Raw genomic sequence first — 49,735 nt, forward strand, 5'->3', positions numbered from 1 at the left:
GCCCCGGCGTGTCCCGCGCCCTCCACCCCCGCGGGGGGCGGGGGGGGGGCGGCGGGGGCCCCCCCAACACCCCCCGCGGGGGGGGCGCCCCCCCCGGGGGGGCCGGGGGCCGCGCCCGTGGGGCGGTGCTCCACGGGCGCGGCAGGGGATGGGCGGGGGCTACGCGCGAGCGGCAGCGGCGTCGGCCGCCTGGGCCTTCAGCGCGCGCTCGACGCCCGAGCGGGACTCCGACACCAGCCGCCGCAGCGCGGCGTTCGGCTCGGCCGAGGACAGCCACGAGTCCGTCTGGTCCAGCGTGGCCTGCGAGACCTGGAGCGACGGGTACAGACCCACCGCGATCTGCTGCGCGATCTCGTGGCTGCGGGACTCCCAGACGCCCTTGAGCGCCGAGAAGTACTTGTCCGCGTACGGGGCGATCAGCTCGCGCTGGTCCGTCTGGACGAAGCCCCCGATCACCGCCTCCTGCACGGCGTTGGGGAGCTCCGAGGACTCCACCACCGACGCCCACGCGGCAGCCTTCGCCTCGGCCGTCGGACGCGCCGCCCGCGCCGTCGCGGCGTGCCGCTCGCCGGCCGCCGTCGCGTCCCGCTCCAGCTCCGCCGCGATCGCCGCCTCGTCGGCGCGGCCCGTGGCCGCCAGCCGCTCCAGGAACGCCCACCGCAGCTCGGTGTCGACGGCCAGGCCCTCGACCACGGCCGAGCCGTCCAGCAGCGCCGACAGGAACGCCAGCTGCTCCTCCGTACGGGCGGTGGCCGCGAAGGCACGCGCCCACGCCAGCTGGTGGTCGCTGCCCGGCTCCGCCGCACGCAGGTGCTCCAGCGCGGCCCCGGTCCAGGCCGCCAGGCCCTCCTCCCGCCACGCCGGGTCGGCGTACAGGTCGACGGCCAGCTTCACCTGGCGGTGCAGGGACTGGACGACGCCGATGTCCGACTCCTTGCCGATGCCCGACAGGACGAGGGCCAGGTAGTCGCGGGTGGCCAGCTCGCCGTCGCGGGTCATGTCCCAGGCCGAGGCCCAGCACAGCGCGCGCGGCATCGAGTCGGTGAAGTCGCCCAGGTGCGCGGTGACCGTCGCGAGGGACTCCTCGTCCAGGCGGACCTTGGCGTACGACAGGTCGTCGTCGTTGAGCAGCACGACGGCCGGACGCGCACGGCCCAGCAGCTCCGGCACCTCCGTCAGCTCGCCGTCGATGTCCAGCTCGATCCGGTCCGTGCGGACCAGCTTGCCGCCGTCCAGGTCGTAGAGGCCGACCGCGATCCGGTGCGGGCGCAGCGTCGGCTCGCCCTTGGCGCCGGCGGGCAGCGCGGGCGCCTCCTGGCGGATGCCGAAGGCGGTGATCACACCGTCCGCGCCGGTGGTGATCTCGGGACGCAGGATGTTGATGCCGGCCGTCTCCAGCCACGCCTTCGACCAGGCGGTCAGGTCGCGCCCAGAGGTCTCCTCCAGGGCGCCCAGCAGGTCGGACAGACGGGTGTTGCCGAAGGCGTGCGCCTTGAAGTAGGCCTGCACGCCCTTGAAGAAGGCGTCCATGCCGACGTAGGCGACGAGCTGCTTGAGCACCGAGGCGCCCTTGGCGTACGTGATGCCGTCGAAGTTGACCAGGACGTCGTCGAGGTCACGGATGTCCGCCATGATCGGGTGCGTGGACGGCAGCTGGTCCTGCCGGTACGCCCAGGTCTTCATGGAGTTGGCGAAGGTGGTCCACGCGTGCGGCCACTTCGAGCCCTCCGCGTACGCCTGGCACGCGATGGACGTGTAGGTGGCGAAGGACTCGTTCAGCCACAGGTCGTTCCACCACTCCATGGTGACGAGGTCGCCGAACCACATGTGGGCGAGCTCGTGGAGGATGGTCTCCGCGCGCACCTCGTACGCGGCGTCCGTCACCTTCGAGCGGAAGACGTACTGGTCGCGGATGGTGACCGCGCCCGCGTTCTCCATCGCGCCCGCGTTGAACTCCGGGACGAAGAGCTGGTCGTACTTGGCGAACGGGTAGTCGTAGGCGAACTTCTCCTGGAACCAGTCGAAGCCCTGCCGGGTCACGTCGAAGATCGCGTCCGCGTCGAGGAACTCGGTGAGCGAGGGACGGCAGTAGATGCCGAGCGGGACGGACTGCCCGTCCTTGCCCTCGTACGAGCTGTGCACCGCGTGGTACGGGCCCACGATCAGGGCGGTGATGTACGAGGAGATGCGCGGGGTCGGCTCGAAGGCCCACACCCGGTCCTTCGGCTCGGGCGTCGGGGAGTTCGAGATGACCGTCCAGCCCTCGGGGGCCGTCACGGTGAACCGGAACGTCGCCTTCAGGTCGGGCTGCTCGAAGCTGGCGAAGACGCGCCGCGCGTCCGGCACCTCGAACTGGGTGTACAGGTAAGCCTGCTGGTCGACCGGGTCGACGAAGCGGTGCAGACCCTCGCCCGTGTTGGTGTACGCGCAGTCCGCGACGACGCGGAGCTCGTTGGCCCCGGCCTCGAGCCGGCTCAGGGCGATCCGGGAGTCCCGGAAGACCGCCGCGACATCCAGCGACCTGCCGTTCAGGACGACCTCGTGCACGGCCGGGGCGACCAGGTCGATGAAGGTCTCGGCCCCGGCCTCGGCCGACTGGAAGCGCACGGTGGTCACGGAGGGGTAGGTGCCACCCTCCTGAGCGCCGCTGAGATCGAGCTCGATCTCGTACGAGTCGACGGTGAGCAGCTTGGCCCGCTGCTGGGCCTCTTCACGGGTGAGATTCGTGCCGGGCACGCGTTCATCTCCTTTGATGGTGACGTTGCCCGGCCATCCTTCCATGCGGTCCGCGTCGCCGGGCCGGAGTAATCCACGGGCGAACGCGACGTCGGATTCCCGCCGGACTCCGGCGGGCGGCGCCGCCATGCTGACCGACATGGACAGCAGGTACTGGGCCAGGCCCATCGAGAAGACGGCGCTCGAAGAGCTCCGGGTACGGGACGACGCCGGACGGGAATGCCTTCCGTACCGGGACGAGGAGGGCGGGGCGCCCCTGCGCTGCTGCCTGCGGGCGAGCGGGGCGGGCGAGCGGATCGCGCTCGTCTCGTACGCGCCACTGCGCCGCTGGGCGGCCGGTACGGGCGCGGACCCGGGGGCCTACGACGAGCAGGGGCCGGTCTTCATCCACGCCGAGGACTGCGCGGGGCCCGGCGCGGGCGGCGGACACCCCTTCGCCCGCGCCGGCGTGCAGCGCACCGCCCGGCGGTACGACGCCCGCGGGCACATCCTCGGCGGGCGGGTCCTCAACCTCGGGGAAGACCCCGACGGGGTGATCGAGCGGGCCCTCGACGAGGCCTTCGCGGATTCCGCGGTCGCCCTCGTGCACCTCCGCGCCGCCGAGTTCGGCTGCTTCCTCTTCGAGGTCCGCAGGCCGTGACACGGGGAAGGGGGCGGGCGCCGTACGGCACCCGCCCCCTTCCCGTCGCGCTGCCCGCAGGTCAGCCGCGCAGCTCCTCGGCCACGAGCTCCGCGATCTGCACCGCGTTCAGCGCGGCGCCCTTGCGGAGGTTGTCGTTCGACAGGAACAGCGCGAGGCCGTTGTCCACCGTCTCGTCGGCGCGGATGCGGCCCACGTACGAGGCGTCCTTGCCGGCGGCCTGGAGAGGGGTCGGGATCTCCGACAGCTCGACGCCCGGGGCGTCCTTCAGCAGCTCGTAGGCGCGCTCGACGCTGATCGGGCGGTCGAAGCGGGCGTTGATCTGCAGCGAGTGGCCGGAGAAGACCGGCACGCGCACACAGGTGCCGGACACCTTGAGGCCCGGGATCTCCAGGATCTTGCGGGACTCGTTGCGGAGCTTCTGCTCCTCGTCGGTCTCGAAGGAGCCGTCGTCCACGATCGAGCCGGCGAGCGGCAGCACGTTGAAGGCGATGGAGCGCTTGTAGACGCCCGGCTCGGGGAACTCGACGGCCTCGCCGTCGTGCACCAGCTTGGTCGCGTCGGCGGCCACGGCCTTGACCTGGCCGTCGAGCTCGGCGACACCGGCCAGGCCGGAACCGGACACGGCCTGGTAGGTGGTGGCGATCAGCGCGGTCAGGCTGGCCTCCTCGTGGAGGGGGCGCAGCACCGGCATGGCGGCCATCGTGGTGCAGTTCGGGTTCGCGATGATGCCCTTGGGGCGGTTCTTGATCGCGTGCGGGTTGACCTCGGAGACGACGAGGGGGACTTCGGGGTCCTTGCGCCAGGCGGAGGAGTTGTCGATCACGACGGCGCCCTGCGAGGCGACCTTCTCGGCGAGCGCCTTGGAGGTGGCGCCACCGGCGGAGAAGAGGACGATGTCCAGGCCGGAGTAGTCGGCCGTCGAGGCGTCCTCGATGGTGATCTCCCGGCCCTCCCACTCGAGGATCGAGCCGGCCGAACGGGCCGAGGCGAACAGCCGCAGCTCGTCCACCGGGAACTTGCGCTCGGCCAGGATGCCGCGCATGACTCCGCCGACCTGTCCGGTGGCTCCGACGATTCCGACCCTCACGGTGACTCCTTCTGCTCCGTACGACGCGTGCGCGCGTGGAGCCATCATGCGTTCGACACCACGAGCCTTGTCCAATCCATTGTCCGAGGAACGGACGGTGTCCTGTATGTGAACACCCGTGACGAGTCCGTGGCGGCCGTGTTTCGGCAGCCCCGATCGTCCGTTTTGCCTGGTCGGAGCTGATTAGCGTCCGATCCGTCATGACCGCTATCCGGACATGATCGACCGCAGACCGAAACATCCGACTCGGGGAGATCCACCGTGCGTGCCATCCGCCACCGCCGCCGGTCCATACCGGCGCTCGCCGCCCTCGCGGCGGCCGCCGTCGCCGCACCCGTCCTGCTCGCCGCCACGCCGGCGGCCGCCGACCACCCGCACGAGGGCAGGCTGGCCAGGGAACTGGTCGAGGAGGCCGGCGGCCGCGGCGCCTACCGGCACCTGGCGAAGTTCCAGCAGATCGCCGACGCCAACGGCGGCAACCGCGCCGCCGGCACGCCCGGCCACGCGGCCTCCGCCGCGTACGTCCACGACACGCTGAAGAAGGCCGGGTACGAGGTTTCCTACCAGGACTTCGACATCCACGAGGCGCACACGAGGACGGAGCGGACCACCGTCCTCGGCGACCAGCCGCGTGAGCCGGCCACCGCCGCCTTCACCTTCACCAAGTCCACCCCGGCCGGCGGCCTGACGGCGCCCCTCGCCCTCGCCCGGGTCGACGAGACCCCCGGCTGCACCGCGGACGACTACGCCTCCGGCACCTTCACCGGGAAGATCGCCCTGGTCAAGCGCGGCTCCTGCACCTTCGTGGAGAAGCAGAAGGCGGCCGCCGCGGCCGGTGCCGTCGGCGTCATCGTCTACAACCACAGCGGTACCACCCCGGTGCGCGGCGGCTTCTCCTCGCCCGCCGACGGGATCATCCCGAGCGCCGGCATCACCCTGGCCGACGGTGAGGCGCTGACCGCGGCCGCCGCCAAGGGGGAGGTGAAGGTGCGCCTGGACCTGGACCAGGAGCACGTGAAGAAGACCACGCGCAACGTGATCGCCGAGACCCGGGCGGGGCGCTCCGACAAGGTCGTCACGGTCGGCTCCCACCTGGACTCCGTTCCCGAGGGACCGGGCATCAACGACAACGGCTCCGGCTCGGCCGGTCTGCTGGAGGTCGCCCTCAAGCTCGCCGACGAGGGCGCCAACAAGAAGGGGAGGAACCCGAAGGTCGCCAACAAGGTCCGCTTCGCCTGGTGGTCGGCGGAGGAGCTGGGCCTGCTGGGCTCCGAGCACTACGTGGCGCAGCTGTCGGAGAAGCAGAAGAAGGACATCGCGCTCTACCTCAACTTCGACATGATCGCCTCGCCGAACCCGGCGCAGTTCGTCTACGACGGCGACGACTCCGACAGGACCGGCGAGGGCGCGGGCCCGGCCGGCTCCGCGCAGATCGAGGCGCTGATCAACGGCTTCCTGGACAAGAAGGGCAAGCCGCACGAGGGCAGCGACTTCGACGGCCGCTCCGACTACGGCCCGTTCATCGCGAACGGCATCCCGGCGGGCGGCACCTTCACGGGCGCCGAGGGCATCAAGACCGCCGAGCAGGCCAAGCGGTACGGCGGCACGGCCGGAGACCCGTACGACCCGAACTACCACGGGGCGGGCGACACCCTGAAGAACCTGGACCTGAAGGTGTTCGACACCAACGTCGACGTGATCGCGCACGCGGTCGGCACCTACGCCGAGTCCCTGGGCTCGCTGGGCAGGTAGGTCCCGCCCGAAAGGCCGAAGGGCCGGTGCTCAGCGGAGCACCGGCCCTTCGGTTGTCCCCTGCGTACTACGGGAGGACCTTCTCGATCTGCACGCTGCCGGTGCCGGCGGCGGTGCCGCGGGCGTTCAGCAGCTGGACCTGGCCGAAGAACTGCCGGCCCTCGGGGGCGGCGGCGCTGACCAGGACGTTCGCCGAGATCGACGTGGAGGCGCCGTTGGCGAGGTTCACCGCGGCGGCCTCGTCGACCTGGACGGAGCCCAGGGCGGCCGAGAAGTACACGTCGCGGTAGTCGTACGTGGTGGAGCCGGACGGGACCGCGTAGCCGAGCACCTTGATCTGGTAGGTGCCCGCGGCCGGGTTGGCCAGGCTCACGGCCTCCTCGGAGTCGCCGTCGGCGGAGGAGCCGACCTTGACGCCGTCCTTGTAGACCTCGAGGTCGAGGTCGGCGGCCGTGTCGGAGACCTTGCCGATCGCGATGTCGAGGCGGGAGACGCCCTCGCCGATCGTGACCTCGGTGGTCTGGGTCTCACCGTTGGCGATGGTCGGCTTGGCGACCTTCGCGGAGCCCAGCGGGCCGCCCTTGAGCTTGCCGCCGGAGATGGCCGCACCGTCGTTCTTGACGGTCCACTGGACCGGCGCCGGGGTGCCCTGCTTCACCTCGGGCAGGACCTTGACCGCGGGGTCGAAGGCCGCGCCGAGCACGGAGACGTCCAGCTTGAACGGGTTGTCGAGGAGCGGCGACGTACGGCGCGACTCGACCTCGATCTCCCAGACGCCCGGCTGCGGGTCGGCGTACGACCGCAGGTCGGGGCGGCACTGGTTCGCCGGGTTGTCGTAGTTCGGGTAGCACTGGGTGGTCGCGCTGTCCTCGACGCCCACACCGTACGGGTGGATCGAGATGAAGCGCGTCTGGCTGCCCGCCGCGAGACCGCCCAGGGCGACCTCAAGGGTCTTCGCGCCCTGCGGCACGGTGACGAAGTACGACTTGTGGCTGTTGCGCTGCACGGACGAGGTGTCCGAGAAGGAGAACGACGGCTTCACCAGCGGGGTCGAGGCGACGACGGTGGTGAGGATCTGCTTGTCGATGCCCTCGGTGGTCTCGTCGTCCAGCTGCAGGATGCCGCTGTGCACGCCGGCCGTCTTGGGCTTGGCCTCGACCTTGATGGTGACGGGCTTGTTCAGCGGGAGCGTGACGTAGTCGTACTCGTTCAGGATCTTGAACGTGCCGTCGTTGTTGCGCCAGCTCAGGTTGTGGCGGGTGCCGTACTTGACGCCGGTGGTGCGGGTGACGACGACGTCGTAGACCTTCTTCTGGCCGACCTTCAGGCCGCCCTCGCGGTCGTAGAGGCCGGTGCCGAAGCCCGGGGTCTTCAGGAACTGGTCGATCGCGGTGTCGACCGGCGCCTTGACGGTGAACTCGTTGGACTTCGCGCCGCGCTGGATCGACTCCCACGCGCCGAGGATGTTGATCAGACCCGAGCCCTGGGCGTGCGCCGGGACGTCGTCGATCTTCTTCGCGGTGCTGGTGAGCGCGGTGCGCAGGCTCGCCGGGGACAGCGCGATCTTCTGCTGCTTGGCGGCCGAGATCAGCAGGGCGCTGGCGCCCGCCGCCTGCGGCGAGGACATCGAGGTGCCCTGGAGCATGCCGTAACCGGCCGGGAGGGTGTAGCCGGCCTCCTTCACGGGCGCGCCGGGCAGCCAGGTCTGGATGGTGTTGATGGCCGCGCCGGGGGCGGTGATGGTCGGCGTGAACCCGCCGTCCTCACGCGGACCGCGCGAGGAGAAGGGGAACATGTTGTACTTCTTGGTCACGCCGGAGCCGTAGTTGGCGGCCCAGGTCTCCTTGGAGACCGCGGCACCCACGGAGATGACCTTGTCCGCGAGACCGGGGTCGCCGATGGTGTTGACACCGGGGCCCTCGTTGCCCGCCGAGATGACGAGCTGGACACCGTAGGTGTCGATGAGGTTCTTGTAGAGCTCCGAACGGGCGTTGTTGCCGTCGTTCAGCGCCGGCAGGCCGCCGATGGACATGTTGACGATGTCCACGCCGCGGTTGACGACGAGGTCGATCATGCCCTCGGTCAGCGCGATGTTGGTGCAGCCGCCGGACCAGGTGCAGGCGCGCGAGGAGACGATCTTCGCGCCCGGCGCCTCGCCGTTCATCTTGCCGCCGAAGAGGCTGTTGGCGGCGGTGATGCCCGCGACGTGCGTGCCGTGCTCGGACTCGATGATGCCGATGTTGACGAAGTCGGCCTTCTTGCCGACCCAGTCCCCGCCGAGCGGGTCCATCGGGACGTCCTTGCGGATCTGGATCACGAACGGGATGCGCTCGGCGACGTCGGTCGCCGGGTTGTCCGTGCCGAAGTAGCCGATCTGGTAGCCGTCCTTGTACGGCTTCATCGGCTCGTTGTTCGTGAAGTCGTTGTCCTGGTCGGTGTCGACGCGGACGGTGCCGGCGGCGACGTCGTAGAGCATGCCGAACCGGTCGGTGGTGTCCCCGTCCCGGTTGACGTCGCCCTTCATGTCGCCGTTGGCGGTGATCGACTCGCTGAAGCGGCTCCACTGGAAGCTGCCCTCGGGCGCCTTCCAGCTCGCGCCGCCGGCCGTGAAGGTGCCGCCGGCGGTGGTGACCGGGGTGATCTGGGCGCGCCAGGTGGCGTCGCCGTCGGCGATCGGGTCGGTCGCGGTGACCCAGTCGACGATCTTGCGCTCGCCGGTGGTGGTCTTCTGCAGGGCCGGGTGGCTGACGTCGACGCCCGAGTCCAGGATGCCGATGGTCACGCCGCGGCCGTCGGCCTGCGGGTTCTTCGCGACGAAGTCCACCGCGCCCGTCTCGAAGGACGGGTTGTACGGGTTCTTCGCCGGGGTGTTCTTGTCCGGCGCGGGGTACGACTCCGCGGCGGTCTTCTGGACCGAGCCCGACTCGCCCTTGGTGTCGGGGCGGGGGTCCGGCAGCTGGATCTCGTGCCGCAGGTCGATGCCGTGCACGGAGGACAGCTTGGCGGCCGCCTTCAGGGCGGCCTCCGCCTTGCCGGTGGGCAGGGTGGCGCGCACGTAACCGAGCTTGTCGTAGGTCTGGCCCACCGAGGCGCCGGGAACGGCGTCGATCTGGTCGGCGACCTGCTTGGTCTGGCCCGGGGCGGTCGCGACCATGACGGTGACGGTCGCGTCACCCTTGGCCTTGGCCTCCTGGAGGAGCTCTGCGTCGGCCGAACCGAGCTTCTGGTCCGCGGACTTGACGGCCGGGTTGGAGCCCGGAGCGCCGGCCGCGTTCGCCGCGAAGACGGGCGCCGAGCCGGTGGCCGCGAGGGCGGCCACCAGGCCTGCCGCGGCCGCGACGCGCGCGACGCGTCTGGCCGTGGGTATGGAGCCGGGGGATTCGAGGGTCATCAGCATCCCTGGTAAGTGAAAGATACGGTCCGGATTTCGGTGCCGGATGACCGGTCAGCTTTGCGTAAACGACAGCTCTTTGGGGAGGGTTGTCATTGACCGGTACCCGCCATGGCGGACACTCGCCAGCGCGGCGCATACGCCAGCGGCGCCTTACCGGGACAGACCGGGGTGAACTCCAGGGGCTGCAGAGCTGATTTGTCGATTTGACGACCACGCGACAGCGCCGGGACGCGTTCGCGTCCCGGCGTGGGTGTGACAGTTTCGGATCGTTCAGCGCTCGCGCGTGCGCGCGTAGTGGCGGGAGGCCTTCGCCCGGTTTCCGCAGACGGCCATCGAGCACCAGCGCCGCGTTCCGTTGCGCGAGGTGTCGTGGAAGTGCAGGACGCAGGTCTCGGAGGCGCACTTGCGGATCCGGTCGGGCGCGGTGCCCAGCAGTTCCAGGTAGTTCCGGGCGGCGGTCCAGGCCGGACCCCAGGTCGGGTCGTCGAACTCGGCCCGCTCGCCCGGGCCTTCGGCCGTCAGGGTGGCGCGGATGCGGCCGTGCTCCAGTACGGCGTCCACCAGCGCGCGGGCGCTCTCGTCGGCCGGGTCCGCCACCGCGCGGGCCAGGGCTTCGCGGGCGGTCATCAGGTGGACCAGGGTCGGGGCGTCGGCGCGGAAGCGGCCGGCCAGCCCGGTGGACTCCAGCCAGATCCGCAGCCCCTCGACCCGGCCGAGCCCGAAGGCCCCGGCGAAGAGGTCGGTGAGTTCGCCCTCCCGCATCCAGCGGGTGTTCAGCAGGTCGAGCGCGACCGGCTCCCCGGTCAGGGGGCGGGGGTCCGTCGCCGTCATTTCCGTCTCCTCCATGCCTTGTAACCCCTGAAGGGTACGTGACCGGTTGACGCATCTCCTTCTAACCTCTAATCTCGATTTAGAAGGTTAGAAACAGGGAAGTCAAGAAGTCCTCTGGGGAAGGAACCCGTCATGACGACTGCCATCAGCACGCTCCGCACCGGGCACGTGGGCCTGAACGTCACCGATCTGGAGCGCTCGCTCGCCTTCTACCGGGACGCGCTCGGCTTCCAGGTGCTGGGCGAGGGCAAGGAGGAGGGCCGGCGCTTCGCCTTCCTCGGTCAGGACGGCGAGCTCGTACTGACCCTCTGGCAGCAGGCCGACGGCGCGTACGCGCCCACCGCGGCCGGACTGCACCACCTGGCGTTCTCCGCCGGCGCCATCGAGGAGGTACGGGACTACGAGGAGCGGCTGCGCGGCCTGGGCGTCGCATTCGCGTACGAGGGCGTCGTCGCCCACCGCGAGGGCGCGGCCTCGGGCGGCATCTTCTTCCACGACCCCGACGGGACCCGCCTGGAGATCTCGGTCCCGACCGGCGCCGAGGGCGCCCCCGCCCCCAGTGATTCCGCTCCCACCTGCGGCTTCTTCTAATGTCCGGGGTCCACGACTCCGGGGTCTACCACCAGGGGTCGCTCGCCGTGCAGGAGCGGGTCGGCGTACGCGAGCTCGCCGAGCACGTCGGCCGCTCGATCGGCACGGGCATCAAGGACGTGGCCGCGGCGTTCCTGGAGCAGCAGCCGCACCTGGTCGTCGGCGCGGCCGACGGCGGGGGGCTGGTGTGGGCCTCCCTGCTCACCGGCGCGCCCGGTTTCGTACGGGCCACCGGGCCGCAGCGGATCACGGTCGCCGGCGGCCTGCCGGCGGGCGATCCGCTGACCGGGGCGCTGGCCACGGCCGGGACGAAGGTCGGCACCATCTCGCTCGACCCGCGCACCCGACGCCGGATGAGGCTGAACGGGACCCTGGAGGTGACCGGCCGGGGCTTCGCCGTCCAGGCCGAGCAGGTCTTCGCGAACTGCCCCAAGTACCTCCAGAAGCGGCAACCGCTGGACCTGGCCGCCGAAGGAGCCGGTGTCGTGCGGCGCGGGGACGCGCTCACCCCCGACCAGGAGCGGGCCGTCCGCGCCGCCGACACCTTCTTCGTGGCCACCACGGCCGAGGCGGACGGGGTCGACGCCAGCCACCGCGGCGGGCTGCCCGGTTTCGTCGAGGTGCTCTCGCCGACCGAGCTGAGCTGGCCGGACTACGCGGGCAACGCCATGTTCCTGACCCTGGGCAACCTCGCCGCCGACCCGCGGGCCGGACTGCTCTTCCCGGACTGGGAGACCGGGGCCGTGCTCCAGCTCAGCGGCCGGGCCCGGGTCGAGTTCGGACCGGACGGAAGCCGCGGCACCCGCTTCCGCGTGGAGTCGGTGGTCGAGGCCGTCCACCCGGGGCGGCTGCGCTGGAGCACCCCGGAGTACTCGCCCCATCTGCCTCACCTGGGCAGGACCACCAGATAGGCGGCGGGCTCGCGGTCGCCGGACGCCGTCAGGGCGGTCCGGACGACCGCTGCCTGCTGTTCGGGCCAGTCGCGGAGCTTGCGCGGGGTGATGTGGATGACGGTCACCCCGAGCCGCTCCAGGGTCTCGCGCTTGCGCACGCACTCGGACCACTCCTCGTCCTCGCCCTGGCGCGGGGCGCGGGTGTCGAGCTCCACGGCCACCGAGTGCTCGGGCCAGAAGGCGTCGACCCCGCCCAGGTGGGGGCCGCCGGGGATGCGCAGGTCCACGTTCCAGACCGGCTCGGGCAGCTCGTAGCCGCGCACGAGGTGGTACAGCCGGTCCTCGGCGATGGCCCGGCCCTCCGCGAGGAGGGCCTCGACGGCGTCGACCACGTGCGGGCGGTTCAGCAGCCGGGCCACCGTCAGCTCCCTTACGACGGCGGCCGGTTCGCAGTGCCCGGCGCGGACGGCCTCGCTGAGCAGGCGGCGTACCGTACCGGCGTCGTCGAGCTGGGCGACGGCGTCGGCGACGGCCCGCGCGACGGGCGCCACCGGCAGCCCGGTCACCTCCTCGGGCCGGGGCGGGGTGTGCGCGCGCACGATCCGCACGTCGCCGGTGGAGCGCAGCCGGCGGGTGCCGGGGACGAGCACGTCGATGTGCGAGAGGGCGAGCAGGGCGGGGACGGAGGTGAACCGGTACAGCGCGAGCGCCGCCAGCCCGGTGATCATGACCTCCCCGTGCCCGCGCCGGCCGGCGTACAGCAGCGCGGCGTGCAGCCGCTCCTCGCTGGTCGCGGGGCCGGTGTGCAGCAGGAACACTCCCGGCAGGATCTGCTGCCAGGGCCGCTCGGCGGCGTCGGAGGCGGTGACGCCGTGCTCGCGCAGCTGAGCGAGGGTCAGCACGCGGGGGCGGCTGCCGGTGAGGTGGGCGAGGGGGAGGGGCGCGTTCTGGTTCATGACTCGGTGATTCCCTCAGGCCATGGCCTTGCTAACCGGTGTTACACGCTCGTCGACAAATCCGGACAAGCCGGGGCTAAAGTACGGACGTTCGATGACCGATACGCCACGCCGCCGCTGCTGGGGCGCCGACCCGGACCCCGCGCTCAAACGCCGGCGGGGCTGGAAGATCCAGCCCCGCCGGCGTTTGAGGCGCGGGCGCGGAGCGCCGTGTCTGTGGCGGCAGCCAAAGGTCTGACGCAGCCACAACCAGCCCCTCCGGCGTTTGAGGAGCGGGGGTTCGGGGTCGGGCCCCGAACCCCCGGTGGGGTCAGCCGGCGGCCGCGTCGCAGCGCTGCGCGCGCAGGGCGCGGGACAGGTCGTCCCGGGACTCCAGCACCAGGCGGCGCAGGGCAGGCGGGGCCGACTCGTGCGAGGAGAGCCACGCGTCCGTAGCCGCGACGGTGGACTCGGGGTCCTGGAGGGACGGGTACAGCCCCTTCACCACGTCCATGCCGATCTGGATCGACCGCTCCGACCAGATCCGCCCGATCACCTCGAAGTACCGCCCCGCGTACACCGCCAGCAGCTCCCGCTGGGAAGCCTGCTGCATACCCGCGATGGTGGCCTCCACCAGCGCGTTCGACAGCGCTTCGGACTCGATCACCGCCGCCCACGCCTGGTCCTTGACCGCCGCCGACGGCCGCGCCGCCAGGCACCGCACCTGGTGCCGCTTGCCCGACGCCGTGTCGTCCCGCGCCAGTTCCGCGGCCAGTACGCCCTCGTCGACCGCCCCGTGCGCGGCCAGCGGCAGCAGGAAGTCCCAGCGCAACTCCTGGTCCACCTCCAGCCCGTCGATCCGGGCGGAGCCGTCCAGCAGCCCCAGCAGCAGCTGGAAGTCGCCCTCGGTCGCCGCGCTCGCCGCGAAGAAGCGGGCCCACGTCAGCTGGTGTTCCGAACCCGGCTCGGCCAGCCGCAGTTCGTGCAGCGCGCCCGCCGCCAGCTCGCGGCCGGCCTGCTCGCGCCGGTCGGGAGCCGAGTAGTGGGTGACCGCGGTCTGGGCCTGCGAGTGCAGCATCTGGAGCACGCCGACATCCGTCTCACGGCCCGCGTGAGCCAGTACCAGGGAGAGGAAGTCGCGCGCCGGCATCAGGCCGTCCCGCGTCAGGTTCCACATCGCGGACCAGCTCAGCGCCCGCGCGAGGGGGTCGGCCAGATCGCCGAGGTGTCCGCGCAGCGTGGCCAGCGAGCCCTCGTCGAAGCGGACCTTGCAGTAGGTCAGGTCCTCGTCGTTGACCAGGACCAGGTCAGGGCGCTCCCGGCCCGCCAGCTCCTCGACGACCGTCCGCGGCCCCGCCACGTCCACCGCGGCCCGCGCGTAGCGGACCAGGCCGCCGTCGGACTCCAGCCGGTACAGGCCGACCGCCACCCGGTGGGGGCGCAGCTCCTCGCCCTCCTGGACCACCGCCAGCTCCGTCACGCGCCCGCCCGCGTCGTACGTCAGCACCGGGGTCAGCGCGTTCACGCCCGCCGTCTGCAGCCAGGCCCGAGACCATTCGGCCATGTCCCGGCCCGACACCTCGCCGAGCACCGACAGCAGGTCGTCCAGCGTCGTGTTCCCGTACGCGTTCGCCTTGAAGTAGCGGCGCGCGCCCTCCAGGAACGCCTCCCGTCCCACGTAGGCGACCAGCTGCTTCAGGACCGCCGCGCCCTTGGCGTAGGTGATCCCGTCGAAGTTCAGCTTCGCGTCCTCCAGATCACGGATGTCGGCCGTGATCGGGTGCGTGGACGGCAGCTGGTCGGCCCGGTAGGCCCAGGCCTTGCGGCTGTTGGCGAAGGTGACCCACGCCTGGTCGAAGCGGGTGGCCTCCACCAGCCCGAAGGAGCCCATGAAGTCCGCGAAGGACTCCTTCAGCCACAGGTCGTCCCACCACTTCATGGTGACGAGGTCGCCGAACCACATGTGCGCCATCTCGTGCAGGATGACGTTCGCGCGGCGCTCGTAGGAGGCCTGCGTGACCTTCCCGCGGAAGATGTACTCCTCGCGGAAGGTCACCATCCCCGGGTTCTCCATCGCGCCCAGGTTGTACTCCGGCACGAAGGCCTGGTCGTACTTCCCGAAGGGGTAGGGGTAGTCGAAGATCTCGTGGAAGAGGTCGAAGCCCTGCTTGGTGACGAGGAAGACGTCGTCGGCGTCGAAGTGCTTGGCGAGCGCCTTGCGGCACATCGCGCCCAGCGGGATCGTCAGGTCCCCGCGCGTGTAGGAGTCCGTCACGTAGTGGTAGGGACCGGCGACGACGCAGGTGATGTACGTCGAGATCGGCTGGGTCTCGGCGAAGCGCCACACCCCTGCCTCGCGGGACTCCTCCGCGCCGTTGCTCCAGACCTGCCAGCCCTCGGGCGCGGTCACCTCGAAGCGGTACGGAGCCTTCAGGTCGGGCTGCTCGAAGTTGGCGTACACCCGCCGGGCGTCCGCCGGCTCGTACTGGGTGTAGAGGTAGACCTCGCCGTCCTCGGGGTCCACGAAGCGGTGCAGGCCCTCGCCCGTGCGGCTGTACGCGCAGTTCGCGTCGACCACCAGGACGTTCTCCGAGGCCAGGCCGTCGACCGTGATCCGCGCGCCGTCGAAGACGGCGGCGGTGTCGAGCGGACGCCCGTTCAGTGTGACGGAGTTCACGGAGGGGGCGATCAGGTCCACGAAGGTGGACGTGCCGGAGGCGGCGGCCCGGAAGCGGATCGTGGTCACCGAGCGGAAGGTGCGGGGTCCCTCCGCGGGCTCGGTCCCCTCCACTGCCGACCTGATGTCGAGGACCACCTCGTACCCGTCGACGGACAGCAGTTCGGCCCGCTCGCGGGCCTCCTCGCGGGACAGGTTCTCTCCGGGCACGGGCACTCCTTCGTGCGTCGTCGTGTTCTTGTGACGAATCCTCCCACGGGGGAATGCGCGCGCCCCGGTCCTGGTTGGGGACACAGAACGTCAGCCAGTGCTGCCTTTTCCTAGACGGAGACTGAGGAGAGACATGACCGACACCCAGGTGCGCGAGAAGACCCCGGTCGACTTCTGGTTCGACCCGCTCTGCCCCTGGGCCTGGATGACCTCCCGTTGGATGCTGGAGGTCGAGAAGGTCCGTGACGTCGAGGTCCGCTGGCACGTGATGAGCCTCGCGGTGCTGAACGAGAACCGCCTCGACGAACTGCCCGAGCGCTACCGCGAACTGCTCGGCCCCAAGGGCTGGGCTCCGGTCCGTGTCGTGGTCGCGGCCCAGCAGAAGTTCGGTGACGAGATCACCGGCAAGCTGTACACCGAGCTCGGCACCCGCATCCACAACGAGGCCAAGGGCGCGACCCGCGAGGTCATCGCGGAGGCCCTGGCGGCGCTCGACCTGCCGGCCGAACTGCTCGCGTACGCCGACTCCGACGAGTACGACGAGGTGCTGCGCGCCTCGCACAACGACGGCATCGACCGGGTCGGCCAGGAGGTCGGCACCCCGGTGATATCCGTGCCCGGCGCCGACGGCGAGGAGGTCGCCTTCTTCGGCCCGGTCGTCACCCCCGCCCCGCGCGGCGAGGCTGCCGCCCGACTGTGGGACGGCACGCTGCTGGTCGCCGGCACGCCCGGTTTCTACGAGATCAAGCGCACCCGCACCAAGGGCCCCTCCTTCGAGTGACCCTCCCCGCGAACGACGCGAAAAGCCCCCGTGAGTCACGTCCTCACGGGGGCTTTTCGGTGGACACGCCCGCCGGCGAAGGTTGAGAAGACGATCACGAGGCGGACGGGCTGTGGGTGCCGATCAGCCCTTGACGGGGATCAGCAGCGGGGTGTTGGCCTTGGCGTCGGTGTAGCGCTTGGCCACGTCCTGCCAGTTGACGACGTTCCACATCGCCTCGATGAAGTCCACCTTCTGGTTCTTGTACTGAAGGTAGAAGGCGTGCTCCCAGGCGTCGAAGACCAGGATCGGGGTGCTGGCGACGCCCACGTTGCCCTGGTGGTCGTAGACCTGCTCGACGACGAGACGGCCGCTGACGGGCTCGTACGCGAGCACGCCCCAGCCGGAGCCCTGGGTGGCCGAGGAGGCGAAGGTGAGCTGCTTCTTGAACTTCGCGAAGGAGCCGAAGGACTCGGTGATCGCGTCGGCCAGGTCGCCCAGGCCGTCGGCCGCGGTGGGCTCGCCGCCGCCCTCGCCGGTCTTCGGGCTGGCCATGTTGTGCCAGTAGATGCTGTGCAGGATGTGGCCGGAGAGGTGGAACGCGAGGTTCTTCTCCAGGCCGTTCAGCGCGCCCCAGTTCTCCTTGTCGCGCGCCTCCGCCAGCTGTTCGAGGGTGTTGTTGGCGCCCGTGACGTAGGCGGCGTGGTGCTTGTCGTGGTGCAGCTCGATGATCTGCGGGTTGATCACGGGCTCGAGCGCCGCGTAGTCGTACGGAAGCTCGGGAAGCGTGTAGATGGCCATGCGTGTTGTCCGGTCCCCTCAGCGTGCCAATCGCTAATTGCAATTAATGCGCAACTGCACGCTAGCAGCATCTATTCCGTTGATCACGCAAGGGTCGCCTTTCATGTCCGGACCTCCGGAACGCCGAAGGCCGGGCCCATGCGATCGCATGAGCCCGGCCTTCGAAGCGCGCGCTGTCCGCCCTCAGGACCGGCGGTCCCGCAGCTCGCGCACCCACGCCACCACCAGCACCACCGCGGCGGCGCCCGCCGACCACAGCAGCTGCGGCCGTGCCGAGTCGTCGAACAGCATCAGCACCAGCACCGTGGCCATGCCCAGCAGCGCGAACCAGGTCGCGTAGGGGAAGAGCCACATCGGCAGGGTCAGCCGCTCCGGCATGTCCCGCTCGATCCGGCGGCGCAGCTTCAGCTGCGAGACCGCGATCAGCGCCCACACGAACAGCAGCACCGCGCCGACCGCGTTGAGCATGTACAGGAAGATCGTGTCGGGCCACAGCAGGTTCAGCACCACCGACAGGAAGCCGAAGGCCACCGAGGCGAACACCGCCCGGCGCGGCACCCCGCCGCCCGAGACCTTCAGCAGCGTCCTGGGCGCCTCCTCGCGCTCGGCCAGCGAGAAGATCATGCGCGAGGACCCGTAGAGGTTCGCGTTCAGCGCCGACAGCAGCGCCACGAACACCACGATGTTCATGATCTGACCGGCCGCCGGGATGCCGATGGAGTCGAGGGCTGCGACGTACGGGCTCTGGCCCGGCTCCAGCGAGTCCCACGGCAGGAGCGTGACGATGACCAGCATCGAGCCGATGTAGAAGAAGAGGATGCGCCACACGGCGCTGCGCACCGCGCGGGAGACGGACCGGGCGGGGTCGTCGGACTCGGCGGCGGCGATGGTGACGACCTCCAGGCCGCCGAAGGCGAAGATGACGGCGAGCATGCCGGCGACCACGCCGCCGATGCCGGTCGGGAAGAAGCCGCCCTTCCCGGTGAGGTTGGCCAGGCCCACCGGATCCGTGTCCGGGAGCAGGCCGAAGATCGCGAGGGTGCCCAGGATCAGGAACAGCACGATCGCGCCCACCTTCAGGGCGGCGAACCAGAACTCGAACTCACCGAAGTTCTTCACGGCGGCCAGGTTGCTCACGGTGAAGACCACCATGAAGAGCAGCACCCAGACCCACTGGTCGACGGAGGGCATCCAGCCGTTCGCGATCTTCGCCGCGCCGGTGGCCTCCACCGCCAGCACCACGACCAGCAGGAACCAGTACAACCAGCCCGCGGAGAAGCCGGCCCAGCGCCCCAGCGCCTTCTCCGCGTACACCGAGAACGAGCCCGAGGCGGGCATCGCCGCCGACATCTCGCCCAGTGCCCGCATCACCAGCATCGCGAGGACACCCGCCAGCAGGTAGGAGCAGATGATCGCGGGACCGGCGATGCCGATGCCGGCGCCGGAGCCCACGAAGAGCCCGGCACCGATCACGCCGCCGAGGCCCAGCATCGTCAGGTGGCGCTGCTTGAGGCTGTGGCTGAGTGGTTCCGGGGGGAGCTCGGGGGCCGGGGGAGGAGGCGGGGGTACTTCGGACAGGCGCTCGCGCATGAGGGGTGCTCGTACTCTCGTTGGGCCCGGCGGCGGTGAGGGCTCCGCATCGGGATTGGCGGGACCCTACAGTCTCCCCGAGCGGAACCGTCGTGTGCAAAACGGACGTGCTGACAGATGTTCCCAGTGATGCGGATCACCCCGGTCGGGGGGTTGATCGCGTTCTTTGTGTGATTCCCACGAAACCGACCGGTACGGCTTTGTGTCGGGCGGCGGTGGGGCGGGGCCCGGGAGCCCCATAGCGTCGGTGATCGTCCTGCTCCACCCCTCACCTCCCGGAGCCAACGATGAGCACCGCTTCCGCTGCTTCCACCGCTTCCGTTTCCTTCCGGCCCGGCGCCGTACTCGCCGACCTGCTGCCCGCGAGCCGCGTCCGTGACGTCGCGCTCGTCGTCGGCGGCGCCGCGCTCACCGGGCTGGCCGCGCAGATCTCCGTACCGGTCCCCGGCTCCCCGGTCCCGGTCACCGGCCAGACCTTCGCGGCGCTGCTCGTCGGCTCGGCCTTCGGCGCCCGCCGCGGCTTCCTGTCGCTCGCCCTGTACGCGCTCGTCGGCATGGCCGGCGTGCCGTGGTTCGCGGGCGGCACGTCCGGGGCGGGCGGGGCCTCGTTCGGCTACGTGCTCGGCATGCTCCTGGCCGCCACCGTCGTCGGCGCCCTCGCGCGGCGCGGCGCCGACCGCTCGGTCCTGCGTACCGCGGGCACGATGGTGCTGGGCTCCGCGGTGATCTACGCGGTGGGCGTGCCGTACCTGATGGCCGCCACCGGCATGTCCCCGAGCGCCGCCGTCGCCGCGGGCCTGACCCCGTTCCTGATCGGCGACGCGCTCAAGGCCGCCCTCGCGATGGGCGCCCTGCCGGCCGCCTGGAAGCTGGCGGGCCGCCGCGGCTGAACCGCCGTCCGCCGTCCCCGCTCGTACGGCAGCCCCGGACCACCACGCTGTGGTCCGGGGCTGCCGTCGTCGGGCGTGCGGGGGCTAGCTCAGGGCGGCGCGGCGGCGGCGGAAGTCCAGCACCACGCCGATGAGCACGACCACACCGGCGACCAGGGTGGACAGGGTGACGACCTCGCGGTTGGCGTCGTCCACGAACATGTAGCCGATCACGAACATGATCAGTCCGGCGGTGGCCCAGGTCAGCCACGGGAACAGCCACATCTTCACGGTCAGCTTCTCCGGGGCCTCGCGGACCAGGATCCCGCGCATCCGCAGCTGGGTGAAGCAGATGACCAGCCAGACGAAGAGCGCGATGGCGCCGGAGGAGTTCAGGAGGAAGTTGAAGACCGTGTCCTTGAAGGCGTAGTTGAAGTAGACGGCGATGAAGCCGAAGACCGTGGAGCCCAGGATCGCGGCCACCGGGACGCCCCGGGAGTTGACCTTGGCGAACGCCTTGGGGGCGTCGCCGCGCTCACCGAGCGAGAACGCCATGCGGGAGGCGGTGTAGAGGCCCGAGTTCAGGCAGGACAGCACGGCGGTCAGGACGATGACCTCCATGATCGTGCCGGCGTTCGCGATGCCGATCGAGTCGAGGGCGGCGACGTACGAGCCCTTCTCGGTGATCGACTTGTCGTTCCAGGGGAGCAGCGTCAGCACGATGAAGATCGAGCCGAGGTAGAAGACGCCGATCCGCCAGATGACGGAGTTGGTGGCCTGCGTGACCGCCTTGCGGGGGTTCTCCGACTCGCCGGCGGCGAGGGTGACGATCTCGCTGCCCATGAAGGAGAAGACGACCATCAGCACGCCGGTGAGGACGGCGCCGTAGCCGTTGGGGAAGAAGCCGCCCGCGTCGGTCAGGTGGGCGAAGCCCGCACCCGGGTTGTGGGAGCCCGGCAGTACGCCGAAGACGGCCAGCATGCCGATGATCACGAAGGCGCCGATGGCGACGACCTTGATGCCCGCGAACCAGAATTCGAACTCGCCGTACGAGGCGACCGAGCCGAGGTTGGTGGCGGTCAGGACCGCCATCACGATCAGGGCCCAGGCCCACTGCGGGACGGCTGGGATCCAGCCCTCCAGGATCGAGGCGCCGGCGGTGGCCTCCACGGCCAGGACGACGACCCAGAAGAACCAGTACAGCCAGCCGATGGAGAAGCCGGCCCAGCGGCCGAGCGCGCGGTCGGCGTAGGCGGAGAAGGAGCCCGAGTTCGGGCTGGCGGCCGCCATCTCGCCGAGCATCCGCATCACGAAGACGACCATCGCGCCGACGAGCGCGTAGGAGATCAGGATGGCGGGGCCGGCCTTGGCGATGCCGCCGCCGGAGCCGACGAAGAGGCCGGCGCCGATGACACCGCCGATGGCGATCATGGACAGGTGGCGGTTCTTGAGACCGGCCTTCAGACCGTCGGAGGGCCCACCGTCACCGGGGTTGCCGGTGGGGTGGCCTTCCTTCTGAAGGGTCGTCGTGGAGCTCATGGACGGATCCTTAGGTTCTCGGATTGCGAGCCCCGGCATTCAAACCTGAGATGAACGCAGGGCGGAAGACCCCAATCCGGATCGTTGCCATGGGACGAACGTCCAGGACCTTGGTCCCGACCCGTCCCATCTGCGTTCTTTGGGTTTACTTGAGCTTTAGAAGTGACTTACGCGACACCCTGCCGAGGTCTGCCGGGGGCTCTCGTGCCACACTCGTTCCATGCGCGTGTACCTCGGATCCGACCATGCAGGCTTTGAGCTGAAGAACCACCTCGTGGACTGGCTCAAGAACAACGGCCACGAGCCCGTCGACTGTGGGCCCCACATCTACGACGCGGTGGACGACTACCCGCCGTTCTGCCTCCGCGCCGCGGAGAAGACCGCCGCGGACGCCGACAGCCTCGGCATCGTGATCGGCGGCTCCGGCAACGGCGAGCAGATCGCCGCGAACAAGGTCAAGGGCGTCCGCGCCATCCTGGCCTGGAGCGTGGAGACCGCGAAGCTCGGCCGCGAGCACAACAACGCCAACGTCATCTCCGTCGGCGGCCGCATGCACACCCAGGACGAGGCCGTCAGCTTCATCGAGGCCTTCCTCGCGACCCCGTACTCCGACGAGGAGCGCCACACGCGCCGCATCGAGATGCTCTCGGCGTACGAGCAGACGGGCGAGCTGCCCCCCATCCCGGCGCACCACCCGCAGGGCTGATCCCGCTTCCGGCCGTACCGCCCCCTGTGGGGCGGTACGGCCGGTTTTCTTTTCCCGACCTTCCGAGTTCCGACTTCCGACTTCCGAGGAGCGTTGCCGTGCCCGAGGGGCATACGATCCACCGCCTCGCCCAGGACCACGCCGAGCGGTTCTCGGGGCGGGCCGTAAGCGTGACCAGCCCGCAGGGCCGCTTCGCCGAGAGCGCCGCGCTCCTCGACGGGCGTGAGCTGGAAAGCGCCGAGGCGCACGGCAAGCACCTCTTCCTGGAGCTCGGCGACGCCTGGATCCACATCCACCTGGGCCTCTTCGGCAAACTCGGCTTCGGCCCCGCCCCGGCGCCGCCCGCGACCGACACGGTCCGGCTGCGCCTGCTGAACGAGTCCCACTACGCCGACCTGCGCGGCCCCACCGCCTGCGAGCTGATCGGCGAGGGCGAGAAGAAGGCGATACACGACCGGCTCGGCCCGGACCCGCTGCGCCCGGCCGACGACCCCGACCGCGCCTGGGCCCGGATCTCCCGCTCCCGCACCACCGTCGCGGCGCTGCTCATGGACCAGAAGGTGGTCGCGGGCGTCGGCAACGTGTACCGCGCCGAGGTCCTCTTCCGGCACGGCATCGACCCATACCGGCTCGGCAAGGACCTCACGCGCGGCGAATGGGACGCGATGTGGGCGGACCTGGCCGCGCTGATGCGGGAGGGCGTACGCAACAACCGCATCGACACCGTCCGCGACGAGCACCTGCCCGAGGCGATGGGCCGCCCGCCGAGGGTGGACGACCACGGCGGCGAGGTGTACGTCTACCGCAGGGCGAACATGCCCTGCCACATCTGCGGGGGCGAGATCCGCACCGCCGACCTCGCCACCCGCAACCTCTTCTGGTGCCCGAACTGCCAACAGCGCTAGCCGCGCACTTCCCACCCCACCCGCACCCTCCGGCCTCGCCGGCATCCGAGTCCCGGGTCCCCGATCCAGCCTCGCCGGCGTTTGAGGCGCGGGGGTCTGGGGGCGGAGCCCCCGGGACGGGTCCGGGGCGGAGCCCGGGGAACGGTGGAAGGGCGGGTAGGGGACTGCTCCGCGCAGCGGCACCCCGCCCCGGGGCCGCGCCTACGGGCCGTCGGGGCCGGGCGCGCGCCGGGGCACCTCCTCGGGCGTCGAACGGTTCGAGGGGGCGCGAAGGGGAGCGGGGTGCGTTCGACGCCCTGCGGGGGCGCCCCGCCGCGGACCCGACCCCGCCGGCGCGGGGGTGCGGGGCCGCGGGGGTGCCCCGCTAGAAGCCGTGGGGGAGCCACGGGGCCACGTCACCGGCGAAGGCCCGCGAAGCCTCCCGCACCGCGCCCCGGCGCAACTCGACGACGCGGCCCGCCGCGGCCAGTGAGGTGAGGGTGATCCCGCCCAGGTACGCCGACCCCAGCTCCCGCACCGACAGCGCCAGCTCCGCCGGCTCCTCGGTCCGCTTGCACACGGCGGAGCCCTTCGCGTCGGCGACCACCCGCCACCGCCCCTCGTTCCACGGGCAGAACGCGTCCTCGACCTCCATCACCACGTCCAGCGCGGCCCCGTACGTCCGCGCTTCGAGCGCCGCAGGCAGGTCCACCAGCCGCACGTGCAGCGAGTCCCGCGTGCGCGGCCGCGACCGCCGTACGTCGCTGACGAGGTGCAGCACCGGATCGTCCACCGGCCGCCGGTGGGCCCGTACCGTCCAGGTCAGGTCGATCCCGAACAGGTAGCGCCACAGCGCCGCGTACGCCGCCGGGTCGAGCGCGTCGAGGTCGGTCACCTCGACCTTGCCGTCGGACCCGGTCAGGTCCCACTCCGGCTTCACCCGGTAGCGGGCGTACCCCACCACCCCGCCGCCCGCACCCTCCCGCTCGGCCACCACGCACTTCAGCGGAGACCCGCCGTCCCGCATCGCGGGTGCGTCCAGCAGCGGCAGGTGCTCCCAGCCCGGCTGCCGGGCGGGCATGCCCGGGCGGTCCGCGAGCAGTTCCTCGTACACGCGCTCGCAGTCGGCCAGCACCTCCCGCGGATCGGCCAGCCGTACCGTCACCTCGTCCGTCCCCGGCGGCACGGAGAGCCGTACGCGGGTCGTGTCGATGTCGACGGCGAGGGCGTACGTCGCGGTGCCGTATCCGAAGCGCCCGTAGATCGCCGGATCCGAGGCCGTCAGCACGGCGAGCGGTTCGCCACCCGCCCGGATGTCGTCCAATTGGCGGCGCATGAGCGAGGTCAGGATCCCGCGCCGGCGGTGGGTGGGGGAGACGCCCACCATCGTGACGCCCGCCGCCGGGACGAGCGCGCCGCCGGGGACGGAGAGACGGAAGGTGAAGGCCCCGGCCGAGGCGACGCAGGCGGCCCCGTCCCAGACGCCGAGCGACCGCTCCGTCTCCGTCAGCCCCCGGTAGAGCTTCCGCTCGGCCGGGGATTCGGGCACTCCACCGAAGGCCAGTTCAAGGTGGTCGTACCAGACATCCCACTCATCGGCCTGCAATACGCGCGTCTCAAGAGCCATATGGCCATCTTTACCAGGGCATTACGGACCAGTCGACATGTTTTCGAGTGCCGAAGGTCCCCCGGTGCGGGGGTACCCCTGCGCACACACAGCCGACATGGATAGGGTCCCGAAGCAATGGCCGGAGCACGCGTGGAGACGCTGACGGCCCGGGCGCGCATGCTGTCGCACCGGGCCCGTACCGCCCTGCGCAAATCCGCCGTCGACTACTTCCGCGGCGACGCGTCCGACTGGCTCGCCTTCGGCGGGCTGCTGCTCACCGTCCCGGCGATCGCCTGCGGCACGATGATGCTGCCCGTCTGGTTCTCGCCGTCCGCCCTCGTCCTGCCGATCGTCGCCGGCGGCCTGCTCCTGCGCCCCGCGAGCCTCCTGGCCCTCTACGCGGCGTCCGCCGCCGCACTGATCGTCGAGGCCCTCGTCCTCGGCCCGTACACCCAGGGGCCCGCCCGGGTCACCCCCGGCACCGTCCTGGTGGTGGCGGCGTGCGGGTTCTTCGGTCTGGTCATCGCCCAGTTCCGCAGCCGCGTCGGCGTGCCGTGGCGGCGTGGCGGCACCATGCTCTTCGACCTGCGCGAACGGATCAGGGTGCAGAGCAAGTTGCCCGCCCTGCCGCGAGGCTGGCACCGCGAGATGGCCCTGCGCCCGGCGGGCGGCCAGTCCTTCTCCGGCGACTTCGTGGTCGCGGCCCGTACGAACGGCGGCCGGACCCTGGAGGTCGTCCTGACCGACGTCTCCGGCAAGGGCATGGAGGCGGGCTCCCGCGCCCTCCTCCTCTCGGGCGCCTTCGGCGGCCTCCTGGGCGCCCTGCCCCCGCACGGCTTCCTGCCGGCCGCCAACGGGTACCTGCTCCGCCAGGACTGGGAGGAGGGCTTCGCCACCTCCATCCACCTCGTCCTGGACCTGGAGACGGGAGATTACGAACTCCTCTCCGCCGGGCACCTGCCCGCGCTCCAGCTCTCGGCGGGGACGGGCCGCTGGCAGGAGAAGACCGGTGAGGGCCCGCTCCTCGGCGTCTACGACGGCGCGGAGTTCACCCCCACCCGAGGGAATCTGCGCCGCGGCGACGTCCTGATGCTCTTCACGGACGGCCTGGTCGAGACGGCGGACCGCGAGATCAGCGAGGGCATCGACCGCCTCACGGGCGAGGCCGACCGCTATGTCGCGGCGGGTTGGGAGGGTGCGACGTGGCACCTGATCGAAAAGGTGGCGAAGGACGTCAACGACGACCGCGCCCTCCTCCTGATCCGCCGCTCCGCCTGACGCCGCAAGTGCCCGCCGGCGCAATTGCTTTGCCCCAGGTGTAAAGACAAGGCAAACTGATTCCCGCTTCACATGTGACCAGGGGGGTCAGTGAGAAAAACCTTTGCGCGCGCGGCTGCGTTCACGGCGGCTGCGGCGGGCATCGTCATGTCCGGAATACTGGTGGCGCCGTCGGCGCAGGCCATCGCCACCGGCCCGTCCGGTGTTGGGGGTTGGGCCGAAGCCGTCAAGATCGACATCGGCAACGGGCAGCGTGTCTGCACCGGTGCCCTCGTCCGCGACGACCTCGTCATCACCGCCGCGAGCTGCTTCACCGAGCGGCCCGGCGCGCCGCTCCTGCGGGGCAAGCCCGCCGTGCCCGTCAAGGCCTGGGCGGGCACCAACGACCTGGCCACCGCGCAGGCCCGCACCATCGTCCACCTGGAACCCGCCCCGGGCGGCCGGGACCTGGTCCTGGCCCGGCTGAACGCCGCCGTCGTCGGGGCGCCGACCCTCTACGTGGGCGCCGACAAGCCGGCGTTCGAGGACGTACGCACCGTCACGGGATGGGGTCGCACGGCCACGGAGGCCTCGCCCACGCGCTCCCGCTACACCGGCCTGATGCTGAACGGGATCGGGGCCGGCGACATGACCGCCCGCGTCAACAGCGTGGGTGCCTCCCTCTGTGAGGGTGACAAGGGCGCCGCGCTGACCCGGTCGGAGCCCGGCCACACCTATCTGACGGGTGTCGTCAGCGGTTTCGGCCAGGCGGGCTGCCTCGGCGGCCCCTCGGCGGGGTCCACCGACGCCGTCGTCACGCGCACCGACAACGCGGCGCCCTGGATCCGCAGCCGCCTGTTCTACGGGGACCCGGCGTACCCGTCGCTCGCCGCGGGCGGCCGGCTGGAGCCCGGCAGCATGTTCTACGCCCACGGCAAAGCCGTACTGATCATGCAGGCCGACGGCAACCTGGTGCTGTACGCGGAGTCCGGCGCGGTGCTGTGGGCGTCCGGTACGTACGGCAACCCGGGCGCGTACGCCGTCCTCCAGGGCGATGGCAACTTCGTCGTCTACAAGAAGGACGGCGGCGAGGGCAAGGGTGGAGCCCTGTGGTCCACCGGCACCTGGGGCAACCCCGGCGCCACCCTGAAGCTCCAGGCCGACCACAACCTCGTGGTCTACCGGCAGGACGGCTCCGGTGCGTGGAGCACGGGCACCTGGTCCTACGGTGCGCACCTGTTCGCCGGTGAGAATCTGGCCTCGGGGCAGCTGATGGGCGAGACGGTCGCCATGGAACAGAGCGGCACCCTCACCGTGCGCGACTCCGAAACCTACGCGGTGCTCGCCTCCTACCCCGGCGGCTGGAACCCGGGCGCGTACGCCCGGATGCAGGCCGACGGGAACTTCGTCGTCTACAAGAAGGACGGCGGCGAGGGCAAGGGCGGAGCCCTGTGGTCCACCGGCACCTGGGGCAACCCCGGCGCCCGGCTGGTCGCGGGCAACGGAAACCTGACCCTGTACAAGAAGGACTCGAACGACATCCTGTGGCAGAGCGGACCCGGCCGATGAACACACGTACCCACCTCTCCCGTTTCGCCGTCGCCACCACCGCGGTCGCGGCCGGACTCCTGATGGCCCCGACGGCGCACGCGCTGCACGGCCAGGACGTCACGGAGGGCAACGCCCACCAGTACACGGCCAAGATCCGGATCGGGACGGGAGCGGCGCAGAAGGACTGCACCGGCACCCTCGTCGCCCCGCAGTGGATGGCCACCGCCTACAGCTGCTTCGCGGCCGACCCCACCGCCCCGGCGAAGGCCACGCTCGGCACCCGGTCGCTGAGCGACCCGGCCGCCCAGACGGTCGACATCGACGTGGTCAACCAGGTCAAGGCCCGCCCCGAGGTGGCGATGGTCCACCTCAAGCAGGAGCCGCGCGGGGTCGAGCCGCTCCGGCTGTTCAAGGTCGACGAGGACGTGGTCGGCATGCCCGTCGGCGTCGCCGGATTCGGCGGGGACCGGCTGAAGGTCGCCGAGCTCTGGGGCGGGAACGGCGAGGGCTACTGGAGCCTCATGCCGGTCGACCCGGAGCCCGGCCCCGTGGTCGACGCGGTCTGCGAGGGCGACATCGGCGCTCCGTACATCACGCCGTCCCGGGAGGGCGGCAACCGCCTCGCGGGCGTGGTGACCGAGACCGACCTGGGCTCCTGCCACGGCGCGGGCGGACCGGCCAACCGCTCCAAGGCGGCCATCGTGAACGGCTGGCGGGAGATCCCGTCCATGCACGCCGCGATGTCGCTGCCCCGCCTGGACGCCGGCCAGACCCTGCGCGCCGGGGAGACGGTCCGCGGCAAGAACACCGTCCTGACCCTGCAGGCCGACGGAAACCTGGTGCTCACGCACGTGGCCGGCGGCGAGCTGTGGGCCTCGGGGACCTGGGGCAACCCCGGTGCGCAGCTGCGGTTCCAGGCGGACGGCAACCTCGTCCTGTACCGCCAGGACGGCTCCGCGGCCTGGAGCAGCGGCTCCTGGGGCAATCCCGGGGCCCGCCTCGACCTCCAGGACGACGGCAACCTCGTCGTCTACCGCAAGGATGGCTCCGCCGCCTGGTCCACGGGCACGTGGCGCGTGGACCGCGTGCTGCGGGGCGGTCAGAACATCGGGTCCGGCCAGTGGGCGTCGAGCGCCACCGCCACCCTCGTGATGACCAACACCGGCTCGCTGGGGGTCCGGGAGACCGCCACGGGCGTGAGCCGCAGCGGCTTCGCCTCGTACAACCCCGGTGCGTACGCCCGGATGCAGGCGGACGGGAACTTCGTCGTCTACAAGAAGGACGGCGGCGAGGGCAAGGGCGGAGCCCTGTGGTCCACCGGCACCTGGGGCAACCCCGGCGCCCGGCTGGTCCTCCAGGACGACGGCAACCTCGTGCTCTACAAGAAGGATTCGTCCGAGGTCCTCTGGCAGGTCGGCAACACGGTCGGTCCCTGGGCGGGCAAGTAATTTCTTGCGTTCGGGCCGAAGCAAGGGCACACTGATCGCCGTTGAATCGAACGCGTTCAACTCGTAGCACTACTCATGGGGGGGTAGACATAAACGTCAACCGCAAGCGTGCCGCCTGGGCCGGCGCGCTCATCGCCGCCGCCGTATCGGCGGGCGTACTCGTGGCTCCGGTGGCGCAGGCCGCCGACACCAAGCCGGTCAAGGTGGGCGCGACCGACGTACCGGTGAAGAAGCACGCGGGTGTTCCGGCCAAGGCCACGCAGCGCACGTCGGCCAAGACGGACGGGCAGCGCGCGTCGGCCCTGGCGGCGAGCTCCGACGTCACCCTGCTGCCGGGCGACAAGCTCCTGTCGAACGAGTACATCGAAACCGCGAACGGCTTCCTGTACATGCAGCCGGACGGCAACCTCGTCCTCGACCACCAGTTCGGCGCCGAACTGTGGGCCACGGGCACCTACGGCAACAACGGTGCCTACGCCGTCTACCAGGGCGACGGCAACTTCGTCGTCTACAAGAAGGACGGCGGCGAGGGCAAGGGCGGAGCCCTCTGGAGCTCCCGCACCTGGGGCAACCCGAACGGTCACCTGACCTTCCAGGACGACGCCAACCTCGTCGTCTACCGCAAGGACAACTCCGCCGCCTGGTCGACGCGTACCTGGCGGGTGGGCGACAACACCATGACCGGTGGGGAGAACCTGGAAAGCGGCACCTGGATGGCGTCCACCAACTCCATCCTGGCCCAGGACTCCCGTGGCTACTTCGCGGTCTTCTACCGTGACGTGAACCGGGACCCCGTCGGCATCGGGATCTGGAGCCCCGGCGCCTACACCCGGATGCAGAAGGACGGCAACCTGGTCGTCTACAAGAAGGGCGGCGGCGAGGGCAAGGGTGGCGCCCTCTGGAGCACCGGGACGTACCGCTACCCCGGCGCCTACCTCGTCTACGGGTCGGACTCCAGCGTGGTGCTCCACGCCGCCAACGGTGAGGCCCTCGGCTGGTTCGAGAGCACCGACTACTAGCAGTCCCGATCCTGCGGAAGGCCCCGACGCCTGACCGCTCGATCACGTGCCCCCGGCCCGGGGTGGGTTCGCCCACCCCGGGCCGGGGGTTTTCTCCGTCACGCACCGCGAGCGGGGTCCGGCGGGCCGGAGGGCGATTCCAGCCCCGCCGGCCTTTGAGGCGCGGGGGATAGGGGGCGGCGCCCCCGACAACGGCGCCGCAGGCTGGGGCGTGACCGCGCAGGCCTCCGCCGACCAGAGGCCGCACCCGAAGTGGGCGGGGCCGGCTGGGGCTCCGCCGCGCCGGTTGGGGCCCGGCGGGCCGGATGGGGCTCCGCCCCGGACCCGGCCCAGCCGGGCGCGGGACCGCGCATGAGCCCCAGCCGGGCGCGGGACGGCGCATGTGCCCCAGTCGGGCGCGGGACCGCGCATGAGCCCCAGCCGGGCGCGGGACGGCGCATGTGCCCCAGTCGGGCGCGGGACGGCGCATGTGCCCCAGTCGGGCGCGGGCCGGCGCATGAGCCCCAGCCGGGCGTCCGGGCACCGGCACCCGCCGCGCGTCCCGGCCCGTCCGGACCACTCCCGCGCGATTGGCCCGGTTCCCCCGGCCCGAGGCGGCTTAGCGTGAGGCCCATGGACCGCACCCTCGCCGCAGACCTCGCCCGGCTCCCCGAACTGCTCGAAGCCACCCGCCGCGCCGCGGCCGACTCCCTCGGGACCCTGGACGCGCGTCCCGTCGTACCGCCCGCCGCCACCGCGAAACCGCACGCCCCCGAGCCCCTCCCCGACCACGGCGACGGCACGGAAGCGGCCCTGGCCGCCTTCCGCGAGCGCTGGGAGCCCCGCCTGTCGGCTTCCGCCGGTCCCCGCTACCTCGGCTTCGTCACCGGCGGCGCCACCCCGGCCGCCCTCGCGGGGGACTGGCTCACCGCCGCGCACGACCAGAACTCCAACTCCGCCCTCGACGGCGGCGGCCAGGACCTCGAACGCGAGACCACCACCTGGCTCCGCGAGCTCTTCGGCCTCTCCGACGCCCACACCGGCACCTTCGTCAGCGGCGCCACGATGTCCAACACCACCGGCCTCGCCATCGCCCGCGAATGGCTCGGCGAACGCCTCGGCGTCTCTCCGGCCGAAGACGGCGCCGCCGCACTCGGCCCCGTCCGGGTCCTCTCCGGCGCCCCCCACTCCTCCATCGCCAAGGCCCTGTCGATCCTCGGCCTGGGCCGGGGCTCCCTCGTCCAGGTCCCCACCCTCCCCGGCCGGGAGGCCGTCGACCCCGCCGCCCTCGACCGGGCCCTCGCCGACATCCCCGGCCCGGCCGTGGTCGTCGCCAACGCGGGCACCGTCAACACCGTCGACTTCGACGACCTCCGCGCGATCAACGCCCTCCGCGAACGCCACGACTTCTGGCTCCACACCGACGCCGCCTTCGGCGCCTTCGCCGCCCTGTCGCCGGACCACGCCCACCTCACCGACGGCCTCGACGCCTCCGACTCCGTCTGCGTCGACCTCCACAAGTGGCTCAACGTCCCCTACGACAGCGCCGTCCAGTTCACCCGCCGCCGAGACCTCCAGGCCCGCGTCTTCGCCAACTCCGCCGCCTACCTGGGCCCCCTCGGCGAACACCCCGACCTCGTCCACCTCACCCCGGAGAACTCGCACCGGCTGCGGGCGCTCGCCGCCTGGTTCACGCTCCGCGCCTACGGCCGCCGGGGCCACCGCGAGATCGTCGAACGCGACATCGCCTGCGCCCGCGCCCTGGCCGAGCAGCTCTCGGAGGACCCCTCCTTCCACCTCCTGGCCCCGGTCCGCCTCAACGTCGTCTGCTTCACCCTCTCCAAGGCCCCCACCCAGGCCCACCTCACCGCCCTCCGGGAGGCGGTCGCCTCCGAGGTGTTCCTCACCCCGACCGTCTACGCGGGAACCCCCGCCCTGCGCGCCGCGTTCTCCAACTGGCGTACCACGCACACGGACGTACGCCGGGCCGCCGAGGCCCTCCGTACGGCAGCGAAGGAGCTCACATGACGGCGGCCCACCCCCTGACCCTCCTCGAGATCGAGGCCCTCGCGCGCAGCGCGCACGAGGGCCAGACCGACAAGGCCGGCCGGCCGTACGCCGAACACCTCGCGGCCGTGGCCGAGGGCGTCCGGGTGCGCGGCGGCAGCCCCGAACAGCAGGCGGCGGCCTGGCTCCACGACGCGATCGAGGACGAGGCCCTCAGCCTCACCTGGCTGGATTCCGCCGCCCTCCCGCAGTCGGTGAAGGACATGGTCCTCGCGGTCACCAAGCGCCCCGGCGAACCGGTCGAGCAGTACGCGGCCCGTATCCTCGCCACCCCCGGCGCCCTCCTGATCAAGGAATCCGACCTCGCCCACAACGCGGACCCGGCCCGCCTCGCCGTCCTGGATCCCGCCACCCGCGACCGTCTGTCCGTGAAGTACGCGTATGTCCGCTCCCTCTTGGGCCTCACCACCCCCTGACCACACAAACGGAACGATGGTGATTCGTCACGAGACGGATAGCCGGGGCCCGTTGGTGGGAGGATGGTCCATGTGGGGGTGTGCTTGGCCGTGCGCCCCGGGCCGACCAGGGGACGACCGAAGGTGTGATCAGTAGTGGCCATTTCGCTGTCAGTGGTGGTTCTGTTGGCGGTCATCCTGGTGGTGTTGATCCGCGGCAACCACATCAAGCCGGGCCCCGCCATCGTCGCGGCCCTCTTCGGCTTCTTCCTCGCGTCGAGCTCGATCGCGGACGACGTGAACCGCTTCCTGAACTCCCTGGCGACGATGATCGCGAACATCCAGCTGTAGAGCTCCTCCGCGAAACGGCCCCTGACGGAAAAACGATGCTCAGGGGCCGTCGGTCTCACGCGGCACGACGTCATTTGACGGTGAGCGTTCCCGTCATCTGCGGGTGGAAGGAACAGACGAAGGGGTAAGTGCCGACCTTGGTCGGCGCGGTGAAGCTGCCGGACGCGCCGGCTTCGATGGTGCCGGTGTCGAAGGCGTAGCCGTCCGAGGCGGTCAGGGTGTGCGGAGTCGAGTCCTCGTTGACCACGGTGACCTTCGTACCGGGCTTGACCGTCAGCTTCGCGGGGTTGAACTTGAAGTCCTTGATGTGGACTTCCGCGGTCTCGACCGTCACGCTCGACGTGGCCGCGGGCGCGGACACGGCCGCGGCGCTGGTACTCGTGACGCCGACGACGGCGAACAGGGCACAGGCGGCACCGACCGCTGCTGCCCGGGTGCGGTGACGACTGCGGCGGGAACGGGTGAGCGACATGGTCGCCCCTCTCACGGATCTGTGATGGTCTTGACCGGCTCGGACGGTCTCGCCTGCGACCTCGTCCGACCGGCCGATTCACGTCCGCCCGCCGTGGGCGAGGCGGCTCATGCGCCGCTGGTATTCGGCCATTTCGATCCTGCTGCGAAGTGGCCGTGATCAGCCGCGCGACGACTTGCGGGATGGTTTCGAGACTCGGTGCGCCGATCGGTGCCGCCGACAGCCCCGCCATCGGTCGCCACAGCCGGGACCGAAAGGCTCCCGTTCGGATCCGAGCTCTCTCCCCACTATCCCAGGCCACCGCAGAGGGGCCACTTCACAGCCCCCGGGAACGACGAAGGGCCAGGTGGAGGAAACGTCCTCTGACCTGGCCCTTCGTGCTTCAGAGCGGGTGACGGGAATCGAACCCGCGTAGCTAGTTTGGAAGACTAGTGCTCTACCATTGAGCTACACCCGCAACGCACGCGCCGCAGGTCACGAGGACCGCGGCACGGACAGCATCCTAGCGGGTCGTTCAGCGCCTGCGCACACCACATTCGGGGCCGGCGCGCGGAGCCGTCGAAAACCGGTCGGGAAACTCCGTGCATCAGAGCGTCTCCGGGCATGTACCCTACGTGTCGCACCGACGGGGTGTGGCGCAGCTTGGTAGCGCGTCCGCTTTGGGAGCGGAAGGTCGTCGGTTCGAATCCGGCCACCCCGACCACAAGATCGCGTTTGCAAGATCGCGTTGTGGGCTGATTGCCGCTTGCGGTTACTATGCAAGCTGCGTGCCCGTGTGTCTGATGTACCGGGCCCGATCCGCTGAACCGCTGAATCGCAGCGACAGCAGAGACCCCAGCAGTCAGCCACAAGGAGACCAAACCGTGAAGAGCGCCGTGGAGACCCTGAACCCGACTCGGGTTCGGCTCACTGTTGAGGTGCCCTTCGAGGAGCTCAAGGACAGCCTCGACGCGGCGTACAAGAAGATCAACCAGCAGGTCACGGTGAAGGGCTTCCGCAAGGGCAAGATCCCGAACCGCGTCATCGACCAGCGCTTCGGCCGCGGTGCGGTGCTGGAGGAGGCCGTCAACGACGCCCTCCCGAAGTTCTACACCGAGGCCGTCAACGAGGCCGACCTGAACCCGCTGGGTCAGCCCGAGGTCGACATCACCGAGCTGAAGGACGGCGAGCTGCTGGCCTTCACCGCCGAGGTCGACGTGCGTCCCGAGATCGAGATCCCGGACTACTCCGGCATCGAGGTCGAGGTCGACGCGGTCGAGGTCTCGGACGAGGACGTCGAGAAGTCGGTCGAGCAGCTGCGCAGCCGCTTCGCGTCCACCAAGGACGTCGAGCGCGCCGCCGCCGAGGGTGACGTCGTCACCATCGACCTCGAGGCCAAGGTCGACGGCGAGGTGCTGCCCGACGGCGTCGCCTCCGACGTCTCCTACACCATCGGCTCGGGCGAGCTGCTCGAGGGCATCGACGAGGCCGTGAAGGGCCTGGAGGCCGGTGGCGAGGCCACCTTCACCTCCCAGCTGAAGGGCGGCTCCGCCGAGGGCAAGGACGCCGAGGTCACCGTCAAGGTCACCAAGGTCTCCGCCCGTGAGCTGCCGGAGCTGGACGACGAGTTCGCCCAGCTGGCGAGCGAGTTCGACACCATCGAGGACCTCAAGGCCGACAGCCGCAAGCGCCTCGAGAACATGAAGCAGTACGACCAGGCCACGCAGGCCCAGGAGCGCGTCCTGGAGAAGCTGCTGGAGCTCGTCGAGGTGCCGATCCCCGAGAAGCTGCTCGAGGACGAGGTCAACACCCGCAAGCACAACCTGGAGCACCACCAGCTCGGCCAGATGGGCCTGACCATCGAGAAGTACCTGGAGTTCCAGGGCAAGACGGTCGAGGAGTTCGACGCCGAGACCAAGGAGCAGGCGGTCAAGGGCATCAAGACCCAGTTCGTCCTCGACGCTCTGGTCAACAAGGAGAAGCTGGGCGTCGACCAGGAGGAGCTCACCGAGCACCTCATGCGCCGCGCCGCCTCCTCCGGCATGTCCCCCGACCAGTTCGCCCAGGCGGTCGTCGAGGGTGGCCAGGTCCCGATGCTGGTCGGCGAGGTCGCCCGCGGCAAGGCCCTCGCGGTCGTCGTCGAGGCCGCCAAGGTCACCGACACCAACGGTGAGGTCGTCGACCTGTCCGACGAGGACGAGGAGCAGGTGACCGAGACCGTCGAGGCCGCCGTCGACGGTGACACCGAGGTCGTCGAGGACGAGGCCAAGTAAGGCAGTCCAGGCCGTCCGGCAGCCCCTGCCGGACACGCCCGAGCAGTGACCCGAAGGGCCCGTGCGCAGCCGCGTACGGGCCCTTCGGCGTGGGGGTGCGGGGGGCCGGGCGGAGCCGCCGCGCCGGGCCCCGCGCGGCCCCCGCGAAGGCCCTCGTAGCTTGCGCTCCGAGCGAACAGTTCGGGAAGCGGGATGGCGTTGTCCGACCTGCGCGTTAGGGTCCATGAATACGAGGGCACGGGAGTACCCGGAACCACCCGGACGCCGGCGGACCTTTCCGCTCCGGCCGGGCCGCGCCCCAGAACGAGACGCTGAGACGGCACATGGCCGTCGGAGACGAGCAGGTGGATACGTGACGAATCTGATGCCTTACGCCGCGGGTGAGCCGTCCATCGGTGGCGGCCTCGGCGACCATGTCTACAACCGGCTCCTCGGCGAGCGGATCATCTTCCTCGGCCAGCAGGTCGACGACGAGATCGCCAACAAGATCACGGCGCAGCTCCTCCTCCTGGCCGCCGAGCCGGAGAAGGACATCTACCTCTACATCAACAGCCCGGGTGGCTCCGTGACGGCGGGCATGGCGGTCTACGACACCATGCAGTACATCCCGAACGACGTCGTCACCATCGGCATGGGCATGGCGGCCTCCATGGGCCAGTTCCTGCTGACCGGTGGCGCCAAGGGCAAGCGCTTCGCCCTGCCGAACACCGACATCCTGATGCACCAGGGCTCCGCCGGCATCGGCGGTACCGCGTCCGACATCAAGATCCAGGCCCAGTACCTGCTGCGCACCAAGCAGCGCATGGCCGAGATCACCGCGTTCCACTCGGGCCAGACCGTCGAGGCGATCATCCGCGACGGCGACCGCGACCGCTGGTTCACCGCCGAGGAGGCCAAGGAGTACGGCCTCATCGACGAGATCATCTCGGCCGCGTCCAACGTGCCGGGCGGCGGCGGCACCGGGGCCTGATCCCGGCCCCACCCGCCAGTACCGAGCAGCCGACAGCCCGCAGAACGCCACCAGGATGGTGAACACCCAGATGCAGAACAACTTCTCCGCGAGCGGCCTCTACACCGGCCCGCAGGTGGACAACCGCTACGTCATCCCGCGCTTCGTCGAGCGCACCTCGCAGGGCGTGCGCGAGTACGACCCGTACGCGAAGCTCTTCGAGGAGCGCGTGATCTTCCTCGGCGTGCAGATCGACGACGCCTCCGCCAACGACGTCATGGCGCAGCTGCTGTGCCTGGAGTCGATGGACCCGGACCGCGACATCTCGATCTACATCAACAGCCCCGGCGGCTCCTTCACGGCGCTGACGGCGATCTACGACACGATGCAGTTCGTGAAGCCGGACATCCAGACGGTCTGCATGGGCCAGGCGGCCTCGGCCGCCGCGGTCCTGCTCGCCGCCGGTACCCCCGGCAAGCGCATGGCCCTGCCGAACGCCCGCGTGCTGATCCACCAGCCGTCCGGCGGCACCGGCCGTGAGCAGCTCTCCGACCTGGAGATCGCGGCCAACGAGATCCTGCGCATGCGCGACCAGCTGGAGACCATGCTGGCCAAGCACTCGACGACGCCGATCGAGAAGATCCGCGACGACATCGAGCGCGACAAGATCCTCACGGCCGAGGACGCCCTCGCGTACGGCCTGATCGACCAGATCGTTTCCACCCGCAAGACCAACAGGGCCTGACGAGGCCCGATCCTTGCCGTCAGACGGCGTGGGGACGCCGTCGGATTCGGCGATGTGAACCACGTCAAGGGGGCCCCGCACGGGGCCCCCGGCAAGGTACCGTCGGATATGAGGCACCAGGAGCGCTGAACCAAGCGTCTCCCAGGCGAAGGGGAAGCACCTCGTGGCACGCATCGGTGACGGCGGCGATCTGCTCAAGTGCTCGTTCTGCGGAAAGAGCCAGAAGCAGGTGAAGAAGCTCATCGCAGGACCCGGTGTGTACATCTGCGACGAGTGCATCGACCTCTGCAACGAGATCATCGAAGAGGAACTCGCGGAGACCTCCGAGGTGCGGTGGGAGGAACTCCCCAAGCCCCGTGAGATCTACGAGTTCCTGGAGAGCTACGTCGTCGGCCAGGAGCCGGCGAAGAAGGCGCTCTCCGTCGCGGTGTACAACCACTACAAGCGCGTCCAGGCCGGCGAGAACGGCGGCGCGCAGGGCCGGGACGACGCGATCGAGCTCGCGAAGTCCAACATCCTGCTGCTGGGCCCCACGGGCTCCGGCAAGACGCTGCTGGCCCAGACGCTCGCGCGCATGCTGAACGTCCCGTTCGCCATCGCCGACGCGACGGCGCTGACGGAGGCCGGGTACGTCGGCGAGGACGTCGAGAACATCCTGCTCAAGCTGATCCAGGCGGCCGACTACGACGTCAAGAAGGCCGAGACCGGGATCATCTACATCGACGAGATCGACAAGGTCGCGCGCAAGAGCGAGAACCCGTCGATCACCCGTGACGTGAGCGGCGAGGGCGTGCAGCAGGCGCTGCTGAAGATCCTCGAGGGCACGACGGCGTCCGTCCCGCCGCAGGGCGGCCGCAAGCACCCGCACCAGGAGTTCATCCAGATCGACACGACGAACGTGCTCTTCATCGTGGGCGGCGCCTTCGCCGGCCTGGAGAAGATCATCGAGTCGCGTGCGGGCGCCAAGGGCATCGGCTTCGGGGCGACGATCCGCTCGAAGCGCGAGATCGAGGCGAGCGACCAGTTCCAGGAGGTCATGCCGGAGGACCTGGTGAAGTTCGGGATGATCCCCGAGTTCATCGGCCGCCTGCCCGTGCTGACCTCGGTGCACAACCTGGACCGCGAGGCCCTGCTCCAGATTCTCATCGAGCCGCGCAACGCGCTGGTGAAGCAGTACCAGCGGCTGTTCGAACTCGACGGCGTCGAGCTGGACTTCGAGCGCGAGGCGCTGGAGGCCATCGCGGACCAGGCGATCCTCCGCCAGACGGGCGCGCGCGGGCTGCGCGCCATCATGGAAGAGGTCCTGATGTCGGTGATGTACGAGGTCCCGTCCCGCAAGGACGTGGCCCGCGTGGTCATCACGGCGGACGTGGTCCGCTCCAACGTCAACCCGACGCTCGTCCCGCGCATCGTCCCGAAGGACCAGGGGCCGCACGAGAAGTCGGCGTAGACCTTAGCCGGCAAGCAGCGAACAGCAAGTAGAAGGGGTATCTCCAGCCAACTGGCTGGAGATACCCCTTTGGCGTTCCAAGATCAGTCAAGATTCGTGAAATTCGGCCATATGTTCGGAGGTCTATGGGTCTTGGGCGGCTCTGACTGGTCAACTACTGCCCGGTAGTTGATCACAGGGATTGAGGAGTAGGCGTATGAACAAGGTGCGACGGATGATTGGTATGGCTGCGGCGACAGCGATAGCTGGTGCGCTTCCGGTGCTCGCGGCGTCACCTGCCCACGCCACGTGGGGAGACTGCACGAACTACATGCGAAACCTGGGCTATACCGTCGGCTCAGGGGTGAGTGGTGCGTGCAGTACGGGTGAGGACGGCATGATAGGTCGGCAGCTCTGTTTCAACCGGATGCTCTCCCTGGGCGTGAAGTGGGATGACGCCAGCGAAGCGTGCTACCAGGCGGCGCGCGGCTGATGTGAACTGCGCGAGGGCCCAGTACAGACTGTTGGGCCCTCGCCCGTCGATCAGGCCTTGGTCCGGCTTGTGTTGTACAGCTTCGCCGTAACTGCGGCCACCTCGTCGAGGGTGCCGCTGCTCCCGCCGAGCAGGAACGCTCCCGGATCGGCGACATTGATGCCGACCAGGGTCGAGTGGTCAGCCCAGGCGCAGGAGGGGATCTGCAACTCCTTGGGCTCCTTGGCCGTCGTGCTGGGCTTGGTGTTGATCATCTTGATGTTGGCGCACTTCATCACGGCGCCCTTGAATCCGGCCGGGGTGAACTCCTTCGGAGCGTCGGCCAGCTCGTACTTGAGGCCGAGCTTCTCGGTGTCCTTGTTGGCCTGGCTGATGCCGGCGTAGTAGGCGTCGATCGCCTTCGCCGGGTCGGCGATGTTGCCCCAAAGACCGTTGGCCGCGAGCTGCTTGCCCTTCTTGTCCGCACCGATCGCGTACTTGGCGGTCGCGTTGTGCGCGTTCTGCACACCGAGCGCGTCGGCCCTGGTCTTCCCCTCACCAGTGACCGGGGCGTCGGCGGAGGGGGCGCCGGCGGTGTCCGGTGCCTTCTGGTAGCTGTCCACGGAAGCGGGGTAGGCCAGCTTGTAGCCCTTGGTGTCGGCGGCCACCGACCCCGAGCCGCCCTGCGTGAAGTACCAGCCGGCGCCGCCGATCAGCGCGACCGCGACCACGATGCCGATGATGACGCCCGCCTTGGACTTCTTCGGGGGCGTGCCGCCGTACGGGGCCTGCTGCTGGTAGCCGTACGCCTGGGTCGGCGGCTGCTGCGGGTAGCCCTGCGGGGGGACGCCCGGCTGCTGCTGGGGGTAGCCGTAGCCCGGCTGCGGGGCGGGCTGGCCGTACGGGCCCGGCGGCGGCGGGGGCTGCTGCCCGTACGGTCCGGGCTGCTGCGGCTGCTGGCCGTACGGCCCCGGCTGGTTGTAGCTCATCTCTGCGTCCCCCTCAGGAACTTCTTCTTCTTTAGGAACTTCTTATGCTGCCCACATCCTTGCGGAAGATCGAACACGTTCGGGCGCCGGGGTCCCAGGCGTTACGGAACTACGACGCGCACGCAACGTACGGCAACGTCCTACTTCGCCGGGACCTCCATCGCGGACCGCAGTTCGCGGGCGCGTCCGGCGAGGTCGTCGATCGTCACCGGCTTGTTCTCGACCGGGACGGTGACCGTCACCAGTGAGCTGTGGTCGCCCCACATGCACAGCGGCAGCGACGCCCCCTCCAACGTGAGCGTGCCGCAGCGCATCGCGCCGCCCGCGGGCTTGCCCGCTTCATGGGTGGTGATGTCGGCTTCCTTGACGCCCATGGACACCAGGCCCTTGGTGAGTTCCGCGCCCGGGTCCTCGTCGCCGAACGCGGCCTGGGCGCCGCTGACCACCAGTTGCGCGGTGCCAGCCTGGTCGGCGTAGACCACGGCCACCTGCTTCGTGCCCTTCTTCTGCGCGCCCTGACCCTGCTTGATCGCGTCGACCCGCGGCCCGGAGGCCTGCAGGGTCAGGCCCTGGAAGGTGGCGGGCGGAACGAGTTCGTACTTGCCGGCGTCGGCGGGGCCGTCGAACGCCGTGCCCAGGGCGAACTTGACGGCGAAGGCACCGATGGCGAAGCCCACCACCGCTCCCACGCTCTTGAAGACTCGCTTGCTCCTGGGCGGTGCGGGCGCGGGCTGGGGGGACGGGTACGCGGGCTGGGGAGTGATCTCGTTCATGCTGCGCATGAGATGGCTCCGGTACGGCCGAACGCAATGGGCGGCCCCACTGCGGTATGGATTCGTAACGGAGGCGGACCCGCCCGTATCCTGTGCCCCGTGACCGAGAACACGCAGACACCCAGTGCCCCCGACTCCGAACTGCCGACCACGTACGCGCCGGCCGAGGTAGAGGGGAAGCTCTACGAGCGCTGGGTAGAGCGTGGGTACTTCACGGCCGACCCCGCGAGCGAGAAGCCCGCGTACACCATCGTCATCCCGCCCCCGAACGTCACCGGCTCCCTCCACCTGGGCCACGCCTTCCAGCACACGCTCATGGACGCCCTGACCCGCCGCAAGCGCATGCAGGGCTACGAGTCGCTGTGGCTGCCCGGCATGGACCACGCCGGCATCGCCACCCAGAACAAGGTCGAGCAGCAGCTCGCCGAGGAGGGCAAGTCCCGCCACGACCTGGGCCGCGAGGAGTTCGTCGAGCGGGTCTGGCAGTGGAAGGAAGAGTACGGCGGCAAGATCCTCGGCCAGATGCGGCGCCTCGGTGACGGCGTCGACTGGTCGCGCGAGCGGTTCACGATGGACGAGGGGCTGTCCAAGGCCGTCCAGACGATCTTCAAGCGGCTCTTCGACGACGGCCTGATCTACCGCGCCGAGCGCATCATCAACTGGTGCCCGCGCTGTCTGACGGCCATCTCCGACATCGAGGTGGAGTACCAGGAGGACGCCGGCGAGCTCGTCTCCATCAAGTACGGGGAAGGCGAGGACACCCTCGTCGTCGCCACCACCCGTGCCGAGACGATGCTCGGTGACACCGCCATCGCCGTCCACCCGGACGACGAGCGCTACAAGCACCTCGTCGGCAAGCTCATCAAGCTGCCGCTCACCGACCGCTCGATCCCGGTCGTCGCGGACACGCACGTCGACCCCGAGTTCGGCACCGGCTGCGTCAAGGTGACCCCGGCGCACGACCCGAACGACTTCGCCATCGGGCAGCGCCACAACCTGCCCAACATGACGATCATGGACGAGCACGGTGTCATCACCGTCCACGGCCCCTTCCTCGGCCTGGATCGTTTCGAGGCCCGTTCCGCGGTCGTCGGCGCCCTGCGCCAGCAGGGCCGCATCGTCGCGGAGAAGCGTCCGTACCTGCACTCCGTCGGACACTGCTCCCGCTGCAGCACCACCGTCGAGCCGCGCCTGTCCCTCCAGTGGTGGGTCAAGGTCGAGACCCTCGCCAAGGCCGCCGGTGACGCGGTCCGCGACGACCGGGTCACGATCCACCCCAAGGAGATGGAGAAGCGGTACTTCGACTGGGTCGACAACCTCAACGACTGGTGCATCTCGCGCCAGCTGTGGTGGGGCCACCGCATCCCGGTCTGGTACGGCCCGAACGGCGAGGTCGTCTGCGTCGGACCGGACGACGCGGTGCCGACGGGCGAGGGCTGGGTCCAGGACACGGACGTCCTCGACACCTGGTTCTCCTCCGGCCTGTGGCCGTTCTCGACGCTCGGCTGGCCGGAGAAGACCCCGGACCTGGCGAAGTTCTACTCCACCGACGTCCTGGTCACCGGCCACGACATCATCTTCTTCTGGGTCGCCCGGATGATGATGTTCGGCCTGTACGCCATGGACGGCGAGGTCCCCTTCAAGACGATCGCGCTGACCGGCCTGGTCCGTGACGAGCGCGGCAAGAAGATGTCGAAGTCCTTCGGCAACGTCGTCGACCCGCTGGACTGGATGGACAAGTACGGCTCCGACGCCGTCCGCTTCACCCTGGCCAAGGGCGCCAACCCCGGCACCGACGTCCCGATCGGCGAGGACTGGGTCCAGGCCTCCCGCAACTTCGCCAACAAGATCTGGAACGCGACCCGCTTCGCGCTGATGAACGGCGCCACCATCGAGGGCGAGCTCCCGGCCCCCGAGCAGATGTCGGCGACCGACCGGTGGATCCTGTCCCGCCTGAACAAGACCGTCGCGCAGGTCGACGCGTACTACGAGGACTTCCAGTTCTCGAAGCTCAGCGAGGCCCTCTACCACTTCGCGTGGGACGAGGTCTTCGCCTGGTACGTCGAGCTGTCGAAGACGACCTTCTTCGCCGGCGGCGAGCAGGCCAAGGTCTCCGGCCGGGTCCTCGGCGAGGTCCTCGACACCATGCTGCGCCTGCTGCACCCGGTGGTCCCCTTCGTCACCGAGACGCTGTGGACCACGCTGACCGGCGGCGAGTCCCTCGTCGTCGCCGACTGGCCGAAGGACAGCGGCTTCCGCGACGAGGCCGCCGAGGCCGAGATCGAGCAGGTCCAGGCCGTGGTCACCGAGGTCCGCCGGTTCCGCAAGGAGCAGGGCCTCCAGGACGGCCAGAAGGTCCCGGCCCGCCTGGACCTGACCGGCACGGCGCTGGCCCCGCACGAGGGCGCCATCCGCCAGCTGCTGCGCCTCCAGCCGGAGGGCGACTCCTTCAGCGCCACCGCGACCCTCCCGGTCGCCGGCGCCACGGTCGCGCTCGACCTGTCGGGCACCATCGACGTGGCCGCCGAGCGCAAGCGCCTCTCCAAGGACCTGGCGGCCGCCGAGAAGGAGAAGCAGCAGGCCGAGGCGAAGCTGGGGAACGAGGCGTTCATCGCCAAGGCCCCCGACAACGTCGTGGACAAGATCAAGGGCCGGCTGGCCAAGGCCGAGGTGGACATCGCCCGGCTCCAGACCCAGCTGGACGGGCTGCCGGCCACGCAGTAAATCGGCACAGCGCACTCCGTACGGCGCACGACCCATGGGGAAGGGCCCCCGCACCACGGTGCGGGGGCCCTTCCCCATGGGTCGGAACAGCCGCGGCCCGAACGCCGTCGGAATCGGCACCGCCACCACCGCGTACCCGGTCGGCGGTCCCGGCCCCGGTGGAGCGGAAGGTCACCGGGGCCGGGACCTCGGGCCTGTCCGAAGTGCCCTAAATCACGCGGTGTGCGACCCCGGTGGATCGGTGTCGGGGGCGGTCGGCACGGATGATGGAGGGCATGCACGCGAAGCCCGCCCTCTCGGCGCTCCACCGGGTCACGGCCTCCGGTGCCCGGCTCGCGCGGGGCTGGTCCGGTTCGCCGCGTGCGATGGACGTGGTCGCGGCGCTGAGCTGCCTGGGCCTGATGGCGCTCGACCTGCCGGGTCTGGCGGCCGCCGACAACTCCCTGACCGGCCCTTCCGCGGCCGTCGTCCTCGCGCTGGGCTGCTCCACCCTGCTGGTGCGGCGCCGGATGCCCTGGATCTCGTACCTCGCCGCGCTGCTCTTCATCGGCTGGCTGCACGAGTTCACCCTGATCCAGTTCGCGCTGTACTCGGTGGGCCGCTTCCGCGGGCGCCGGGCCGGTGTCCTCGCCACCCTCGGCTACCTGGCCTTCGCGCTGGCGCTGTTCTGGTGGGTGCCGGGCTGGCCCGAGGCCAGGCACGACTCGCTCAGCTCCTTCCTCGGCGTGGTCGTGCCCATCGGGGCGCTCGCCTCGGCCGTCGGCATCGCCGCCTACCGGCACGACCTGGTCGCGGAGCTGAACGCGCGCCGGGCCGAGTCCGCGGTGCTCCAGGCCGTGCAGCAGGAACGCACCTCGGTCGCGCGGGACGTCCACGACTTCGTCGGGCGGGAGCTGACCCTGCTGACGGTGCGCTCCGAGGTGTTGTCGGTGCGCTCGCGCGAGACCTCGTACGCCAAGGACTTCGAGGAGCTCGCGGACACCGCGCGCCGGGCCCATCTGGTGCTGAACGAGATCATCGTGCAACGCGGTGAGCGGGCCTCGACCCCGGGGGTGGAGGGTCTTGCGGCGCTCGCGGAGGAGAGCGGGCGCGCGGGTTCACCCGTACGCCTCGCCATGGACCCGGACGTGAACGGGCTGTCGCCACTGCGGCAGGCGGCGGTCTACCGGGTGGTGCAGGAGTGCCTGACCAACGCGGCCAAGCACGCGTGCGGGGAGACCGTCGAGGTGTCCATCGCGGCGGACGGGCCGCGGCTGCGGATCGCCGTCAGCAACGCGCTGCCCGCCCGAACCTCCGGCCGGGCCCCGGTCTCGGCGGGCTCGGGGACGGCGAGCATGTCCGAGCGCGTGCGCAGCCTGGGCGGCACCCTGACGGCGACGCGCACGGAGGACTCGTACGAGGTGGTCGCGACGCTCCCGCGCGGGTAGACGACCCTAGGCCTTCGCGGGGGTCAGCAGGCCGTTCAGGGTGTCGAGGTCCTCGACGCAGCGGCCGGAGCCGAGGGCCACGCAGTCCAGCGGGTTCTCGGCGACGAAGACCGGGATGCCGGTCGCGGAGGCCATCCGCAGGTCCAGGCCGGGCAGCAGCGCGCCGCCGCCGGTCAGGACGATGCCGTGTTCCATCACGTCGCCGGAGAGCTCGGGCGGGCACTCCTCCAGGGTGGTGCGGACGGCGGCGATGATCGCCTCGATCGGTTCGTCGAGCGCGGCGCGGACGTCCGGCGCGGTCAGGACGAGGGTCCGCGGCATGCCGCCGACCTTCTCGCGGCCGCGCACGGTGAAGGTGCGGTCCTCCAGCTCGGGCCGGTCGGGGACGGGCCAGGCAGAGCCGATGGCCACCTTCAGGTCCTCGGCCGTGCGCTCGCCGACGAGGAGCCCGTGCTCCTTGCGCACGTAGTCCATGATCGCCGCGTCGAGCCGGTCGCCGCCGACTCGCAGCGACTGCGAGGTGACGATCCCGCCGAGCGAGATCACGGCGACCTCGGAGGTGCCGCCGCCGATGTCGACGACCATCGAGCCGCGCGGTTCGGCCACCGGCAGCCCGGCCCCGATCGCCGCGGCCATCGGTTCCTCGATCAGGTGCACGCTCCTGGCGCCGGCCCGGGTGGAGGCTTGGACGATGGCCCGCCGCTCGACCTGGGTGACGCCCGACGGTACGCAGATCACCATCCGGGCGCGGGGCCGGCGGCCGGGGACGGCCTTGCGGACGAAGTGCCGGATCATCTCCTCCGCGGCCTCGTAGTCGCAGATCACCCCGTCCTTGAGGGGGCGGATGGCGGTGATGGAGCCGGGGGTGCGGCCGATGGTCTCCTTGGCCTCCGCCCCGACGGCCAAGGCGGTGGTGGTGCCCGCCTTCACGGCGACCACGGACGGCTCATTGAGGACGATCCCGTGCCCCCGTGCGTAGACCAGGGTGTTCGCGGTACCCAGGTCCATCCCTATGTCGCGGCTGGATCCTGTCGTGTTGCTGCTGGCCTGCGGCATTTGTTCCCCTATCTGCTGCCGCAAGGCTTGCATAACGATCAGGTCGCTCCCGCCGTCGAAGGACCCGAAACGCCCGGGCCGAAAGTCCCAGGGGTTGGAACTGCTGTCTGTTAGCTGGGTGTGAGTGTGTTCTGGCATGTATGGGTGAGTTCCTCGTTCGCTGTGGTGGGTCGGCGATGGGTGGGAACGGGAGTTCTTGCGTCGAATGGGTGACCTTTGCGGCTGGTGCTCGTTGACTGGGGGCGGGTTCTTCGATGGCGGGGTGGTGGGTGGGGTGCGGGTGTTGTCGGCGCCGTTCGTCGCGCCCGGGCCTTCGGGTGTTGCGGTGCGGACCCGCTTGAAGGGCCTGACCGGGCGGGATGAGGAGGTCCTGGCTCTGGTCGGGGCGCATCTGGGCTCGCTCGCTGCGAAGGACCTGGCCGTGCGGTGCCGCGACGGCTTGGAGCACTCCTCCGATTCGTGGGCGGCACGGAAGCGTGAGCTGACCGCCGTGTCGTCGTCGCGGTGGGCGGGCAGCATCACCAAGGCCACGCATGATCAGTGGGCGGTGGCTCGGCGTGGCCAGATGGCACACGTGCAGAGCCTGGAAGCTGGCATCAGGACGATCCGGCACCGCCTTGCGCAGCCGATCGGCGCGAGGGGAACCAAGGCGGCTCCGGGCGGTTACCGGACCCGGCAGGAGTGGCATGCGAAATCGCGGCGTCTACGGGTGCTGGAGGACCGGCTCGCCGTCGTGCGGGCCGACCGCGAGGCCGGGACCGTGCGTGTGGTGCGCGGAGGCAAGCACCTGCTCAATACTCGGCACCATCTCGCTGCCGCGCAGCTCGGCAAGGAGGAGTGGCGCCTGCGGTGGGAGGCCGCCCGCTGGTTCCTCTGTGCTGATGGCGAGTCGGGGAAGAGGTTCGGGAACGAGACGATCCGCGTCACCCCCGACGGCGAGGTTTCGGTCAAGCTCCCCGCCCCGCTCGCCCATCTGGCCAACGGCACCCACGGCCGGTACGCCCTCGCCGACCGGATCGTGTTCCCGCACCGGGGCGTGGAGTGGGCCGACCGCGTCGCAGCCAACCAGGCCGTCGCCTACCGCATCCACCTGGACGTGGACCGTGGCCGCTGGTACCTGACTGCCTCCTGGCAATACCCGCCCGCCCCGACCATCCCGATCGAGGCGGCTCTTGCGCACGGGGTGATCGGGGTGGACACCAACGCCGATCACCTCGCCGCCTGGCGCCTGGACCGGCACGGCAACCCGATCGGCAATCCCCGCCGCTTCGCCTACGACCTCACGGGCAGCGCCGGGCACCGTGACGCGCAGGTCCGCCACGCCCTCACCCGCCTCCTCAACTGGGCCAAAGCATGCGACGTGAAGGCGATCGCAGTCGAAGACCTCGACTTCACAGCGGAGAAGACCCGTGAGAAGCACGGAGGTAAGCGCCGGTTCCGGCAGTTGATCTCCGGCATGCCCACCGGCCGCCTGCGCGCCCGGCTGATGTCGATGGCCGACCAGACGGGTATCGCGATCATCGCGGTCGACCCGGCATACACCAGTAGGTGGGGTGCCCAGCACTGGCAGAAACCCCTCACCACCATCAACCGCAAGACCACCCGTCACGATGCCGCCGGCATCGCGATCGGCAGGCGCGCCCAAGGGCACCCGGTTCGGCGTCGGACGGCACCGCCCCCTGCTCACCGGAGTGATGAGCAGGGGCATCGGACCGTCCAGGCCCCACCGGGCTCCCTTGGGCGTGAGGAAACCCACCCCCGCGTTCCCGGACCGCGCACACGATGAGCCAGGCCCGGACACGGAGCGAAAGTGGGAGACCAGCGTGCCCAACACCGTCCGGGGCACACGGCTGAGCATGGGTCCTGGCAACAGGACTCACTCCCGCTCAGTCTTTAGGAACGGTCGGCGTCCGTAGACTGGGCGTGTGAGTGAGCAGCAGCCCGAGAGCCACGACCGCGACAAGTTCGACGAGTTCGACCAGATCGTGGCCGAAGAGTCCGACCGCGACCCCGACCTGGCGGTGATCGAGGCCGGCAGCCGCACCCTGCGCACCCAGGCCGGACCGCCCCAGGGCGACCCGGTACCCGCCCGGCCCACCGACCCGGAGGTCGCCAAGGCGCTGCTGGAGGTGGAGCAGGAGCTCTCCACGCGCTGGGGCGAGACCAAGCTGGAGCCGTCGGTGACGCGCATCGCGGCGCTGATGGACGTACTGGGCGAGCCGCAGCGCGCCTACCCGACCATCCATGTCACCGGGACCAACGGCAAGACCAGCACGGCACGCATGATCGAGTGCCTGCTGAACGCCTTCGAGCTGCGCACCGGCCGCTACACCAGCCCGCACGTGCAGTCGATCACCGAGCGGATCAGCCTCGACGGCGCGCCGATCGACGCCGAGCGGTTCGTCGAGACGTACCACGACATCAAGCCGTACGTGGAGATGGTCGACTCCAGTGAGGAGTTCCGGCTGTCGTTCTTCGAGGTGCTGACCGGGATGGCGTACGCGGCCTTCGCGGACGCCCCCGTCGACGCGGCCGTCATCGAGGTCGGCATGGGCGGCACGTGGGACGCGACCAACGTCATCGACGCCGCGGTCGCCGTCATCACTCCGATCAGCCTCGACCACACCGACCGGCTCGGCAACACGCCCGGTGAGATCGCCCTGGAGAAGGGCGGCGTCATCAAGCAGGACGCGACCGTGATCCTGGCCCAGCAGCCGGTGGACGCGGCGCAGGCGCTGCTGAAGAAGGCCGTCGAGGTCGACGCGACCGTCGCCCGCGAGGGCATGGAGTTCGGCGTCGTCTCGCGCGAGGTCGCGGTCGGCGGGCAGCAGCTGACGCTGCGCGGCATGGGCGGCGAGTACGACGGCATCTTCCTGCCGCTGTACGGCGCGCACATGGCGCACAACGCGGCGGTGGCGCTGGCGGCCGTCGAGGCCTTCTTCGGGGTCGGGCAGGAGGGTGCGCGGGTCCTGGACCTGGAGACCGTGCAGCGTGCCTTCGCCTCGGTGACCTCGCCGGGCCGCATGGAGGTGGTGCGGCGCAGTCCGACGGTGGTCCTGGACGCGGCGCACAACCCGGCGGGCGCGGTGGCCACCGCGGAGGCGGTCACCGAGTCGTTCGGCTTCAGCCGGCTGATCGGGGTCGTGGCCGCGAGCGGGGACAAGGACGTGCGCGGGGTGCTGGAGGCCTTCGAGCCGATCTTCGCGGAGGTCGTGGTCACCCAGAACTCCAGCCACCGCTCGATGGACGCGGACGAGCTGGCCGCCATCGCGGTCGAGGTCTTCGGCGGCGACCGGGTGCAGGTGGAGCCGCGGCTGGACGACGCCCTGGAGGCGGCGATCACCCTTGCGGAGGAAGAGGCCGAGTTCGGAGGGGCCGGGGTCCTGGTGACCGGTTCCGTGATCACGGTGGGCGAGGCCCGCCTGCTGCTGAAGAGGGGCTGAGGATGCGCACGCTGTGTGCCTCGACACTGATCGGCGAGTTCTTCGTCATCGGCTTCGCGGGGCTGGTCGCGATGAAGGACCCCGACCTGACCCAGGCCACGGTCTGGACGGTCTGCGGGGTCGCGATGCTGCTGTCGGTGCTGCTGTGCGGGATGCTGTCGCGTCCCGGGGCGGTCCAGCTGGGCTGGGCGCTGCAGATCGGCCTGATCGTGAGCGGGTTCGTCGTACCGACCATGTTCTTCCTCGGCGCGGTGTTCGCGGGACTGTGGTGGTGCTCGGTGCACTACGGCCGCAAGGTCGACGCGGCGAAGGCCCGCTGGGCGGCGATGGCGGAGGATTCCGCCGTGTGACCTGCGGTCCGCACACCCCGCCGACTCCCTGACCCCGGGCCCCGGCCGGCTTGCCGGGGCACCCCCGGCCCCGGCCCCCG

General features: G+C 70.5%; 38 protein-coding genes, 2 tRNA genes and 1 pseudogene. 26 read left to right on the top strand and 15 right to left on the bottom strand.

What is annotated here, in order from left to right; genetic code table 11:
• Window positions 1-159 precede the first annotated feature (159 nt).
• A complete protein-coding gene (gene pepN / locus ACIQ5Y_RS15675; protein WP_403880013.1) occupies window positions 160-2,736 on the bottom strand; it encodes an aminopeptidase N in 2,577 nt (858 codons plus the stop codon).
• A gap of 139 nt (window positions 2,737-2,875) precedes the next feature.
• Here pepN (ACIQ5Y_RS15675) and ACIQ5Y_RS15680 point away from each other — a divergent pair, with 139 nt between their 5' ends.
• On the top strand, window positions 2,876-3,376 hold the full coding sequence (locus ACIQ5Y_RS15680) for a DUF1203 domain-containing protein (RefSeq protein WP_403880015.1): 501 nt from the start codon (window positions 2,876-2,878) through the stop codon (window positions 3,374-3,376).
• A gap of 61 nt (window positions 3,377-3,437) precedes the next feature.
• Here the strand turns inward: ACIQ5Y_RS15680 and ACIQ5Y_RS15685 are convergent, their stop codons facing one another.
• Entirely contained in the window at window positions 3,438-4,466 is a 1,029-nt protein-coding gene (locus ACIQ5Y_RS15685) for an aspartate-semialdehyde dehydrogenase (protein WP_403880017.1), read from the bottom strand.
• A 261-nt stretch (window positions 4,467-4,727) separates the two neighbouring features.
• Between ACIQ5Y_RS15685 and ACIQ5Y_RS15690 the strand changes: the two genes are divergently transcribed.
• On the top strand, window positions 4,728-6,218 hold the full coding sequence (locus tag ACIQ5Y_RS15690; RefSeq protein WP_403880019.1) for a M28 family metallopeptidase: 1,491 nt from the start codon (window positions 4,728-4,730) through the stop codon (window positions 6,216-6,218).
• Window positions 6,219-6,285: 67 nt separating this feature from the next.
• On the opposite strand, the gene ACIQ5Y_RS15695 is transcribed toward ACIQ5Y_RS15690, so the two are convergent.
• Window positions 6,286-9,609, bottom strand: coding sequence for a S8 family serine peptidase (locus tag ACIQ5Y_RS15695; protein ID WP_403880021.1), 3,324 nt, complete (start codon window positions 9,607-9,609; stop codon window positions 6,286-6,288).
• A gap of 273 nt (window positions 9,610-9,882) precedes the next feature.
• Window positions 9,883-10,443 carry a CGNR zinc finger domain-containing protein gene (locus tag ACIQ5Y_RS15700; protein WP_403880023.1) on the bottom strand — a complete coding sequence of 187 codons (561 nt, stop codon included), beginning with the start codon at window positions 10,441-10,443 and terminating at the stop codon, window positions 9,883-9,885.
• A gap of 132 nt (window positions 10,444-10,575) precedes the next feature.
• On the opposite strand from ACIQ5Y_RS15700, the gene ACIQ5Y_RS15705 reads away from it, so the two are divergent.
• Together ACIQ5Y_RS15705 and ACIQ5Y_RS15710 are read left to right on the top strand one after the other, a co-directional pair.
• A complete protein-coding gene (locus ACIQ5Y_RS15705; RefSeq protein ID WP_403880025.1) occupies window positions 10,576-11,034 on the top strand; it encodes a VOC family protein in 459 nt (152 codons plus the stop codon).
• The gene (locus ACIQ5Y_RS15710; RefSeq protein WP_403880027.1) at window positions 11,034-11,945 is read left to right on the top strand and encodes a pyridoxamine 5'-phosphate oxidase family protein; all 912 of its coding nucleotides are present in this window, start codon (window positions 11,034-11,036) and stop codon (window positions 11,943-11,945) included. Before ACIQ5Y_RS15705 ends, ACIQ5Y_RS15710 begins: the two co-directional genes overlap by 1 nt.
• Here ACIQ5Y_RS15710 and ACIQ5Y_RS15715 read toward each other — a convergent pair.
• Window positions 11,921-12,883: a hypothetical protein gene (locus tag ACIQ5Y_RS15715; protein WP_403880029.1), complete on the bottom strand. Its 963-nt coding sequence runs from the start codon at window positions 12,881-12,883 to the stop codon at window positions 11,921-11,923. The two genes, ACIQ5Y_RS15710 and ACIQ5Y_RS15715, sit on opposite strands and share 25 nt — an antisense overlap.
• A 310-nt stretch (window positions 12,884-13,193) precedes the next feature.
• Window positions 13,194-15,749 carry an aminopeptidase N gene (pepN, locus tag ACIQ5Y_RS15720; protein ID WP_403880031.1) on the bottom strand — a complete coding sequence of 852 codons (2,556 nt, stop codon included), beginning with the start codon at window positions 15,747-15,749 and terminating at the stop codon, window positions 13,194-13,196.
• 133 nt (window positions 15,750-15,882) lie between these two features.
• On the opposite strand from pepN (ACIQ5Y_RS15720), the gene ACIQ5Y_RS15725 reads away from it, so the two are divergent.
• Entirely contained in the window at window positions 15,883-16,530 is a 648-nt protein-coding gene (locus ACIQ5Y_RS15725) for a DsbA family protein (RefSeq protein WP_403880033.1), read from the top strand.
• Between the two features lie 123 nt (window positions 16,531-16,653).
• Here ACIQ5Y_RS15725 and ACIQ5Y_RS15730 read toward each other — a convergent pair whose 3' ends face one another.
• Both ACIQ5Y_RS15730 and ACIQ5Y_RS15735 read right to left on the bottom strand, forming a co-directional pair.
• Window positions 16,654-17,310, bottom strand: coding sequence for a superoxide dismutase (locus ACIQ5Y_RS15730; RefSeq protein ID WP_403880035.1), 657 nt, complete (start codon window positions 17,308-17,310; stop codon window positions 16,654-16,656).
• 183 nt (window positions 17,311-17,493) lie between these two features.
• Window positions 17,494-18,900, bottom strand: coding sequence for an amino acid permease (locus tag ACIQ5Y_RS15735; protein WP_403880037.1), 1,407 nt, complete (start codon window positions 18,898-18,900; stop codon window positions 17,494-17,496).
• Window positions 18,901-19,187: 287 nt separating this feature from the next.
• On the opposite strand from ACIQ5Y_RS15735, the gene ACIQ5Y_RS15740 reads away from it, so the two are divergent.
• A complete protein-coding gene (locus ACIQ5Y_RS15740; RefSeq protein WP_403880039.1) occupies window positions 19,188-19,790 on the top strand; it encodes a biotin transporter BioY in 603 nt (200 codons plus the stop codon).
• An 84-nt stretch (window positions 19,791-19,874) separates the two neighbouring features.
• On the opposite strand, the gene ACIQ5Y_RS15745 is transcribed toward ACIQ5Y_RS15740, so the two are convergent.
• Entirely contained in the window at window positions 19,875-21,308 is a 1,434-nt protein-coding gene (locus tag ACIQ5Y_RS15745; protein WP_403880041.1) for an amino acid permease, read from the bottom strand.
• A gap of 220 nt (window positions 21,309-21,528) precedes the next feature.
• Between ACIQ5Y_RS15745 and ACIQ5Y_RS15750 the strand changes: the two genes are divergently transcribed.
• On the top strand, window positions 21,529-22,014 hold the full coding sequence (locus ACIQ5Y_RS15750) for a ribose-5-phosphate isomerase (RefSeq protein WP_403880043.1): 486 nt from the start codon (window positions 21,529-21,531) through the stop codon (window positions 22,012-22,014).
• Between the two features lie 98 nt (window positions 22,015-22,112).
• Window positions 22,113-22,919 (top strand): Fpg/Nei family DNA glycosylase, encoded by an 807-nt coding sequence (locus ACIQ5Y_RS15755; RefSeq protein WP_403880044.1) that lies wholly within the window; start codon window positions 22,113-22,115, stop codon window positions 22,917-22,919.
• 364 nt (window positions 22,920-23,283) lie between these two features.
• Here the strand turns inward: ACIQ5Y_RS15755 and ACIQ5Y_RS15760 are convergent, their stop codons facing one another.
• Complete coding sequence (locus tag ACIQ5Y_RS15760) at window positions 23,284-24,525, bottom strand: GNAT family N-acetyltransferase (protein ID WP_403880046.1); 1,242 nt, start codon at window positions 24,523-24,525, stop codon at window positions 23,284-23,286.
• Window positions 24,526-24,642: 117 nt separating this feature from the next.
• On the opposite strand from ACIQ5Y_RS15760, the gene ACIQ5Y_RS15765 reads away from it, so the two are divergent.
• The 7 genes from ACIQ5Y_RS15765 (at window position 24,643) to ACIQ5Y_RS15795 (ending at window position 32,574) form a co-directional block, all read left to right on the top strand.
• Entirely contained in the window at window positions 24,643-25,785 is a 1,143-nt protein-coding gene (locus ACIQ5Y_RS15765; RefSeq protein ID WP_403880048.1) for a PP2C family protein-serine/threonine phosphatase, read from the top strand.
• Between the two features lie 147 nt (window positions 25,786-25,932).
• Window positions 25,933-27,333, top strand: coding sequence for a trypsin-like serine protease (locus ACIQ5Y_RS15770; protein ID WP_403880050.1), 1,401 nt, complete (start codon window positions 25,933-25,935; stop codon window positions 27,331-27,333).
• Window positions 27,330-28,763: a trypsin-like serine protease gene (locus tag ACIQ5Y_RS15775; RefSeq protein ID WP_403880052.1), complete on the top strand. Its 1,434-nt coding sequence runs from the start codon at window positions 27,330-27,332 to the stop codon at window positions 28,761-28,763. The genes ACIQ5Y_RS15770 and ACIQ5Y_RS15775 overlap by 4 nt, the downstream gene beginning before the upstream one ends.
• Before the next feature lie 161 nt (window positions 28,764-28,924).
• Entirely contained in the window at window positions 28,925-29,782 is an 858-nt protein-coding gene (locus tag ACIQ5Y_RS15780; protein ID WP_403880054.1) for a hypothetical protein, read from the top strand.
• Window positions 29,783-30,394: 612 nt separating this feature from the next.
• The gene (locus tag ACIQ5Y_RS15785) at window positions 30,395-31,789 is read left to right on the top strand and encodes a pyridoxal phosphate-dependent decarboxylase family protein (protein WP_403880056.1); all 1,395 of its coding nucleotides are present in this window, start codon (window positions 30,395-30,397) and stop codon (window positions 31,787-31,789) included.
• Window positions 31,786-32,244: an HD domain-containing protein gene (locus ACIQ5Y_RS15790; protein ID WP_403880058.1), complete on the top strand. Its 459-nt coding sequence runs from the start codon at window positions 31,786-31,788 to the stop codon at window positions 32,242-32,244. The genes ACIQ5Y_RS15785 and ACIQ5Y_RS15790 overlap by 4 nt, the downstream gene beginning before the upstream one ends.
• Window positions 32,245-32,379: 135 nt before the next feature.
• Window positions 32,380-32,574, top strand: coding sequence for a hypothetical protein (locus ACIQ5Y_RS15795; RefSeq protein WP_376661036.1), 195 nt, complete (start codon window positions 32,380-32,382; stop codon window positions 32,572-32,574).
• Window positions 32,575-32,644: 70 nt separating this feature from the next.
• On the opposite strand, the gene ACIQ5Y_RS15800 is transcribed toward ACIQ5Y_RS15795, so the two are convergent.
• Window positions 32,645-33,046: a cupredoxin domain-containing protein gene (locus ACIQ5Y_RS15800; RefSeq protein WP_403880060.1), complete on the bottom strand. Its 402-nt coding sequence runs from the start codon at window positions 33,044-33,046 to the stop codon at window positions 32,645-32,647.
• A 386-nt stretch (window positions 33,047-33,432) separates the two neighbouring features.
• Window positions 33,433-33,503, bottom strand: a tRNA-Gly gene (locus ACIQ5Y_RS15805).
• Window positions 33,504-33,672: 169 nt separating this feature from the next.
• Here ACIQ5Y_RS15805 and ACIQ5Y_RS15810 point away from each other — a divergent pair.
• The 6 genes from ACIQ5Y_RS15810 (at window position 33,673) to ACIQ5Y_RS15835 (ending at window position 38,914) form a co-directional block, all read left to right on the top strand.
• Window positions 33,673-33,749 (top strand) — tRNA-Pro (locus ACIQ5Y_RS15810).
• Between the two features lie 160 nt (window positions 33,750-33,909).
• Window positions 33,910-35,298: a trigger factor gene (tig, locus tag ACIQ5Y_RS15815; RefSeq protein ID WP_403880062.1), complete on the top strand. Its 1,389-nt coding sequence runs from the start codon at window positions 33,910-33,912 to the stop codon at window positions 35,296-35,298.
• Window positions 35,299-35,650: 352 nt separating this feature from the next.
• Entirely contained in the window at window positions 35,651-36,268 is a 618-nt protein-coding gene (locus ACIQ5Y_RS15820) for an ATP-dependent Clp protease proteolytic subunit (RefSeq protein WP_376661033.1), read from the top strand.
• A 55-nt stretch (window positions 36,269-36,323) separates the two neighbouring features.
• Window positions 36,324-36,992, top strand: coding sequence for an ATP-dependent Clp protease proteolytic subunit (locus ACIQ5Y_RS15825; RefSeq protein WP_403880064.1), 669 nt, complete (start codon window positions 36,324-36,326; stop codon window positions 36,990-36,992).
• 163 nt (window positions 36,993-37,155) lie between these two features.
• Window positions 37,156-38,442: an ATP-dependent Clp protease ATP-binding subunit ClpX gene (gene clpX / locus ACIQ5Y_RS15830; protein WP_030026955.1), complete on the top strand. Its 1,287-nt coding sequence runs from the start codon at window positions 37,156-37,158 to the stop codon at window positions 38,440-38,442.
• Window positions 38,443-38,638: 196 nt separating this feature from the next.
• Window positions 38,639-38,914 (top strand): hypothetical protein, encoded by a 276-nt coding sequence (locus tag ACIQ5Y_RS15835; RefSeq protein ID WP_403880066.1) that lies wholly within the window; start codon window positions 38,639-38,641, stop codon window positions 38,912-38,914.
• Window positions 38,915-38,964: 50 nt separating this feature from the next.
• On the opposite strand, the gene ACIQ5Y_RS15840 is transcribed toward ACIQ5Y_RS15835, so the two are convergent.
• Both ACIQ5Y_RS15840 and ACIQ5Y_RS15845 read right to left on the bottom strand, forming a co-directional pair.
• The gene (locus ACIQ5Y_RS15840; RefSeq protein ID WP_403880068.1) at window positions 38,965-39,882 is read right to left on the bottom strand and encodes a hypothetical protein; all 918 of its coding nucleotides are present in this window, start codon (window positions 39,880-39,882) and stop codon (window positions 38,965-38,967) included.
• A 140-nt stretch (window positions 39,883-40,022) separates the two neighbouring features.
• Window positions 40,023-40,655 (bottom strand): hypothetical protein, encoded by a 633-nt coding sequence (locus ACIQ5Y_RS15845; RefSeq protein WP_403880070.1) that lies wholly within the window; start codon window positions 40,653-40,655, stop codon window positions 40,023-40,025.
• Between the two features lie 99 nt (window positions 40,656-40,754).
• On the opposite strand from ACIQ5Y_RS15845, the gene ACIQ5Y_RS15850 reads away from it, so the two are divergent.
• The gene (locus ACIQ5Y_RS15850; RefSeq protein ID WP_403880072.1) at window positions 40,755-43,379 is read left to right on the top strand and encodes a valine--tRNA ligase; all 2,625 of its coding nucleotides are present in this window, start codon (window positions 40,755-40,757) and stop codon (window positions 43,377-43,379) included.
• 275 nt (window positions 43,380-43,654) lie between these two features.
• On the top strand, window positions 43,655-44,806 hold the full coding sequence (locus ACIQ5Y_RS15855; RefSeq protein WP_403880074.1) for a sensor histidine kinase: 1,152 nt from the start codon (window positions 43,655-43,657) through the stop codon (window positions 44,804-44,806).
• Between the two features lie 6 nt (window positions 44,807-44,812).
• Here the strand turns inward: ACIQ5Y_RS15855 and ACIQ5Y_RS15860 are convergent, their stop codons facing one another.
• On the bottom strand, window positions 44,813-45,862 hold the full coding sequence (locus tag ACIQ5Y_RS15860; protein ID WP_403880076.1) for a rod shape-determining protein: 1,050 nt from the start codon (window positions 45,860-45,862) through the stop codon (window positions 44,813-44,815).
• A gap of 265 nt (window positions 45,863-46,127) precedes the next feature.
• Between ACIQ5Y_RS15860 and ACIQ5Y_RS15865 the strand changes: the two are divergent.
• The 3 genes and pseudogenes from ACIQ5Y_RS15865 to ACIQ5Y_RS15875 all read left to right on the top strand — a co-directional run bounded on the left by ACIQ5Y_RS15865 (window position 46,128) and on the right by ACIQ5Y_RS15875 (window position 49,655).
• Window positions 46,128-47,759 (top strand): annotated as a pseudogene (locus ACIQ5Y_RS15865) (IS200/IS605 family accessory protein TnpB-related protein).
• 28 nt (window positions 47,760-47,787) lie between these two features.
• Window positions 47,788-49,305 (top strand): bifunctional folylpolyglutamate synthase/dihydrofolate synthase, encoded by a 1,518-nt coding sequence (locus tag ACIQ5Y_RS15870; protein ID WP_403880078.1) that lies wholly within the window; start codon window positions 47,788-47,790, stop codon window positions 49,303-49,305.
• A 2-nt stretch (window positions 49,306-49,307) separates the two neighbouring features.
• Window positions 49,308-49,655, top strand: a complete 348-nt coding sequence (locus ACIQ5Y_RS15875; protein ID WP_403880080.1) for a DUF4233 domain-containing protein — start codon at window positions 49,308-49,310, stop codon at window positions 49,653-49,655.
• The last annotated feature ends 80 nt before the right edge of the window (window positions 49,656-49,735 follow it).

The organism is Streptomyces sp. NPDC096339 (assembly GCF_044762985.1).
Taxonomy (GTDB): Bacteria; Actinomycetota; Actinomycetes; order Streptomycetales; family Streptomycetaceae; genus Streptomyces.

Coding starts and splice junctions, on each gene's coding strand:
- ACIQ5Y_RS15735 (WP_403880037.1), bottom strand. CDS start 18,900: ATGCGCGAGCGCCTGTCCGAAGTACCCCCGCCTCCTCCCCCGGCCCCC.
- ACIQ5Y_RS15860 (WP_403880076.1), bottom strand. CDS start 45,862: ATGCCGCAGGCCAGCAGCAACACGACAGGATCCAGCCGCGACATAGGG.
- ACIQ5Y_RS15715 (WP_403880029.1), bottom strand. CDS start 12,883: ATGAACCAGAACGCGCCCCTCCCCCTCGCCCACCTCACCGGCAGCCGC.
- ACIQ5Y_RS15695 (WP_403880021.1), bottom strand. CDS start 9,609: ATGACCCTCGAATCCCCCGGCTCCATACCCACGGCCAGACGCGTCGCG.
- ACIQ5Y_RS15785 (WP_403880056.1), top strand. CDS start 30,395: ATGGACCGCACCCTCGCCGCAGACCTCGCCCGGCTCCCCGAACTGCTC.
- ACIQ5Y_RS15730 (WP_403880035.1), bottom strand. CDS start 17,310: ATGGCCATCTACACGCTTCCCGAGCTTCCGTACGACTACGCGGCGCTC.
- ACIQ5Y_RS15835 (WP_403880066.1), top strand. CDS start 38,639: ATGAACAAGGTGCGACGGATGATTGGTATGGCTGCGGCGACAGCGATA.
- ACIQ5Y_RS15750 (WP_403880043.1), top strand. CDS start 21,529: ATGCGCGTGTACCTCGGATCCGACCATGCAGGCTTTGAGCTGAAGAAC.
- ACIQ5Y_RS15840 (WP_403880068.1), bottom strand. CDS start 39,882: ATGAGCTACAACCAGCCGGGGCCGTACGGCCAGCAGCCGCAGCAGCCC.
- ACIQ5Y_RS15710 (WP_403880027.1), top strand. CDS start 11,034: ATGTCCGGGGTCCACGACTCCGGGGTCTACCACCAGGGGTCGCTCGCC.
- ACIQ5Y_RS15875 (WP_403880080.1), top strand. CDS start 49,308: ATGCGCACGCTGTGTGCCTCGACACTGATCGGCGAGTTCTTCGTCATC.
- ACIQ5Y_RS15740 (WP_403880039.1), top strand. CDS start 19,188: ATGAGCACCGCTTCCGCTGCTTCCACCGCTTCCGTTTCCTTCCGGCCC.
- ACIQ5Y_RS15760 (WP_403880046.1), bottom strand. CDS start 24,525: ATGGCTCTTGAGACGCGCGTATTGCAGGCCGATGAGTGGGATGTCTGG.
- ACIQ5Y_RS15770 (WP_403880050.1), top strand. CDS start 25,933: ATGTCCGGAATACTGGTGGCGCCGTCGGCGCAGGCCATCGCCACCGGC.
- ACIQ5Y_RS15705 (WP_403880025.1), top strand. CDS start 10,576: ATGACGACTGCCATCAGCACGCTCCGCACCGGGCACGTGGGCCTGAAC.
- ACIQ5Y_RS15680 (WP_403880015.1), top strand. CDS start 2,876: ATGGACAGCAGGTACTGGGCCAGGCCCATCGAGAAGACGGCGCTCGAA.
- ACIQ5Y_RS15855 (WP_403880074.1), top strand. CDS start 43,655: ATGCACGCGAAGCCCGCCCTCTCGGCGCTCCACCGGGTCACGGCCTCC.
- ACIQ5Y_RS15845 (WP_403880070.1), bottom strand. CDS start 40,655: ATGAACGAGATCACTCCCCAGCCCGCGTACCCGTCCCCCCAGCCCGCG.
- ACIQ5Y_RS15775 (WP_403880052.1), top strand. CDS start 27,330: ATGAACACACGTACCCACCTCTCCCGTTTCGCCGTCGCCACCACCGCG.
- ACIQ5Y_RS15790 (WP_403880058.1), top strand. CDS start 31,786: ATGACGGCGGCCCACCCCCTGACCCTCCTCGAGATCGAGGCCCTCGCG.
- ACIQ5Y_RS15800 (WP_403880060.1), bottom strand. CDS start 33,046: ATGTCGCTCACCCGTTCCCGCCGCAGTCGTCACCGCACCCGGGCAGCA.
- ACIQ5Y_RS15825 (WP_403880064.1), top strand. CDS start 36,324: ATGGTGAACACCCAGATGCAGAACAACTTCTCCGCGAGCGGCCTCTAC.
- ACIQ5Y_RS15765 (WP_403880048.1), top strand. CDS start 24,643: ATGGCCGGAGCACGCGTGGAGACGCTGACGGCCCGGGCGCGCATGCTG.
- ACIQ5Y_RS15745 (WP_403880041.1), bottom strand. CDS start 21,308: ATGAGCTCCACGACGACCCTTCAGAAGGAAGGCCACCCCACCGGCAAC.
- ACIQ5Y_RS15700 (WP_403880023.1), bottom strand. CDS start 10,443: ATGACGGCGACGGACCCCCGCCCCCTGACCGGGGAGCCGGTCGCGCTC.
- ACIQ5Y_RS15725 (WP_403880033.1), top strand. CDS start 15,883: ATGACCGACACCCAGGTGCGCGAGAAGACCCCGGTCGACTTCTGGTTC.